The organism is Chloroflexota bacterium, from assembly GCA_020161265.1.
Lineage (GTDB): Bacteria > Chloroflexota > Chloroflexia > Chloroflexales > Herpetosiphonaceae > Herpetosiphon.
This window is the reverse complement of the sequence record JAIUOC010000006.1, coordinates 403700-461370: the sequence shown is the minus strand read 5'-3', so window position 1 is coordinate 461370 and position 57671 is coordinate 403700. Positions and strand designations below refer to the sequence as shown.

Genomic DNA, 57671 nt, shown 5'->3' with positions numbered 1-57671 from the left:
GTAAATCCAGCCTATGAAAATACTCCATTGGCGAGCGGTGCTTCGGCAGGCACTCACGAATCACAATCACGCTTATGGGAAAATGTGGTTGGCCGCAGCCGCGCCTTCTGGCAATACGCCTATCCCAAAGCTCAGGCCGCATTCCCCAATCAGCTGGGCAATGTCAATTTAGATACCTTCTATCGGGCGATCAACAAAGTGCAGCGCTCATTGATTCGCACCGATTCGGACGAAGTAACCTACAACTTGCACGTTATGATTCGCTTCGATTTGGAATTGGCTTTGCTCGAAGGTAAATTAGCAATTCGCGATCTGCCTGAAGCTTGGCACGAACGCTATCGCAGCGATCTGGGCATTACCGCCCCCGATAATCGCGATGGTGTGCTGCAAGATGTCCACTGGTATGGTGGGATTATCGGTGGCTCATTCCAAGGCTATACGTTGGGCAATATCCTCAGCGCTCAAGTTTTTGATGCTGCCGTGCGAGCTAACCCCAACGTACCAACTGAAATTAGCCAAGGCCAATTTGCCAACCTACACAATTGGCTGAAATCGAATATGTACGTTCATGGCCGCAAATATAGCGTACCAACCTTGATCCGCAAGGTTACTGGCCAAGACCTCAGCATCGAGCCGTATATTCGCTATCTCCGCACCAAATACGGCGAACTCTATTCGTTGTAAAATAAGCATCTCGCACGGTAAACGTTTGTCGGGGTTGGTTGCACAAACCAGCCCCGCTTGAGAATTGTTCATGGGTGATTGCATGGATCGGTTGCTTTGGTTTCGCAAACCACGTTTGCTCAATCTTCTGGCTGGTTGGCGTGATCTCACAGCCCTCGTCGCACTCCGCGCTAGTATTCTCGCTACCACCTCGCACTTGGCCGATTATGCTGATGGGATCGCTGATCAGGCCGAAAGTGTCGCGTTTGATTATGCTTTTTTGTTAGGTGAGTTACAGCAAATTAGCGAGGCCCAGACCCTCGAACGAGCGCATTACTATATCGATCGGCTGGCTCGGAGCATTGCCACCGTGCGCACCACCGCGATCAACGATATTAACCTCAATCGTTGGAAGGAATACGACGATATTAACACCGATAGCTTGTGGATGATCGACCGTCGCGATGGCTCAGGAGTGCATTCGGCGGGCTATTGGGGCAATTTTGTGCCGCAAATTCCCAATCAGCTGATGCGGCGTTATACCAAACAGGGCGATTGGGTAATCGATACCTTTGCTGGCTCCGGCACAACGTTAATCGAAGGCCAACGCTTGGGTCGCAATGTCCTAGGCGTTGAATTACAGCCGCACATGGTCGAGTATGCCAACCAAGCGGTTGAGCGCGAGCCAAATCCACTGGCGATTGTGGCGCGTTCAGTCCATGGCGATTGCACCACAATCAATTGGCAAAGCTTGTTGGCAGATTATGGCCAGCGCCATGTGCAACTAGCAATTATGCACCCGCCTTATTTCGATATTATCAACTTCAGCGACGATGAACGCGATTTATCCAACGCACTGTCAGTTGAGGATTTTCTGGGGCAAATGGCGGCAGCAGTAGCTCAAGTTAAGCCTGTTTTGCAACGCGGGCGACATCTGGCGGTGATTATCGGCGATAAATATATGCATGGCGAGTGGGTGGCCCTCGGGTTTCGCACCATGGAAGTTGTGCAGCAACAAGGCTTTCAACTCAAAAGTATCATTGTTAAAAACTTTGAAGATACCACTGGCAAGCGCCATCAAAAAGAGCTGTGGCGCTATCGGGCCTTGGTCGGCGGCTTTTATATCTTCAAGCACGAGTATATTTTTCTATTCCGCAAGAAGTAGCGCAGGGGTCAAAAGAGCATAGAGCATAGAACATAGAGCATAAAGGACAACGATCATTTTTAACCACGAAGCACACGAAGCACACGAAGGAGTTAGATATTAACATTACTTAGCGTTCTTCGCGCTCTTCGCGGTTAAAACTCTACTCTTCCTTTTTGCGCCAATAACGTGAGCCAGTCCCATCGCGCTCGAACAGCTTAACATCGATCAAATAGCGCCGCAGGTTAGCCACATCGCTGCCAGTGTGCGGCTTCAGCAGCTCGTTAATTTCGCGTTCGCTATATTCACGGCCAAACTCAAATTGCTGGGCAAAATACTCCAAAATTGGAATGCGATCAATATGTTTGCTGGGCCAAGTGACCATGCGCCCCTCACGATTGAAAAAGCGTTGAATGCTGGTTGGCACTGCTGATGCTACTTGAGCTGGGCTGCTTGGGCTTGCGCTTGCTTGATTCAGCGTTTGCTCAAGCGCCGCAAAGGTTGCCCCAATGTGGCTTGTGACCAAGCGATAGCTCTTGGTTGCGCCGCCCGCCCGCCGCTCCTGCACAAAGCCAGCATTGCGCAAAATATTCAAATGGCGCGAAACGCTCGATTGCGGTAGTTGGGTTTGGCTGATAATCGCTTGAGCCGATAATTCGCCCTGCGCCAAAAGCTCCATAATTTGAATCCGCGCGGCATCGGCGAGCGCTTGCAAGCGAAATAATAACTCGTTGCGGCTAACTACCCGTGGCTGAAGCTCGTTACTGATGCCAAAACCAATGCCAACCCACAAACGCTGGCGATCAGCCAAAAACGTCGTTAGGCTGCCATTTTGGGTCGCGGCAAACAGTACGATTTGGCGTTGCCCCTGTAATTGCTGCCACTCTTGATTAACTGCATAGCCTAAGCTTTGGCGAAAACCTTTGAGTGCGGCTTCATTCGGAATTTGGGCTTGAAGCTGGCGATTAAGCTGGCTGATTGTGGTTTGAGCTTGTTGCCACTCGGCTTGCAAGCAACGTTGCCACATATGCTCAAGGTGTTGGCAAACCCGCGCCAACAATTGATCTGGCTGTTGCATCACCGCCAAAAGTTCTTGTTGGGTCGCAAGTTCGCTATAAATGCCAGCATTACGCAAGGCCTGCCACAGCCGTTCGCTGGTGAGTGGCCCAGCACTCGCACTCAGTTCGAGCAGCTGTTGTTGGAGTTGAGCGACCCATTGATTTGGATCGCTGCTGCCTAGCTCAGCCAAAAACTCGTCCATGGGTTGGCTAGGGTTTTGCGGCAATAAACCAAAGCCCAAACTTGCCACCAATTGATTATCGGCCAATTGTTTGGCGCTAAGCGCCTGCGCCGTCCGTTGAACCCAAGCTGAAGCCCCGCGAATTGTTGCTGCCCGATTGAGCAATTGCAGCGTGTTAAGGCTATCAGCGATTGATGATGATTGAAGTTGCATACTATTTCTCACTAATTTATTCAATAATTGAATAATTGAATAATAAAATATTGAGTAACTATGCAAATCGGCCTTACGATGGATTTTAGGTATGAGCAAACCATGGACGTATCGATATGAGGTATTTACAATGGCACTAGACCCGATTATTGAAGGTTTTCTGCATGATCCACGAGTTTATCAAGCATTTCTTGACGCAGGTTGGTATCCTGAACGCAAGTTTGAGCTTACGCAGTGGCAACAGCAATATCTTGAATCTGGGTTTGTATGGCATCCAATTGTTGAAACTGTGCTGCGCTCATTCGGTGGGTTGACAGTCCATCCACCAGATGTAACGCCCCGCGCTTATGGGCCATCAAGGATTCTGTTTGATCCTGGTTTTGTTGATTTTGAGATTAACCATGAACACTTGCAGCCCTATGAAGACTTGCTTCAGAAGAGACTCTGGATCATTGGCGACGTAGGCGAAATGAGCGCACTATGTATTGATGAGGATGCAGGAATCTATACGCTTAATGGAATACATTTTCTTTACGAAGGTTCCATGTATACCGATGCTGCTGATGCATTAATCTTAGCAATTCGTTATCCAAAACTGTTGCGTGGACGGGTGTGGTGGCAACCTAATGGGGTTGATGGTGCAATGTCAGATGGGGCGATTAAACAAGCAGCACTCGTAGAAGCTCACTGGGCCAATCAAAAAATTCACTCTGAAAACCAAGCATTATAAGATTGAATTAATTCGATAAGCGTGCTATAGTGCTATTGGAGGCTGAATTATGACTGGCATTATTGAACTGATTGCCCAAACTACTGGCTGTTGTGCGCCTGCCAGCGCTGGCTTGAACGAAACTGAAGCCGAGGCGATTAGCGCCGATTTTCAGGTGTTCGCGCATCCGGTGCGGGTGCAATTGCTGACGCTGCTAACCAACTCAACTGAGGACGTTTGCGTCTGCGATCTGGAGGCAGCGGTCGCGGTCAAGCAGCCAACTGTCTCGTATCATCTTAAGTTGTTGCGCGAGGCCGGCTTGGTCAGTTGCGAACGACGTGGCCCGTGGGCCTATTATCGGGTTGAACGCGAACGCCTTGCCAGCCTCAAAGCCCGGATCAACCGCCACTTGGATACCTGGAATCGCTAGCCTTGGGCTAGCTTTTTTTTGGCTTTTGAATTGAATTTTTTCAATAGGATGGCCTATGCAACTTGAACTAATCGCTTCAGATCAACAATCAACATTCGAGCATTTATTGAACACAGTCGGCTTGGGTAACGAAGGTTTAGCCACGGCCCAGGCCTATGGCTGGTGGCAAAACGCCAATCTACAAGCTGGTGGCGCACTTGAAATCTACGGCGAGCTTGGCTTATTACGCTCGGTCGCAGTTAGGCCAGATCAACAAAACCAAGGCTTGGGCGCGGCTTTGTTGGATGCTTTGGAGCAACAGGCCCAACAACTTGGCTTGCAAACACTCTATCTTTTGACCGCCAGCGCCGCCAAATTTTTTGCTGCCCACGGCTACCAGCCAATCGAGCGAGCCGAGGCTGATTCGCGCCTGCATGCCTCGGTGCAGTGGGGCAGCATTTGCAGCAGCGCAACTTTGATGGTTAAACATCTAGCCTAATTTTTTTGCTAGCAAGATTGAATTTTTTCAATGGAGGAGTGAATCATGAACGATCAATCGATTAAAGCCAGCGTCCAAGCCTATTATGGTGAATGGGCCGAGCACGTGCAGCAGGAACAGCCAAAAACTAGTTGTTGCAGCAGCCATGATATTTCGCTAAGCAGCACGCTCTACCGTGATACAGCAACCGCCGATTTGCCTACGACTGCGGTCAACAGCACCCGTGGTTGTGGCAATCCGGTTGTACGAGCCGCCTTACAACCAGGTCAGGTCGTGCTTGATCTTGGCTCTGGCGGCGGTTTGGATGTGTTGCTTGCAGCCAAACAAGTTGGGCCAAGCGGCTTCGTCTATGGAGTTGATATGACCGATGCAATGCTTGATTTGGCTCGCCAGAATGCCCATAAAGCCCAGATTGAGAATGTGGCTTTTTTGAAGGGCGACATTGAGCAACTGCCACTTGAGAATGAGCAAGTCGATGTGATTATCTCCAATTGCGTAATCAATCTCGCTCCCGATAAGGGAATGGCCTTGCGCGAGGCCTATCGTGTGCTCAAAGTTGGCGGCTATATGGCAATCTCGGATATTGTGATCGATGGGAGTTTGGCTGATTTTCCCTTGCCTGAAGCCAATTTACGCGCAGCCATGAACTGGGCTGGTTGTGTTGCCGGTGCGCCAACTCGTGAGCAATATCAACAATTCTTAGAGCAAGCAGGCTTTCAACAGATTAGTTTCGAGGTGACCCATCGCTATAGTTTAGCGGATATCGGCGGCAAGTTGCCTGAGGAATTGGCAGGATTAAGCGATCTGCAAGGCCAGCAATTGGCTGAACGCTTTACATCGTGCTTGATTCGGGCACACAAACAGGCCTAAAATAGAAAGACGCATTGCAACCCAATGCGTCTTGAATACTTATGGTTTACTGGCGAGCAGCCGCTTTTTGGTCGGCAATGCTCGGCAGGCTTTGCTCTTCATCCTCGCGGTTCATCCATTTGAAGAACGCGATGGTAATGGCAAGGATAAAAATCGAGCCACCAGGAATCCACATAATCAACGCGCCAATTTGTTGATCGGCAATCGCGCTGATGCCCCAAATTCGTGGCGCTAGCTCGTAGGTTGGGTACAACACACTATCAGCAAAGGTGATCAACGCGCCCAAAATCGTTGGGATAATTGAATTCACAAAGTAATAGAGCATTTGCACTGGATACGATGAGCGTAATTCGGGCAACGGAATCAGCGATGGTGCCCACAACAAAATTGCGCTACCCATCATCATTTGATGTTCGAGAATATGCACCAACTCGTTGCGCAAAGCCAAATCGTAGAATTGGGGAAAGTGCCAGCCATTGAAGGAAATATTAAAGGCACTAAACGCCACGATTGGGTTAACAGCAAAACGCAGAATGGTATAGACCCATGGCAATTGCACCAATGGCCGCAGCAGCCACTCAGGGATGCCAATTAACAACATGGGGGCACAAAACATGGTCAAAATCATATGTTGAACCATGTGCATCGTAAAAAGATAGCGATCAGCCCAAATGCCAATTGGTGACATGATCGACAAACCAAGGGCTAACAAGCCGCTTAAGAAGGCAACAGCCTTCCCGACTGGGAAGGCTGCTGGCCCGCCTAGGCGCTTGCGACCTGGGCCAACAGCCCAGAGATAGCCAACTGTTGCGGCGATTAAGCCAAAAAGCAGCGGCCAATCAAGCGTCCAGTCATTCATTTGTTTACCATAATTCTGGTTGGAACAGGGCAAAGAAGCCCAGCATCATCAACAGCACACACACAATTGGGAAGACAAACAGCGTCCCAAACATGCGGCGATCGCCTTTAAGGTGCATATAGAACATCATTACAATTGCGCCTTTGATTGTCATCAATCCAAGCAACAAGGCGACTTCTAATTGTTTGGCCATAATCTCAGCTTTGTTGATGATCGGCAGGGCAATTTCAATCCCTGTCATCACCAACAAGACAAAGAAAATGATCACATACAACTTAGCATGGCTGTGATGGGCTTCGTGTTCGGTTGGGGCGTGTTCATCATGACCGTGGGCCATTATGTACTCCTTGGATAAATAATGGTTAGATCAGATAGATCACCGTAAAGATCAAGACCCACACTAAGTCCACAAAGTGCCAGTACAAGCCGCCTAGCTCGACAGCCATATAATTGCCAGCATTGTAGCGCTCAGGGTGGCGAATTGCCGAAACCAATAATGATGTGAGCCAAACCACCCCAACTGCAACGTGGGTTCCGTGGAAGCCGGTTACAAAAAAGAAGGTCGAGCCAAACATCATATTTTTAATGGTTACATTATATTCGTGAACAATGTGATAGAACTCGTAAACTTGACCACCCAAGAAGACCAAACCACAGGCGATGGTTGCCCCCAACCAGAAGCGGAAGCGCTTTTGATTGTTGGTTTTAACCCCATCAAGCGCCAACACCATTGTCAAACTACTGGTCAACAAGATGAAGGCTAGAATTGAGGTCAGGACATTATCGCCAAACATATTACGAACGCCCTGAACATCAAGGTTGGCTTTGCTTGATGATGGTGCTACAACCCCACGCATTGAGAGGTGAGTAACAACCAAAGCTCCGAAGAAAAAGACTTCCGAGCCAAGGAACGTCCACATGCCTAGCTTGCGTAAATCGAGGCCACGCCCAGGATCATTTTTATCGATATCGCGCACGACTGCCTGTGCCATAGATTCTCCCAAATAACTGGGCTCGATGCCGATCATGGAATCGACACCGAGCAAGGTTGTTTACAGCACCGGATCTTGGGCAATTTCGCCGACCCAGCGGTTCATGCCAACGAAGGCAATTGCCAAGGCCACCAAGATCAATGGAATCCCAATCAATGGCGCAGAGGCGAGGTTGAGCATGCCATAGGCCAGCACAAACAAGCCAAACGAGAAGATGATTGGGGCAAACGATGGCGGTGGCAAGTGGGGATGGAAATCGTAATTGATCGTCATGCCCCGACCTTCGCCGCTATATTTGTTATCCCACAAGGGGCGACGGCTATGCACAATGTATTCCACATCGAAGTTGTGGGCTGGTGGTGGCGAGGTGGTCGCCCATTCCAGGGTTGCGGCATCCCATGGGTCGTTGCCCGCAGGAGCGCCTTTGCGCAAGCTGATGATAAAGTTGACGATAAAGACCAACGTGCCCAAGGCGATACAAAATGCCCCAATCGTTGAAAGCAAGTTGTAGAAATCCCAGCCTTGGTTTTGTTGATACGTCCAGACCCGCCGTGGCATACCTTGCAACCCAAGCATATGTTGCGGGAAGAAGGTCAAATTAAAGCCCAGCATCAAAATCCAGAAGTGCCATTTGCCGATGCGTTCGCTCATCATCTTGCCAGTAATTTTGGGGAACCAATAGTATGATGCACCAAACAAGGCAAAGACAGCGCCACCAAATAGCACATAGTGGAAGTGAGCAACCACAAAGTAGCTATCGGTAACTTGCAAGTCGAATGGTGCAGCCGCCAACGAAACCCCGGAAATCCCGCCGATCACGAACATGGCGATAAAGCCAAGGCTGAACAGCATTGGGGTTTTGAAGCGTAACTCACCGCGCCACAAGGTTGCTAGCCAGTTGAAGATTTTGACCCCAGTCGGAACTGAAATCAACATCGAAGCAGCAGCAAAGAAGGTGTCGGCAATCACGCCCAAGTTGGTGGCAAACATGTGGTGTGCCCACACGGTGAAGCCCAACACGCCGATTGCAACCCCAGAGTAGGCCACAAACTCGTAACCGAAAATTGGCTTGCGTGAGAAAACTGGCAACATTTCTGAAACCACACCGAATGCGGGCAGAATCATAATGTACACTTCGGGGTGACCGAAGAACCAGAACAAGTGTTGCCACAAAAGTGGGTCGCCACCAGCAGCAGGCAAGAAGAAGTTGGTACCAAAGTTGCGGTCGAAGAACAGCAAGGTGATCCCAACCGTGATGCTTGGCAAGGCAAAAATCAACAAGAATGAGGTAACGAAGCTCATCCAAACGAACAGAGGCATCCGATTAAAGCGCATGCCTGGTGCCCGTAGCCTGATAATCGTTACGATGATGTTGACCGAGCCAGCCAGCGAGGAAACCCCCAGCAGCTGCAAGCCCAGCACCCAATAATCCATCCCTCGGGTAACCGAGTAGGTGGTTGAGGTGAGTGGAGCATAAGCAAACCAGCCAGCATCGGGAGCACCGCCGCCGAACACAAAACTGGAATACATGACCACACCGCCGAACAACAAGAGCCAATAGCTCATGGCGTTCATCCGCGGGTAGGCCATATCGCCTGCGCCAATCATCAAGGGCACAAAATAGTTCATAAACCCAGCGTTGACAGGCATAATCGCCATAAACACCATGGTTGTGCCGTGCATCGTAAAGACTTGGTTATAAGCTTCGGGTGTCAGCAGCGTATTTTGGGGCGTACCAAGCTGCAAACGGATGAGCAACGCCTCAAGCCCACCGATCACAAAGAACAAAAAGGCAGTCACAGCATACATGATGCCAATTTTTTTATGATCGACAGTGGTGATCCATTCCAACCAACCCCGCCGTTGCTTAGCTGGGGCGTGATGGAGGGTACTTACGTCAGTTGCCATACGGCCCTCCTACTGCTGACCTTTAACACTGGTGCCAGGATTGAGGCTTTCCAGATAATCGACTAACTCAGTAATTTCTGCTTCGGTCAGGGTATCGGCCTTGATCGCGGTGGTCATAATGTTGCCACGTTTGACTGCATCAGGGTCGTCTAACCAGGCATAGAGATGTTCGCGGGTGTTATCGACGGTGCCAGCGGCAATCGTCATGCGGCCTCCGAAGTGGGTCAAATCGGGGCCAGTAATGCCAGCGGCGTTGGTGCCACGCACTACGTGACAACCGATACAATTTTTGGTAAACGATTCGGGCAAGCTGGTGTTAACCGCCACTTGGCTTTGCTCAGTTGACCATTTTTGGAAGTCGGCAGGGCTGGCCACAACCACACGCATTTTCATGTAGGCGTGTTGGCCACCACAATACTCGGCACATTGGCCCCAAAATACACCTGGTGCGCCATCGGCCACATCATCGGCTTTAAACCACAAGCCGCTCTCGCGATTGGGCATCACGTCGCGCTTACCAGCCAAACCAGGAATCCAGAAGTCGTGGATTACGTCAACCGAGGTCATTTTCACGTCGATATAGCTTCCTGATGGAATCCATAGCTCGTTGGCAGTGACCAAAGGCTTACCGCTCGCATCCTTAATATCAGGATACTGGAACTCCCACCACCACTGATGGCCAATCACCTTAACGTTTAAGGTATTGCCAGCGGCTTCGTCGGGCATAAACTCGATTTTGCGAATCGTGTCGAAGGTAAAGACGAAAATGACAATCGCAATAATTGCTGGCACGATTGTCCAAGCAATTTCAACCTTCGTATTGCCATGAATCTGTGTGGGAACCTGCGAACTATCCTTTTGCCGATACTTGATGATCGAAACGATCAACCAGGTTTGTACGATCAAAAAGACCACAACGCCCAACCAAAACAACAATTCCGAGAGATTGTAAATTGCGCGGGTGCTCTCGCTTGCTGGGTTCAGGGTCGTTTGAGGGGTCTTTTGACCGCACGCTGCCAGTACAACGCTTCCAAGCAACAGGGTTGCCGTAGGGCGCAGCAGAGCCTTGGCAGGCGAACGATTGGGCATCCATGCCTCCTTGCTAAGACCGTGTTCTCCAAATCGTCGTTGGCACCGCGAACATCCGCCACCAAGTCGAACGATTGGCCTTTCCAATACTACTAAATCAGAGTCAACTCCACTCAAACCGCCCACGCGCAATCTCGTGGTGGCATGAACTTGGAGTTGGGGGAGTTACTGGTTCGCTATCACCCCAATTGTACACTGTTATCGAAAACTCTCAAGTTGACATATGGCTGCGTACAGGCAGTGATTGATCGCTAAATGAGATAGTATCAAATCTTGTTGCTAGTGTCTAAATCTTTTGCTAGCAATTTTTAGCCAAATATTCATGGGAGGGATTATTGCATCGCACGAACACGCATTTTCAGCCACAGATTGGCACAGATTTTCACGATTATGTTCTCCCAGCCCAAAGCTCATAGCTAAACCTTGCATTCTCTTTGTTCTATACTCTTCTTTTGCCTTCTGCCTTCTGCCTTTTGACTTCTGGAACCCCTATGTTCTGTGTTCTATGTTCTATGTTCTTATTTTGCCTTTATCCATTAAACCACGGTTAAAAATAGTACTTTGGCACTATCTTCGTAGCTCTTGAAGTTCTACGGGCTTGCCTCTATGATTCAGGCATAATTCGTTCGTACCGAACTTGATATTTTTCCGGCGCATCATGGGGTTTGTCATGACAAACGTTGTTTTATCGTTGCCTGTTTTTCATGCAACCGAAGGGCTTGGCGCATTTCTCGGCGATCTGCGTTCATGGGTTTTTCGTTCAAAAAATCGGGCCGCCCGCCATTTTGGCTTGGCGCATACCACAATTATGCGCTATGAAAATGACCAAATTTTATGTCCGCTGGGCTATATCGCCGCCCTCGCGCAGTTGGTGATCGAGCAGTTGGATCTGCCGCCCTACCAGCGAGGGTTGGCTGAGCAGCAATTATTGGCCACGATTCAATATGCATTAACTGAGTATGCGATTGACCACACGCCGCTGGCAACCTGGCCTGCGTTAACCAATTTGGCCACAGCCTACTTGGCCGAAGTGCAGCAGCAAAAACAGGAGCAGGCTAAAACAGGCCCGTTGATGGGCGTTTTGCACGATTGGGGCGATGCGCCCGATGTACAGAATTTTGTCGGTCGCGAGGATGAAACTGCCACCTTAGTTAAGTGGTTGCAACTTGATCGTTGCCGTTTGGTGGCAATTATCGGGTTGGGTGGAATGGGCAAAACCAGCCTTGCCACCCGCGTTGCCCAACAAGCTCAAGATGATTTTAAGGTGATCGTCTGGCGTTCGCTGCAACAAGGCCAACAGGCCAATGATTTTCTGTTGGAATGTTTGCATCGAATTATGCCCAGTCCTAATTCGGCCTATCCGAGCCAATTTGAGCAACGCCTAAGTGTCTTGATCGATTATTTGCGTACCACTCGCTGCTTGTTAATTCTCGACAATATCGAGGCGATTTTGCAGCCGCAATATCCGGCTGGGCGCTATCGCGAGGGCTATGAGCAATATGCTCAACTGTTTCAAGCAATCAGCGAGCGTTCTCACGAAAGCTGTTTGATTCTGACCAGTCGCGAAAAACCCTATGAATTCAATCGACTCGAAGGTGTGCACACCCGTTCGATGGTTTTGACGGGACTCATGCGCGATGATGCCCAAATGTTGCTCGATAATCAGGCGTTATATGGCACACCGCAACTGTGGCAGGAACTCATCAAGCACTATACTGGCAATCCCTTGGCCTTAAAATTGGTTGCTCAAGTGATCAAAACCATGTTTTTTGGCCAAATTGCTGAATTTTTGCAGCACGAAGAATTAATTTTTGGCGATGTACGCACAATTTTGGCTCAGCAATTCGAACGTTTATCCGACCAAGAGCAAGAATTATTGTATTGGCTCGCAATCGAACGCCACACGGTCAAATTGGCCGAGCTTAAGCATGATTTGGTGCGTTCAAAATATCAACATATGCTACTCGAAACCCTTGAATCGTTGCTGCGCCGTTCGTTGGTGGAGCGGCATCAAGATGGGTTTATGTTGCATAATGTGGTGCTCGAATATACAACCGACCGTTTGATCGACCAAATTGCCCAAGAATTAATTGATGGCACGCAGGGTTTGCTCTATCGCCATGCCTTGATCAAAGCCAACAGCCTGGATAGCATTCGCGAGCATCAAAGTCGGGCAATTTTACGGCCATTGTTACACCGGATTTTCGTTGAGCTTGGTCAAGAGCGTTTGCTAGCAAGCCTGCGCCAATTATTGCAAACCATGCAGCCCTTGAGCGCCTTGGAAATGGGCTATGCGCCAGGCAATATTTTTAATTTATTGGTTGAACTCAAGGCCGATTTGAGCCAATTTGATTTTCGGCATAAACCGCTGTGGCACGCCAACCTGCGTGGTCTTGCTCCCAAACAGCTTGATTTGAGCCATAGCGACCTTTCGCGCAGTGTGTTTAGCGAACAGTTTGGCGCGTTGATTGCCCTCGCCCGCGATCCGGCTGATCGTTTTTTGGCCGCCGCAACCGCTGATGATCAATTGATTGTTTGGCAAAACTTAGACCTGAAAAAACTTTGGCAAGTACCCAGCAACCACGATGGCATTCGGGCAATCTGTTTTAGTGGCGATGGGCGCTATCTGATTAGCGCTGGCAACGATGGGATCATTCGGCAATGGGAGACCAGTCAAGGCCAAAATCCGCGTATTTTAGCAGGCCATACGCGACCAGTAATTGGCGTGGCGATTGCGCCCCAAAGCCAACAATTAATCAGCGCTAGCCTTGATGGCGAGGTTCGCCTGTGGGATCGGCTCAGCGGCAAGTGTTTGCATAATTTTAATGCGCATGTCGATGGCCTAAGTAGCATCGGGCTAAGTGCCAATGGTCAATACTTAGCAACGGCAGGGCTTGATCGCCAGATTAAACTTTGGCATGGGCCACAGTTAAGCTATCAAAGCACCATCACGACCCATCACGAGCCAATCGAAATTCTAGCGTTTAGCCCTAATCCAACGATTTTAGCGGGCACTGGGCTAGATGGCGATGTCTACTTGTGGGATTTACAAACCAATCAGTTAATCACCAGTTTGCCCAACGAAGATCGCGTGTTTGATCTGCAATTTAGCCCGGATGGAGCTAATCTCGCTACCGCTGGGCTTGATCAATGTATTCGGATCTGGCAGGTAGAAACTGCTCACCTGACGCATATGCTCTACGGCCATGCCCATTGGGTAAGGGCTTTGCACTACAATCGCGATGGTTCGCGGCTCTACTCGGTCAGTAGCGATCAAAGTTTGCGCATCTGGGAACAAGCTAGTGGCCGCTTGCTGCATACACTCCAAGGCTATCGCGGTGGCGTGCGCAGTTTGGCGCTGAGCAACAACGCTGATTTATTATTTAACGCTGGTGAGGCTCAAGCCGTCACATTATGGCAACTAGCTGAGCCATTCTATCGCCTGAACTTACCACAAGCAACCAACAATGGTCGTGAATTGGCCTATCATCAAGCCAGCCAACTACTGGCAATCAGCCAAGAGCAAGTAATTCAACTCTGGGATTGCCAACGCTTGCAATTGGCAATGATGTTAACTGGTCACCAAGCTTTGATTCGGGCGATCGCCTTTCGACCTGATGGCAGTATGTTGGCAAGTTGCAGCGAAGATCATACCGTTCATGTTTGGTCGATGCCTCATGGCCAGATTGTCCAGGTCTTTGGCTGTCACGATGATTTAGTTACCACCCTCGCTTGGAGCCAGAACGGGAGTTTATTGGCAACTGGCAGCGCTGATCGCACGATTCGGATTTGGGGTGTAGCTGAACATAGTTGTTTAAGCTTGTTGGCGGGGCATAGTGCCGGCATTATCAGCCTAGCCTTCAGCCCTGATCAACGCCATTTGGTCAGTGCTGGAGCTGATCAACAGGTACGTATTTGGGATCTGAGCAACCAATGCTATGAAATCGTGCTCTTGCATAAACCTGGCTTGCTCAAAGCGGTGCAATGGTCGGCTGATGGGCGCTGGATTGTGATTGCGGCTGGCTCGCTAGCCCTGATTTGGGATTGGCAAAACCAACAATTGGTTCAACGGTTTGAGCATCAAGCAGCCGTCGATAGCATCTGTCTCAGCAGCGATGGCCAAATGTTGATTACTGGCGACCAACAAGGGGCCATCGCCATCTGGCAACTTGCAAGTGGCAAATTGCTCAAAAAGCTGCACAGCGATCGCCCCTATCAAGGGCTAATCATCAACCAAGCCACTGGTTTAAATGCAGCCGAGCAGGCCAGCTTGCTCAATTTAGGGGCATTGATCAATTAAACGCTCACTCCAAAACCTTGGCATTAACCACGAAATGAAGGCGAACAAGGGATCAGGAGTTAGCGCAAGGCAACTACGAAGGGGAAAATTGTATTTCCCTCATGCGCATCAAGCTTATTGTTCATGCTGCCGTTAATGCCCGTAAACGCTGGGCCGTGGTCGGTGGCTGATGCCGCTTGTTCGTCGTCGCCCAGCGCTGAATCAAGGCTGCGAGCCGTGTCAGCACCCGCAAAAACTGCGGCGGATCAGCCTGCGTGCTGGCCAGTTCCCCCGCCATCCCCGCGACAATCGGCGCGGCTTTGAATAAACTCCGCTCCGGGTCATGCCAACTGCTCGCGGCCAGCAGCCATTGCTGGAACACCAGCCCAATCAATTTGGCATAGATTTCACACAGCACCCGTGCCGGATTGGCCGTGCGCCAGTCATCAAGGCGGGCATGGCTTTTCCACAGCTTAAACAGCAGTTCAATCTGCCAGCGTACCCGCACCAACGCCCAGATCTCGGTCGGACTGAGCAGCGTGCGCGGCGCATTCGTGATGACCACATTCCAGTCTGCGAGCGCCAAGGCCGCCGCCGATGGCATGCGATGTTGGTGCTGGGCATGCTGGCGAATGCGTGCCCGCCGCTGATCGGCAACCGCCTGCGTCACCCGCGTGACGATCAAACGACCATGGACGTGCCGCTCCTTGCCAACGACGATCGCGCAATCCCACGTGGTTACCGGACCAAGCTCGCGGATAAACGTGGCCAACGGCTGCGCGGCGTGCCCCGGATAGGCCACGACGGCGTTGCTGGGCAGGCGGGTGATCCAGAAGACCTCGTGCTGATCGTGCTGGCGTAAGCGCTCCAGATGGTAAAACCCGCGATCGGCGAGCAGTAAACTCCCCGGCGGCAGATCCTGCTGCTGGAGCGGGAGCGCCCGATCCGCAGCCCGTCCGTTGACCAGATCGAGTGCCGTGATCGTACCCGTCAGGACATCGAGTTGCACGCCACATTTGAGCGTGGCTCCGCCACCCGTCGTTGCATTCCCACAGCCGCGCCACGTGCTGGTCAGGGCATCGGGCAAGCCAATGGATGTGCTGTCATGGACGCGCACGCTGGCGAAGCGCTGAAGGATGGGCAGGGCCACGGGATTGGCGGCGATGACGGGCTGGATGCTGGCAAGGACGAGCTGGCGGAGCAGGTCAGCAGTGGCCAGCGTAAAGCGTTGATCAATCGCTTGGGGTGAGACATCGACCCCGATCCGCCCGGCCATCTGGGCCAGCTGCTCAACGGTGGCCATCGGTTGGGCGAGCCACCCATAGACGAGGGTTTGAACGAGCGTACTTGGGGTAAACTTGGCACGGTCAGGGCGTTTGACATACTGCTGAGCGGCAGCAATTGCCTCGGTCGTGGTGCTCAACAGGGTGTGCATGGCATCGCGGATCTGCGGTATGATGTCCATCGGATGCTCCTCGGATTCATGGTGTGTTGCAATGTCATGATGCCAGAAGAGCGTCCTTTCCATTTAAGCTTGATGCGCATGGGGAAAATTGTATTTCCCTCCAGCAGAGGAATGAAAGGATGGGCAAATAAATCAATCCAGCAAATTCTGGTACAATCGGCGGCGTTGCAAAAAATGAACCAAATTCATGAAAGGAACCAGCAATGCCGGATTATCTCTACGATCTCGAAGCTCAAGAGCTTGCCAACGGCGATTGGGCTTTGGTGATTCATTGCGAGGCGGCCTATGCCCAAACGGTCAATATTGCCACGCCCAATTTTGCGATTGAACGGCGTTTCGATGCAACTGGCTATGCCGCAGTGACAATTCCACGCCAGCTATTTAATGGCATTAACGCCAGCGATTTACAGATTCACATTCAGACCAAAATCAATGTGTGATCGTTTTTGACACAACCAAATGCTATCATTTGGCTAGGTTAACAAACTCAATGAAACGCCCAAATCAACATAATCACGCTTGCGATTTAGCTTAAATGTAGTATAATTAGCACAGATGTTTCATCACAGACACAGTACGTTTGAACCAGTAGAAAGCTTTGGTGATAGCCATGAACAATCGCGCAATTGCCCAAATTCTGTTTAACATTGCCACGCTGCTGAAGCGCCAAAACGCCAATCCCTATCGGGTGCGGCGCTATCGCGAAGTAGCCCGCGCAATTCTCCGCCTGCGCCATTCCCTCACCGAACGCGCCTTAGCTGGCAAAGCCTTAGGCATCAACAAGCTTGGGGCCAGCCTCACGCGCAAAATCACTGTGCTAGCCGCCCAAGGCCAGCTCGATTTTTACGACGATTTGTGTGCCTTGCTGCCACCCAGCCAACAACGCTTGCTGAAAATTGCGGGCATTGGGCCAATTTTGGCCGAACGCATTAGCCAAGAGCTAGGCGATGTCGAGCTGGCAACCTTGCTGCGTGAAGCTGCCTACCAACGCTTGACCGCGATCTGGGGGGTTGGGCCACAACGCGCCGATCTGATCGTCTCGAATATGTTTCCCGATGATCCGCCACCGCCAGCCAATGCTGCTCACAGCGCCCGCAAAAGCAACGTCATCTATACCCAACCAACTTTATGGGAGTATGGGCAAAAAGCCGCCTAGGAGGATGCATGACCCGACCTGCCACCCAAGCCGAGCAGCCAGAGCAAGAACAATGGCTGCTCGACGAGGCAAGTTTGCTCGATGCAAGCCTGCTTGATGAACCCGACGAGGATTTACCAGAAGTTGATGTCCGTTTACAAGGCGGATTCAAAGCCAAATTGCAATTCGCCCCGCGTCCCTATCAAACCGAGGCCGTCGCTGCTTGGACAGCCAACGAAGGACGTGGGGTGATTGTGCTACCAACTGGAGCAGGCAAAACGATTACAGCGATGTTGGCAATTGCCAAGCTTGGGCTGCGCACGCTGATTGTCGTGCCAACCATCGAATTGCTCTATCAATGGCGCGATACCGTGGTCCAAACCCTCGCGCTCGATCCAACATTGGTCGGCGTGGTCGGCGATGGCCAGCGTGAATGGCGACCAATCACCGTAATCACCTATGCTTCGGCGGCCATGCCCGATGCGCCACTTGAAAATTTGGGCTTGCTGATTTGTGATGAAGTGCATCATTTGCCTTCACCAGCCTATAGCACGATTGCCCTACGCAGCCGCACGCCCTATCGCTTGGGCTTAACCGCCACGCCCGAACGCAGCGATGGCTCGCATACCGCTCTTGATCGCTTAGTCGGCAAAGTGGTTTATCAACGTGCGCCAGCCGATTTAGCCGAAGAAGGCCATATCGCCAAGTTTCGCGAAAAACGCATTTTGGTTGATCTAACTGCCGAAGAGTTAGTGCGCTACGAAACTTTGATGACAACATGGCGCTGGTTTTTGGCCAAACATCGGCATAAATTGGCTAGTGGGGGCGATTTCTTCGGCGAACTCATTCGCCGCTCTGGCAGCGATCCCCAAGCTCGCAATGCACTCCAAGCCCAGCATCAAGCCCGAATGATTGCGCTCAATGCCGAGAAAAAGCTTGAGCATGTTGGCCAACTACTCAGCCAACATCCCAAGGATAAAATCATCATCTTTTCCGAATACAACGCCTTGGTCAATACGATCAGTCGTCAGTTTGCCATACCCAGCATTACCTATCGCACGGCGGCTGATGAACGTAAATCGATTTTGGATGGCTTTCGGTCTGGACGCTATTCTAAGTTGGTCACGGGGCGGGTGCTGAACGAGGGCGTTGATGTACCCGATGCCAATGTCGCGATTGTGGTCAGTGGTTCAGCCACGGCCCGCGAATATATTCAGCGTTTAGGGCGGGTGCTGCGCAAAAAGCCCGATGAAGCCTTGCTTTACGAGTTGGTCACGCGCAATACCAGCGAAGTTCAAACTGCCCGCCGCCGTAAAAAAGCCGTGGCCGCCCATAATCAGCAGGCGAAGTAGAACAAAGAGCATTGAACATAGAACATAACGCTTGGCATAAACCTAGGTGTTGAGCATAACAGCATAATCAAAACAATCTGTGTAATCTGTGGCTAAAAACGTATCTTCGTGCGCTTCGTGTCCTTCGTGGATCATTCGCTGAATCTTTAGAGTATCGGAATCATTATGTCATTTACACCAGCCGATTTCAAATATACGAGCCGCAGCGGTGAGCTTGGCCGTCAACTCTATCCGCATCAATTGCGTGATGATCGCTATTTGGCAGCGATTGATTATGCGATTGGCTATTATGAGCAGATGCTTGGCCGTGCGCGGCGTGAATTTGAAGCCGCCACCTTGCTGGAGTTTTTTGGCGATCCCAAGTTGGCACGCGGCTTAGTAGCCTGTTTAAGCCAAACCTATCGCTGGCATCAGCCGCAATTGGCCGAAGTGCTCGATCAAACAACGTGCGCCCAATTGGTTGAACGCGGCTTACGCAATTCAGCCGATTTTCGGGCCTTGCTATATGCCCATGCCAATCAAACCCATGGCTTCATTTTGCCAAGCGAACGTTGGCCTGCGGTAAGCCAACTAGCCGCTGAATTAGGATTAACACCCAGCCAATTTGAGCGGTTGCTCTACCTTGATGATGAGCAAGAGGCCTTGTTGGTGCGCAGCGCCGAACGCCCAGAACCAAGCGCGATCGTGGCTTTATACAATTTTCATTCGCTCGAAACTGGCTTGCGCAACTGTCGTTCGTTACAACTACGGCTTGATGGCGATATTAATGCTTTGGCCGTTTCAGCCCATAATTTAGCCCAACGCTATAACCTGCGCTACGAATTAAGCGAACCAGAAGACTGCATGGCGACATTTGTAACTCTGACTTTACATGGAGCCAAAGATGCCCTGGGCAATTGGACGCGCACAGGCCGCCGAATTGCCCGTTGTGCCTTGCGTTTACTGGCGGCGCATCCCAATGCGGCCAGCGAAGGCCTGATTCAGGTGCATATGCAGGGTAAAAATAGCCTAATCAAACTGGCCAAGCGCGAGTTGACGGTGCTTGGTGGCACTGCTCGTCAGCAACCAGACAATCTCGGCGATAGCTGGGAAACCACGCTTGAACAGCAATTTAGCCAAGCCTGGAGCCGCTTGGTTAGCAAAGGCCAAAATGCAGGCTGGCGAATTCGGCGTGATCCTGTGCCATTTAGTTTGGCTCATCGGCTACTTGTGCCCGATTTCATTGCCCAACGCGGTAGCGAACGCATTCCGATCTTTGTGCCTGCGACCGAAGCGATGGCAGCGAGTTTGGCGCAACGCTTGGTTGGTCAACCAAAGGTTTTGGTTGTGATTGCCAAGAGCTATCAAAACCTCTTGCGCAATTGCCAGATTGCCAAAGTAATCTATCAAACCACGCCTGATATGCTGATGGTGCTCGCCCAACTCGAACAACTTGCTCCAGTTCAAGCCCCATTAGATCGCTGGAGTCGCCTAGCATTGCGCTTCGATCAAGCAGGATTTGTAGCCGAAACCGAGCTTTTAGAAATTTTGGAATGCCGTAATCCTGTTGAAATTGGCTTAGCGCTGCGTGGTTGGCGCGAAGGCACAGCCCAGTACGTACCCAATCTTGGCCTATTTACGCCGCAAAAACTGCGTGAATTAGGTAGTATGCTTGGCAAAGCCGCCTAGGAATCCCCCTCACCCCAACCACTCTCCCACTGCGGGAGAGCTTTCAAGGGTAGGTTTCTGCTGCGAACCACAGATAGGCTGGTTCATCGGTGGATGGATGACGACCCTAATTGTGCTTGAGGGGGTGCAGGGGGATTAAAGCCCCATGCGTCTCCCGCCTTGAGGCGGGACGGAAGGGTGGTGATCACAATAAATCTACAAATACCCTAATAACCCGTAAACTCTAAAAATAATGAGGATTTATGCTGGCAATCAAACCATTTATCGGCCAACATTGTGAAACGACCACCACTGGAACCTTGCTCTATCAACAAGGCATCGAGCTTTCTGAGCCGTTGCTGTTTGGACTGGGCGAAGGCCTAAGTTTCATCTTTTGGCACATGAAATCAATGCCGATGCCCTTTATCGGCGGACGAGTCAAGCCTGATCAACTAACCGAAACCCTTGCCAAACGACTCAACCTCAAGCTTGAACGCCAAGAAACCAGCTCGCCAGCCAAAGCTTGGGCGATCGTCAAAAATGGGCTTGATCAAGGCCAGGTCGTTGGCTTGAAACTCGATTGCTTCTATCTCGAATATTTTAGCAATCCAATTCATTTTGCTGGCCATTATGTGGCGATCTACGGCTATGATCACGATCAAGCTTATTTAGTTGATACCCAGCAACAGGGTAGCACGGTGCAAACATCGTTAGAAAGTTTGGCCCAAGCGCGGGCAGCCAAAGGCTCGATGGCCTCAAAAAGCATGGCTTATACCCTAAAACCCCAGGGCAGTTATGATTTGGCTCAAGCAGTGCGTCAAGCAATCATCAATAATGCCCAAGCGTATCTCAACCCGCCAATTACCAACGTAAGCTACAAAGGCATTCGTAAAGCGAGCGCCGCCTTACAGCCATGGTTTGAATCAAGCGCCAATATTGAGTATGATTTTTGCACCACAGCCCTGTTGATGGAACGAGCCGGAACGGGCGGCTCGCTGTTTCGCAAGCTGTATCGTGATTTTTTGGCCGAGGCCAGCACAATCATCGTTGCCTCACAGTTACGTCAAGCTGAATCAAGCTTCACCACGATTAGCGAGAACTGGCATGAAGTTGCAAATTTGCTCGATCAAGCGGGCAAACAGCACAATCTTGGGGCAATTCAACAGGCTAGTCGGCTGATGAACCAAATCGCCGAACAAGAATATACAGCGATGCAACACCTAGCAACGCTATAACAGCTTGCATAATCAGCCATGATCGGGCACAATCAGCGGGAGATTGTGCTGTTGCCTCGGAGTTGCTATGAAATATACTGCCACGATTGGGCTAGAAGTGCATGCCCAAATTCTTACCAAATCGAAAATGTTCAGCGGTTGTAACGCGGCCTATGCCAGCGCTCCCGCCAATAGCTGTATCGATGAAGTCAGCATTGGCCTACCTGGCACCTTGCCAGTGGTCAATCAAGAAGCAATTCGCAAAGCTGCGCTGCTTGGTTTGGCGCTCAATTGCGAAATCCCTGAGTATTGCGAGTTTTCGCGTAAATCGTATACCTACCCCGATTTGCCCAAGGCTTGGCAAATTACTATGTACGATAAGCCAATTTGTATCAATGGTGAGCTAGAAATTACCCTTGGCAATGGCGAAACCAAGCGGGTTGGCATCACCCGTGCCCACCTCGAAGAAGATACGGGCATGTTGCAACATGGCGATGAAACTCATTCGCTGGTCGATTACAATCGCTCTGGCGTGCCATTGCTCGAAATTGTCAGCGAACCAGATATGACCACGCCCGAAGAAGCCCGCTTGTATGCTACCAAATTACGCCAAATTTTGGTCTTTTTGGGGGTCAACAGCGGCAACCTCGAAGAAGGCGCATTACGGGTTGATGCCAACGTTTCAATTCGGCCTGAAGGCCAAAAGGAATTTGGCACCAAGGTCGAGATCAAAAATATGAACTCGTTCCGCAACCTTGAGCGGGCTTTGGTTTACGAATTGGAACGCCAAGAAAAGCTGATTCGCGCCGGCGGCACGGTTATTCAAGAAACTCGTGGTTGGGACGATGCCGCAGGGATCACCTTGAGCCAACGCTCCAAGGAACACGCCCACGACTATCGCTACTTCCCCGAGCCAGATTTGCCGCCGCTGGAATTGAGCCGCGAATGGGTCGCCGAGCGTCGCGCTGAGTTGCCCGAACTGCCTGATGCTAAATTTGCCCGCTATCTCAGCGAATTTGGCTTATCCAAGCAGGATGCCGCCTTGTTGAGCGGCGAACGCGAAACCGCCGATTATTTCGAAGCGGTTGTTGCCGCTGCTGGCGCTGCCAACGCCAAGCCAGTCGCCAACTGGATCACTGGCGAGTTATTCCGTTTGATCAAAGATGGCGATGAAACGCTCAGTGCTGTGGCAACACGAGTTACGCCTGCCAACCTCACCAGCTTGATCGACGTGGTTGCTAAAGGCGAAATCGGCAGCACCGTCGCCAAGCAAGTCTTTGAGGAAATGTATCGGACTGGCGAAACCCCAACTGCGATCATCAACGCCAAAGGCTTGCGCCAAATTAGCGATAGCAGCGTTTTGGTCGAAGCTGCCCGCGAGGCGATCGCCGCTAATCCCAAAGTGGTTGCTGATTACAAGAGTGGCAAATTGCCAGCGATCAAGTTCTTGGTTGGTCAGGTGATGCGGGCAACCAAAGGCCAAGCCAACCCGCAAGTCGTCGAAGAAGCGCTTAAAACCGAGCTTGATGCCACAAATTAATCTGAATTAAATCAAAAAGGCGGCGCAACGTTTGAACGTGTTGCGCCGCCTTTGGTTTAATTAGCGATATTCGACCCACACCACACAGCTAAACCCCGGCACGCTGATGCTGCCAAGATTGCGATCAAAGCTCGCCTGCGCCAGCACTGAATCATAGCTATTTGCTAGCAAGGGGTGCAGTTGCAAATTGTAATGACCAAAACTGGCATCGCTATAACTCAAATCATGATGCGAGCCATTGAAAGCTACCACAATTCGGCTAAATTGTGCATCACACTGCTCGCCAACCCCATCATCAAGCACCATCAGCACCAAACCGACCACTTGATCAGGCCCAGTATTGGGAAACCAGACTTTTTGTTTGATCAATTCAGCCCTGTTCAAACGAAACAAGCCTGAGCTACGCCGAATTTGTAGCATGGTTTGGAAATGGGCATAGCTGAATGCCATATCCTTAGGGGTTGGCTTGAGTGCAGGGTTGGCTAACAACGGCCCAACCGTGGCCCAATGTTCATGGTTATCCGCCGAGGGCGGCAAGCCCGAACCCCAAGTGTTCTGCTGGCCCGTCCAATCGATGCGGTTAAACCAATCGCTGGAGTTGTAGCTATTGCGATCCAGCGATTTTGAGCGCAGCAACTCATCGCCAGCATGAAAAAAGGGAATTCCTTGGGCTAAAGCCACCAAACTCAAGGCCAAATTGTGCATACGCACCCGCTCGGCCATTGGCGATTCGGGCGGCGCTTTGACTTGCACTCCATCAAACAGGGTTTCATTATCGTGGGCTGAAACATAGGCAATATGATCATCAGGGCGTAAACCATAGGCTGCTGGTTTGCCATTGATATACAAGTGGCCGCCCAAAGTTTGTTGGCCTTCGCAACTGAGCATTGGATATTCGGCCAAATTGCCTGCCAAACTCAGCCGTACCACATCGCTCAGCACGGCAACTTGGTAATGGCGCTCAACAAACGCCCGCTGCTCGTACAGATTAGGCCGATCAAGCAAGCCTGTGGCAAAGCCCTGCACTTGAAAACCGACAAATGGGCCGCCACCCCGCGCCGCATCACGCAAACGATCGCTGAAGGTGCCAATGCCCGTGCCAGCCATGGCATGTTGCGAGGCATTTTCGCCGCGTGCGCCGTCGGCAACCTCACCAAAATTCCAGCCCTCACCATACAAATAGATCGCTTTGCCATCAACGCCATGCTCAGCCAACGTCAAATTATCGAGCATCGCGCGAATTGCCAACAGATTGCGTTTTAGATGATGGCCCATCAAATCGAAGCGAAAGCCATCAACTTTATAATCGACAGCCCATGTGCGCAGCGAATCGAGCATTAATTTTTCCATCATATGCTGTTCGCTGGCGGTGTTAGCGCAGCAGGTGCTGTTGCAAACATTGCCATCAGCATCCAAGCGATGATAGTAGCCTGGCACAATTCGATCGAGCACGGCGCAACTGGCTTGGCCACTCGAATGGGTGTGATTGTAAACCACATCCATCACCACCCGCAGCCCAATCTGATTCAGCGCTTGCACCATCTCGCGAAACTCGTAGATTCGCGTTGAGCCATCGGGATCGGTACTATACGAGCCTTCGGGCGTAGTGTAATGGCGCGGGTCATAGCCCCAATTGAAGCCATCATGATCGCGAATTGGAAAAAGATAGGCTTGCTGCTCAGTCGAATCAGCAGGCAAACTGGCTAAATAGTCAAAATCAATTCGCGTGCGATCAGGTCGATGTTCTTCAATGGTGGCAATATCAAAGACTGGCAGCAAGTGCACATGGCTCACCCCGGCCTTAGCCAGCCGCTGCAGATGTTGCATGCCATTCGATTCAACTTGGCTAAAGGCTTTGTAGGTGCCACGCAACTCAGCTGGCACACTCGAATCGGTGATCGAAAAATCACGCACATGCAGCTCGTAGAGCACAATATCGGTGGGTTGGGCTAGGCTTGGCTTGGCGAGTTTGCTCCAACCTTTGGGTTTGAGGCGTTGGCTTTGCAGATCAACAATTTGCGAATGTTGGCTATTGGTCGATAAACTCAACGAATAGGGATCAGTGACGCTATTTTGCTCAAATTGGCCAGTACTCGGCACAAACACATCGACCAAAAATCGATAAAACTGGTTCTTCCAACTGGGCTTGCCAACGATGCTCCAAACTCCAGTCTGAGGGTCAAACGTCATTCCACTGCGAATTGCGCGAGTTCCCTTGGCCGAATCGGCGTAGAGCAACAGGCTAACCGAACGAGCGGTTGGTGCCCACAAGCGCAAAATCGGGCGTTTCTGCTCATCGAAACTCACCCCAAGCTCGCCAGTGTAGTGATACAAATCATCAAGCACCCCTGGAATTTGCAACGCCGTCGCATCGATCAAACTCTGATCATCAGCGTGATAGGCCTGCACCGCCACTTGACCACGCAATATTGTCGCAACCAAGTCGTGGTGTTCAGGGGCAAGGCGCAACACTGGCAAGCCTTGCAAATGGGGAAAAGCCGCTACCAACGCCGAATCTAAGCCCAAGGGATCACGTTCGAGCGGCAAAACCATGCCATGCTGAATTCCCTGCGGCGTTAGCTCCAACGAACCATCAAGCGAATAATGCAACTCATAGCGAGCATTGGGGAGCGCATGAATATTCCAAACAATCGTATCGCGACGCACCCAATACGCCCGCAGCCGGTCAAGCTGCCCGACGCTGGGCTGCTCTTCAACAACAGATTGATCAAGCATCTTAATCTCCCATCAAATGGGTAAACTCGTATGTATAGCACATTATATGCAACAAATTGGCAATTTGCTTAATCGTTCCAGCGTGCTTGCCACTGACCATCGGGCATATAGGCCCGCCCGCGTCCTTCTTCATCCCAGACAATCAGTTGACGCTCGTAAAAAATAATCGTTGCCCGAGTACGCGCCACTTTTTCATCAGTCGTATTTTCATTCAAGCCCCAGGCTGTATAAATTTGGCCATTGATGCGGCTAACTGCGCGGGCATCACGAAAACCCAAGCGCTGGGCAATTTGATCATTGGTAAAGCCATGGGCCACCAAGGTCATCACTTCGCGCTCGGCTGGCTCAAGCAAATCAAGCGCCGATTGCTCATCGCGGTGGCGAACTTCTTGCACTCGGCTAGCAATATCGGGATCGATAAAGGCTCGGCCTTGAAAGGCATCGCGCAGCAGCGGGGCAACCATCGCTGGTAGTAAGTAGTTGCTTTTGCGCACATACGCATAGTGGCTTAGAATGCCCGAACGCTGGAAATCGCGATAATAGGCATCATCATCTTGGATCGAATAAAACACCACCGGAATCCGCGGATGCTCACGGCGAATAATCACTGCTGCTTGAATGCCATTGAGTTGACTGGCCAAGGCCACATCCATCAAAATAGCTTGCGGCGTATGTTGAGCACACCATTCAATTGCATCCTCGCCGCTACCAGCCTCGCCGATCACGGTTATCTCTTTGGTAGCCTGCAACCCAGCAACCATCGCCGCCCGCAATGCCGGATGATCTTCAACCACCAATGTTTGGATTGTCTGCATGGGAGAATCCTTAGCCAATTATCATCAAATATATGCTCAACCTTAATCTTTGTGTCAAGCAATTAAGTGCAAAGCCATGTTAATCTTTTAATTATTGGGGATCGGGAATCAGGGTTCGGAATTCGGAAGGTTTTATAGATGTTAAGGCAGATGATGGTTAAAAACATGGCTCATGCAATATACAGATAACCAATCCCCGACCCCCAACAACCAACCCCCATCCATACAAGGAACCACCCGATGAAACGCTGGTCATTGATTGTTGGCACTTTGTTCGTTGTAGGCTGTAGCGATGCTGCTATACTTGTTGAAGCTCCCAAACCTGCTGCAGTGCAGCAAATCGCGATCGCCACCAGCGCCCCGACCAGGGTTGTGCCGACAGCGACTCCAGCACCAAGTGCGACCCCAGCCCCGCCAACTGAAACACCCGTGCCCCAACCACCACGGGTCGGAATTCAAGTTGGCCATTGGCAAACCGAAGATTTACCCGATGATTTGGCTAAATTTCGCACCTCAACTGGCGCATTCGTCAATGGCATTACCGAATCGGATGTGAACTTGCCAGTTGCCGAGCAAGTTAAAGCCTTGCTTGAGGCCGAGGGGATTACGGTCGATCTGTTGCCTGCGACCGTGCCAGTTGCCTACAAAGCCGATGCTTTTATCTCGATTCATGCCGATGGTTCGACCAGCACCAGCAGTCGCGGCTTCAAAATGGCCACTCCTTGGCGAGCCTCTGAAGCCAGTTTATTATTGCTCGATAGTTTAGTTAGCGAATATGCCGCTGGCACTGATATGCCTCAAGATTCGGCGATTACCGCCAATATGCGCGGCTACTATGCCTTTAGTTGGCGACGACATCGCAACGCGATCGCCCCAACCACCCCAGCCGTGATCGTTGAAATGGGCTTTTTGACCAATCCCACGGATCGAGCGTTTATGCTCAATCAATCAGATGTAATTGCTCAGAGCATCGCCAATGGCTTGCTGCGCTACCTCGAACTGCACGATCCCAATGATTTAGAAGCGTTGCGAGTGATTGAATATGCGATTCAGCGCCCCAAAACTGCCGACGTGACCGTGCATTCAGCGCCTGATACCGAAGCGCGGGTGTTGCATACGCTGGAAGAAGATCAACGTTTTATGCCATTTCGCCAGCGTGATGGCTGGTATGAGGGTTTTGTGCGCGGTAGCTCCAATATTGTTGGCTGGGTGCAAGTCAGCGCGATGCAGGGCACAAGCGACCAATTGCCACCACCAACCGATCGCTGAGCCTGAAAACTAGCAAATAAGGTGGCAGGATTCAGTCAGCGAAACCACGAAGGACGCGAAGAGCGCGAAGTTTAGATGTTTAATTACTGATTGATTAGCCCCTCACTTCCTTCTCCCGCCATCGTGTGAGAAGGGAGCGAGGGAAATTCTACAGGCTCTGCAACAGCCACAACAAACCCATGCCCGTCCCAATCGTCAGCAGCACATTATTGGTTTTCCAAGCAACCAAGGCCGCGACCAAGCCAGCAATCAAGCGCTCATTATTGTTGAGCAATTGATAACGATGCTGTTGATAGATTAAATCGGGCACAATAATTGCCATCAGCACGGCAATTGGCACAAATTGCAAACAGCGTTGCAACCATTGAGGCATGCTGGTTTTGCCTGCAACGCTAATAAACGAGAGCCGCAGCAAAAATGTCACACAGCCCATGCCAATAATCAGCAGTAAAATCATCATGCCTGCCGCCCTTCAAGGTATAAACCAAGCCCAACCCCCACCAAAACACTCAACACCAAGCCCAATTTATAGGGCAACATAGCCGTGGCTCCTGCCATAATCGCGGCGCAAAGGGCCACCGCCGCCAAGCGGCGATTTTTGATCGCAGGCATAGCCAAAGCAATAAAGGTCAGTGGAATTGTGAAATCGAGTTGCCAACTGGCCGGAAATTGCTGGCCAACGAACATCCCAACTACCGCCCCAATTTGCCAAGTAATCCACATACTGATTGCCGCGCCAAGGTAAAACCATGGTTTGTAGTGCATGTGGGGTTTGCGCTGATAGAGGCTAATCGCCAAAGCATAAGCCTGATCAGTCAGCAAATAGGCACTAAGCAACTTCCAGCGCCGCTTCAATTGAGCCAAGTGGTCGGCCAATGAGGCGCTATACATCACAAAGCGCAAATTAATAATCAGGGTCGTCAGGATGATCAAGAGCATCGGGGTATGCTCAGCCAAGAGCTGCATCGCCACCAACTGAGCCGAGCCAGCAAACACAATCATCGACATGGCAATAGCTTGGGGAATCGATAAGCCAACACTCATTGCGGCAATGCCCGAAATCAAGGCAAATGGGATAATCCCCACGGCAATCGGCAAAAACGCGCGAATTCCAGCGCGAAAGCTAGCAGAAATTGAGTGCATGGCGCTGCTCCAAAGCTTGTAAACTACGATTTAATTGAGCATAGCTTGATCGAAGATTAATTGCTTGGATGATCTTGCTAATTTAGCCTTGGCGGCGATATTGCAGCGGGGTAACGCCTAATACGCGCTTGAAATGGCGGTTCAAATGACTTTGGTCGCTAAATCCGGTTTGAACGGCTACCTCGGCCAAGGGCAACTGAGTATGTAACAGCTGTTTTGCCTGATTGATTCGCAGTTGAATCAGGTAGCCATGGGGTGGCAGGCCAGTTGCTTGGCGAAACAGCCGCAGTGTATGAAACGGACTTAAATTGACCAATTGGGCCAGTTGCTCAAGCGAAATTGAATCGGCATAGTGCACCGCCAAATATTCACGAATCGTCGTTACTGCTTTGGGATGCATTTGCTGGGCGTTAAGCGCTGGTTTGCTTTGGGCATGGCGAATAATCAGTTGCGCCATCGTCCAGAGCAAGCGCGATTCGCGTTCGAGCGCGGTGGTGCTGGGGTCTTCCAACAATTGATGGAGTTGGAGCAGGCGCTGCATCAAAAATGGGTCATGAATCACTGGCTGAGGAAAAAAGGGGATTGTTTGATTGCGCCCAGCTAATTGGCTAGCAGCTTGCTGTAGGATTTGAACTGGGGGATAAAACATGCGATAGACCCAGCCTTGGGGTGTAGCAGCATGACCAGTATGCACCACCTGCGGATTAATCACCGCAATACTGCCAGCGGGCATAAGCCACTCCGAGCGCCGCTGATAAGTAAAGGCCTGACCACCAGCCTCAATCACCCCAATCGCAAACTCTTCATGGCTATGCGGCGCAAAACGCTGGGTAATATAGTGGGCATGCAACAACTCCAAATTATTCAACACCCGATCCTGCCAAAAATGCACGGTTTCGCGATTAAGCGGCGCTTGCATAGCCAACCTGCTCCTTGATTGTCTCAAGCCATTAACCAAAACAGCGCCGAGCACAAGGCTTCAGCGCTGCTTTGAATTTGCCAAGTTTCGTAGAATGCTAGCCTTTGGCCACCTGTTGCTGATCGAGCATGCGTTGGGCGGCGCTTTGCAAAGCTTCCACCCGATCATCATCGGGCAACAATTTCGCCAATTGTTTATAGGTACGAACGGCCTGACCATACTCCTGAACCCGCATCAGCACATCGGCCAATTGCTCGTAGGCATCGGCATCTTTTTGATCGAGCGCAATCACTTGGTGATAGGAAGCAATCGCTTCTTCGTAGTTGCGTTGTTGAATTGAGAGCCGCGCAATTTCACGCAGTTGAGTAATCGCATCTTTGGTGCGCAACGAAAGAATGCTAAAGCTCACCAAATGTTGGCGGGCTTCGGTGTCATTAGGTGCGATCTGTACAATTTTGTTGTACATCTCGGCAGCCTTATCAACCTTACCCAACGTCCAATAAACATCAGCGACCTGCTGAATACTGGCCACTGCATCTTTGACCAAGCCTTGTTTGCGCTGCAACTCGGCCAATTCATCCAAGCCAGCCAAGCCCTCATCAAGATAGCCGCGCCGCATCATCAGCTGGGCATGACGTGACTTGATCGGGATATTCTTGGGGGCTAATTGCAAGCCCGTGGCCAAAATCTCCAAGGCGCGATCAAGCTGACTTTGGCTTTCGTAGTAAGTTGCCAACTCATCAAGCTGGGTCAAGGCTTCGTTTAGGCGGCCTTGGCGGAAGTAAATATCAGCCAATTTGGTGTAGGCTTGGCGGTCGTAGGGCAACAATTGCTTGACCCGTTGCAAGGCCTGAATTGCCCCTTCGAAATTCTCGTTGGCGGCATAGGCTTCGGCCAAACGCCGTTGCAACTCGCCCTCGTTGAAGGGTTGGGCAAAGGCATGCTTGGTGCTCATGGCTGGCACAGTGCCAGTCACCAAAATTGCCTCGATTTTGCGTAGTTGCTCGATTGAGCCAGCAGCATTACCCTCGGCAATGTAGCTATCGGCAATCGCTTGATAAACCAGCACTGGCGGAACCAAGGGATCAGCATCAATTTCGAGCAACTCAAGCGCTTGATTGAACGAGTGCATTGCCGCCGGATGTTGCTTGGTTGATTGCTGAATCAATCCCAAGAGAAACTGAATAATCGCCCGATCAGTAATCAAGGTGACGGCGCGATATTCGGCTTGCACATCGTTAAGCTGTTGCGGATTGCTAGCCAGTTTTTGAATTAAGGCGGCGACTGAATCCCAAATCGCATCGGGGAATTCGCCCATCATGGCGAGGGCAATATTGGCTTGGGCCATCACCACCAAATCATCGGGCTTTTGCACAATGACCCGGCGGAATTCTTCCAAGGCTGCTTCCCAACGTTCGAGTTTGAGCAATACTTGACCATATTGAGCACGTAAATTGACGCTATCAGGTGCCCATTCCAACAACTTGCGAAATTGCTCCAAGGCTTTGACGGTTTGACCTTGGCGGAATTGTTGGTTAGCCACATAGGCCAACTGCTCAGCGGCCTCATCGCTACGGCCTTGTTTGCGCAATACCTCGGCCAATTCAGCCCGAATGATCGTGCTATCAGCCGAGAGATCGATCAGTTTGTGATAAACCCCAATTGCCTTGTGGGTTTCGCCTCGTGCTTTGTAGGTTTCGATCAACAAATTGAGCTTAGCGAGTGCTTGATCCATGCGCCCCAAACGTTCGAGAATTTCGGCCATCCGCAGGTGAATCGCATAAAACTCCAGATCGTAGCGAATAATTTCATGGCAGGCATCGAGCGCCGCATACAAGAAATTTTGCTCAGCAAACGATTCGCTGGCCTCAACCAAACGCTGAATCCGCTCGCTGCGGCCTTCGGTATCAATCGGCGTGAGCGGCGCAAAATGCACTTCGCCAGCTGGTGGCAAATTGGCGGCCAGCACATCAAGCGGGTCAATATCGGTCAGCATCGTTTGGGGCGCTGGGCTAGCATTACCGCTAATCAAGGCCTCAAGGCTGGCCATATCATCGGCTGGGCTAGCTTCGACACGGCTTTTGGGGCTGAGGAAATCGGTGATCGAGGGCATTTTGCCCCAGGTTTCGGTCTGTGGTTCAGGCACAGCCTCTTCAGGTGGCGGCGCGTTCAAAATCCCCGTGCCAAGCATGCGCAATTTCGACATCATGCTGCGGTCGGTCAGTTCCTTGGCCTTGGCATTATATTGCGCCGCTTGTTCTGCGCCCCAACGTTTGCCCTGCAAAAAGCCCGCCAAGGTTGAATACAACGAGGCTGCCCGCGCCACATCGCCTAGTTCAAGATAGATCGCCGAGGTTGCTTCGTACATATCGATCAAATCGTTGGCTTCTTCTTTGCCGATCGATTGCAAATCGACGTAGCGAATCGCTTGCTCGAACTCTTGGGCGGCACGTTCCATTTGGCCAAGCTTTTGGTAGATTGTACCAATCGCAAAGTGGGCGGATAGGGCGTATTCATCGTTATGGCTGGCAATTTCGAGCACCCGCAAGGCATCTTTATGTCGCTCAAGCTCATCGTAAATCAAGCCCAAGCTATATTGCATGTCGGCGCGTTCGGGCAGCACGTCAACCACCCGTTCATACATTTGGGCGGCTTGCTCCAGCAACCCATTATTTTGATACTCAATCGCCTCGTTGACTGCACGTTCGATTTGTTCTTTGGTTTGCAAACGACCTTGGTCGGGCAATTGATCGCCTGTGGCGGCAGTAATTAAGGCCTGCCGTGCCAAATCAACTTTCTTCTTGAATTCTTGGGCCGAGAGGCTAGCGGGGTCTACGTTGAGGGCTTCGACGGCGGCTTCATCAGCAGCATCGTATTGTTCAGCATCATAAAATTGCTGACCCAGATGCAAATATTCACGGATTGCGCCAGGTTTATCGCCAGATTCAGCTAGCACCATCGCCAAGCGCACGCGGGCTTCTTCGTGGCTGGGGTGAATATCCAAAATATCGCGATAAGCTCGCACTGCCTTCAAAGGCAATTTTTGGGCGATCAAACGTTCGGCCAACTGCATAAACAGCTCGATGGCTTGATCGGTATCACCTTGAGCGCGATAAATCTTGGCAATATATTCGGTAAAAACCGGATTATCTGGATTACGCTTGAGCAACTCCTGCCACAATTGTAACGATTGTGGCAGCTTATTGGTATGAAACAACGCGGTGGCGACAGCAATCCGAGCCTGCTCGTGAGTTGAAAATTCGGTCATGGCCCGAGCAGCTTCGGTTAAAGCTTTGTTCCAATCGCCAGCCCGTGAGGCAAGCTGATATTGTTCTAACGCACGGTCAAAAATTGCTTGGTTCCCTGCCATCCGAACCCCCACAGACACAAGGATGAAGAACTTCGTTGGATGAGTAGCAGATCAACAGCCAGATACTTGGACTGACGAAATGCCACTCGGCCCGTTGGCGATCTTACTTGTATCGAATGTTATTGTTACGTGTTGTTGTTTGTCGATAATCAGTTGCTTTGATCAGCACTTGACTACAAATATCTGCATCAGACAAACGTGATGCAATCCGTGGATCGAATTTATCTAAATCGGCATTTGATGTAATGACCGTTGGTAAACGATGATTATAACGGTGATTGATAATTTGGAACAGCTTTTCGCGGGCCCAGCCGGTTGAACTTTCGGTGCCTAAATCATCGAGCACCAATAATTGAATATTGCGAATTTTCTCAAAGCGCTCATCGTAGGCCACCTCGGAGTTTGGTCCAAAGGTCGAGCGCAAATAATCCAGCAAATCCGGTACAACCATAAAAATTGTTTGATACTCGCGGCGCACAGCTTCGTTGGCAATTGAGGCTGCTAAATGGGTCTTGCCACAGCCATAGGTTCCATACAGAAACAGCCAACCTTTGGGTGCTTGAGCAAACGCCTTGGCTCGTGCGTAAGCCTCACTAACCCCAACCACATGCGAGTTAAATGTATCAAAGTTTTTGGTTTCAAAGGCCTGCAAATTACTTTGTTGCCATAGTTTATCACGTTGGCGGCCTTCTTTTTCGGCGAGTTTGCATTGGCAGGTAATCAAATGGCCAAAGTTGGGGTCGCTGATCGGCACATCCATGCAGAAATAGCCAGCACCCTTACAAATCGGACAAATCTCCTCCATCGGAATCGCCGCTTCTTCCGAAGAAGGCGGCATATTTGCCCGTGGTATATTTGCTGAGATCGAAAAGCTGCTCGGATCGATGCGACGTAGATTCTTTTCCATCGGTTTCCCACCGTTCTAGAATGCGCCGAATGTAGCGCCAATTGCGCACATTGGCTTCAACCGCTTTGGCGATGGCTTCTTCGAGCCATACAGCGGGATATTTGGCACTAGCCTCGTGCAATTGCTCGATCAGCAGCGGCGTGAGCAGGCCAATATTTTGTTCGTAAAGCCCAAAAATGGTTGGCTGCGCCGTCGGGCTAGCTTCGAGTGCAAGCACGCGCTGGCCTGCTTGGCGCTCGACCCAATGCCGATTGGCTTGGGTATTGACCAAATACCAACTAACCACGCGGCCAGGTTCAGGGCTGATTAAGTGCAGTAATGTGCCCCGCTCAACCGCTAAACCCAAGGCTTCTTCTAAAACGTCGCTGGTTGGGCGCAATTGCGAGACCGCCCGCAACGATTGAGCCAGGGCACTATCGCTGCTCAGCGCATCCCACGAAACGCGTTTGGCGCGGCCACGTTGCTGGCTAACCAACCAAAAGACATGCAGGGTTACTTTAAGCTCAGCCAAATTGCTGATTGAAGGGAGAACATCGCTAAAGAATTCTGCCGGTAGCGGCACGAGATTCTCAGTTGAGAAGCCATGAAACGCCGCCACGGGTTGCCTCCAAAAGTAGTGCTGCGCGATTTATCTAGTATCAATGATACCACATGCCGCAACGCTTGCGACCACTCATCCAAATAGATTCTGCTGGTCACGCGGGCTGGGCAACGACGGTAACTCGTGGTGGACGGCTAGGGTGAACATTGCCTAACGAAGCGTAATACCCAACTATCAACCTGTCGCCCTTAAACACCGCAGTGGGAGAAGGACTGGGGGTGAGGGAACGGGAGACATGATTATTAATGAAATGAAACATTACATCTATGCCCTATATTCGTGAATCCTTCATACTTATTAATACTCTGCTAGTTTTTTTCTGGCCCAATTTGTGCGATGATACTAGCGTGCAATGTGGCACAGCGGAATCGGGCATACAGCTCATGCAATGGAGAATCTGGCTTGATTCGACCTGTTCGCTTGGTAGATAGTCTTGAGTTGCGGCGCACGCCGTACACCTATATGTTGTTGGGCAGCGAGCATGTGCTGGCGGGCAACCATCGACCGTTGGGCTTTGCGCTACGCTGTTTAATGCCTTTTGCTCAAGATCGCCATACTTTGGTTTATCATGAGCGTGGGCTGCGTGGCTATGTCCAAGGCTGGTATCGTTTAAATAGTGCTGATGCCGATTTGGTGTATCTGGCATCGCAACCGTTTCGGCGTGGCATGCGCCAACCAACCGACCCCGATGTTTGGTATCGTTTATTAGAAGCATTTGTGGTGCGGATGGGTTCGCGCAATATCGAGCGTATCTTCGCACCATTGGCCTCGAACTCACCCCATCTGGAAGTTTTTCGCCAACTTGGCTTTCAAAGTTATGCTACGCGGCAGGTTTGGCGGACTTTAACTCCCGATGTTGCCGAAGGTAGCTCAATTATTGTGTTACGCCCACAACAGCGTCGCGACCCCCATGCAATCCAACGATTGTATGAGGCGATCACCCCTGCAACTGTTGTACGATATGAAGGACGAACGTCACGATCGTGGCAATTGCCGGTCGTTGCCCGTCATGGGGTTCGTCAGCGCTCATGGGTGCTTGGGCGTGATGGCCGAGATGATATTTTACGGGCGGCCTTGCATGTGTGGATTGGCCCACACGCCGCAGTTATGAGCCTTCTGATCGATCCTGCTGAGCAACGCTTAGCCTCGTCGGTTATTCGATTTGGAATGAGCCAATTGGCTAATGCCCATCAAGGTGTCGTCTATCTCCTTTTGCCAGAATATCATGGCGAGTTGCATCACAACTTGGAGGAAATCGGCTTTGAACATATTGGAGATCAACGCCTGACGGTCAAGGAACTCACAGTGCCATTACGCAATCCATTGTTGCGGCCTGTGATCGAAGGAACGCGAGAAAGCGTCGTCAATCCGTCGCTGTCATCGTCGGTTCAATCCGAACCGTGTATCTAACACACCCCGGCGTGTGTTTGAGAGGGATGCAACTATGTTAGATCGTCGCGAAATTACCCATAATATCGATCTGTTGCTGTCAACCTTGCCGCCACGTTTGGCCGAGCCGTTGGCAACCCATGAACAGAAAGATCAAGTTATAGAAATTGTTATGGATTTGGGGCGCTTGCCCGAGGCGCGTTTTCGCCACGACCAATCAAGTTTCCTCAGTGAAACTGAGGTCTCACGCGAAGATCTCGATTATGTGACCGAGCGAATTGGCCAATTTGGTGAGGATAATCGCGCTGGGATTCAGCGCACGCTGCACCGCATTTCAGCCATTCGCAACCGCTCTGGGTTGGTAATTGGTCTGACCTGTCGGGTTGGCCGCGCCGTTTATGGCACAATCGAAATCGTGCGCGATTTGGTCGAGGCTGGTAAATCGATCTTGATTCTGGGCAAGCCTGGGACAGGTAAAACCACCATGCTGCGCGAAGTCGCCCGCGTTTTGGCCGACGACTTTCTCAAGCGAGTGGTGATCGTCGATACCTCGAATGAAATCGCTGGCGATGGCGATATTCCTCACCCAGGGATTGGTCGCGCTCGCCGAATGCAAGTAGCTCGGCCAGCCGAACAACACAATGTGATGATCGAAGCGGTCGAAAATCACATGCCCCAAGTCATTGTGATCGATGAAATTGGTACGGAATTGGAAGCCCAAGCTGCTCGCACCATCGCCGAACGCGGGGTGCAATTGGTTGGTACGGCTCACGGGAATACCTTGGAAAACCTGATGCTCAACCCAACTCTCTCCGATTTGATCGGCGGGATTCAGGCGGTAACCTTGGGCGATGAAGAAGCGCGGCGGCGGGGAACCCAAAAAACCGTGCTCGAACGCAAAGCGCCGCCAACTTTCGATGTGTTGGTCGAAATTCAAAGCTGGGACGATGTAACGATTTATCAAGAAGTCGCTTCAGCCGTCGATTTAATTTTGCAGGGCAACGAACCAACTGCCGAACAACGCACCAAGGACGAGCAAGGCGCAATCGTGGTGCACGAAGGCCGCCCAGAACGGCTTGATAGCGAAGCCAGCACCATGCTCACGCGGCGTGGCGGCTATCGCAGCCGTGAGCGCGACCGTGATCGTGACCATGGCGAACGCGACTGGCGGCGTAAAAGCGAACGGCGCGAAGCCCAACGCGAGGAGCGCGAACGCTATACGCTGGCGCTGAATGGCAGCACCAGCCCAAAAACCGAAGAACCAAGCGTGCTGGTTAAAAAGCCTGGTAAGAATGCGCCTGCCAAGATTTTTGCCTTTGGTGTTAGCCGGAATCGTTTGGAAAAAGCCTTAGATCGCTTGGGCATTACCGCCAGTTTGGTGCGCGAAATGGAACAAGCGACGATGGTCATTACCCTGAAAAATTACTATCGTCAGCACCCAACTCGGCTGCGTGATGCCGAAGAACGTGGAATTCCAGTGTATGTGCTACGCTCGAATACCCAAACCCAAATGGAAGAATGCCTCGGCTCGGCCTTCGAAATCAGCATCAGTCCTAGCGACCCGCTGAGCGAGGCCATGGAAGAGGTTGAAGAAGCAATCAGTCAAGTCATGGATGGCTCAACCGAAAGTATCGAACTGAGTCCGCAAAGTTCCTATGTGCGTAGGTTGCAACATCAGATTGTTGAGCGGTACAATCTACAATCAGAAAGTACTGGCAAAGAACCACGTCGCCGCATTCGAATCTTTCGCTAAATCGGCAATGTGGCCTCAAGTTGTTGGACTGTAGGGGAACCATGAGCTTGTTCATTACCTTTGAAGGCCCAGAAGGTAGCGGGAAGAGCACCCAAGCCCGCTACCTCAAGGATTATCTACAACAGGCTGGCTATCCAGTCATCTTAACTCGTGAGCCAGGCGGAACGCCAATTAGCGATGCTGTGCGGCGGCTTGTGCTCGATGGTCAATGGACGGCGATGGAGCCGACAACCGAAACGCTCTTGTTTGCTGCCGCTCGTGCTCAGTTAGTTGGCGAGGTGATCTTGCCCTATCTGAAACTGGGCGGCATTGTTTTATGCGATCGCTATGCCGATTCGACCTTTGCCCACCAAGGCTATGGCTTAGGCCGTAATTTAACCGAGCTGCGCGAAATCACCCGCTTTGCAACTGGCGGCTTACAGCCCGATCTGACCTTCTTTTTGGATTTGCCAGTTGAGCAAGGCTTACAGCGCAAACGCAAACAGCGCGACGATTTTCGTGAATCAAGCCAATTAGCCTTGCCCTTGCCCCACCTGCCCCAACCAAGCCCCAGCCAAAACGAACATTGGAATCGGCTCGATGCCCGCGAAATTGCCTACCATGAACGAGTGCGCAGTGGCTACCTTGAGATGATCGCCGCTGATCCACACCGTTGGCAGGTATTTGATGCAGGAATTGAGCGCGAAAGCCTCACCGAGCAACTGCTTTTGGCGGTCCAGCCCCATCTCACGACGATTAAAACCTTGAGCTAAAACCCGCCGTATAAGCTGCATCTCAGTCGAGTATCAGGCTGAGATGCGCTTAGGCGTTGGTTTGATATGGTACAATATCCCAATCGTGGCAAATTAATTGCCAGTATTCTAAACCCATGCAATCGCCTCAAACAGCCGAGGCCTTCTTCAGGAAAGCATAGGAACATGACAGAAATTATTGCAGAACTTAAAAGCATTTTGCCAATTGTTGGCATGATTGTTGGGGGCTATTTGGTGCTCTTATGGGTTGCCTCGCTGGTATGGACTTACCGCGATATTGCTAGCCGCTCCAACGATATTTTGGTGCAAGTGCTTTCAACCTCAATGGCCTTCTTTTTGCCATTTGCTGGGTTGTTGTTATATATGTTGGTGCGCCCTCGCGAAACCCTCAGCCAAAAATATGAGCGTGAATTGGAAGAAACCTTTATGCGCCGCGATATAGAGGATGAGCATGTTTGCCCAAATTGCCAACGCAGCATTCAGGCCGATTTTATTTTGTGCCCACATTGCCAAACCCATTTGCGCCGCAACTGTGGCAACTGCGATCGGGTGATCGATATGACCTGGCAGGTTTGCCCATACTGCGCAGCTCCAGCCAATACCCGCATCAACAGCCAACCATTGCGCCAGCCAGAATATGAACAACACTACGCCCGCTAGTTCGCAAATTTGCCCAATTTGTAGCCAACCCGTTCAGCCAATGCCCCGCTATCCGCGCTATGTTTGCGTCGATTGTCGGGCATTGGCGGTTGATCAGCATGGCCGTCTAGTTGAGTTTTTCAATACGGGCTTTTTAGGCACTGGCTGCGCTGGCAGCTATCGCGATGATCAATCGGTCTATCCTTCTGATCAGTGCTGGATCAACGGACAGCGTTGCACCGCCCGAGAAGCGCGTTTCGGCGGGATTGTGATTGAGGTAGCAGCCCATGAATGAGCAGGAGCATTGGCAAGGCTTTATCGTTGCCTTCAACGAGGAGCGTTTTGTTGATGGAGTGTTGCAATTAGAAGAATTATGGTTTCCCACCCGCAACGATCTCTATCGTGGCCTGATTCGGCTGTCAGTAGCGCTCAACCAATTGCGTTTGGGAATTGTCGATAGCCCGCGCCAACTGCTTGCCAGTGCCTACGATATGCTGGCTCCCTTTGAAACTAACCAGCACCACCTCGATATTCAGCAGATTCGGGAATACATTCAAACCTGCGCCAGCTTGATTCCGGCTGATCTACGAACTGGCCAAGGCCGCATCGATTGGGATTTAGTACCACGAATTCAGCTCTAAAATCCATCACAAACAGAATTGGCGCTTGATCCACGAAGGACACGAAGCGCACGAAGGTTAAGTTTTGGCCACAGATTGCACAGATTTATTTGATTATCTGATCCCTGGCTCCTAGTCCCTGACCCCTAGCCACCGATCCCCAATTCCCAACAGCCGATCCCCAACCCCCGATAACCGATCCCCAACCCCTATATTCTTACATACTATTACAATTTTCGCATACTTGCATAGCCTAGCACATCGCAGTAGAATGAACGCTAATTGAATCTGGTACGGCAGCTCCGTACATCAAGCAAATGTTCGGGAACGCTGTGTTCTTGGACGTTTTTTGTAGGCAGCAGGAAACGGCCTGTTGCTAAGGACAGACGTGCTATGCAATGGAAATTAGCACTTCATCGGCCAATTGCTCCGCGTGCGAGCAATGAAGAAACTTTGCGCCGCAACATGCGCTTAGGAGTGGCCAATGGAGTTTTATTTATTTTAGCCGACGCATTTAGCGATGCGAACTTGGTATTAACGGTATTTGTACGTGAATTGGGTGCTGCGCCATGGGTGGTTGGTTTGTTACCATCGCTCAAATCGGGCGGCTGGCTATTGCCCCAATTGTTGAGTGCTGGTCGCTTGCAAGGCATGACCTACAAATTGCCAGTCTATCGCCAAGTGGGGATTGTACGCTTTTTTATTTGGTTGGCGATGGTGCTGGTGGTTTGGAATGCAACCAGTTTGCCAGTCTGGGTGCTATTGCCGCTGTTTTTGCTAGGGTATGCCCTCTACAACTTTACTGGTGGTTCTGGCTCGGTCGCTTTTCAAGAAGTTGTGGCCAAAACGATTCCTGCTCGCCAGCGTGGCAAGTTTTTCGGGTCGCGTAACTTGATTGGCGGTTTGCTCTCGTTTGTGCTCGTTAGCCCGTTGGTTGGCTGGCTATTGAGCCGCGCCAGCCCGTTGCTGTTTCCCCACAATTACGGTGTTTTGCTCTTTATCTCGTTTGTGCTGATTGGCTTTGGGATTATTTCGTTTAGCCTATTTGCCGAGCCGCCGACGACCAATCCCCCAGCAGCAATTTCGGCAAAGCAGATGTTTGCCAAGATTCCGGTATTGCTCAAGAGCGATCGCAACTTTCGCCAATATGTGCTTTCGCGCATGGTCACGCGCTTGGGTGGCTTGGCTGATCCATTTTATATTTTGTATGCCCGTGAGGTATTGAATGTTCCGCCACGGATGATTGGGGTTTATTTGGCAGTGCGGGTGTTTTCAGCAGCCCTATCCAATCTCTTTTGGTCGCGGATTGGCGACCAACGTGGTAATCGCCTGTTGATTGTCTTGACTGGGGCGTTAATTATCACTGTGCCAACTTGGGCCTTGTTGGTGATGCCATTCGCCAGTGTTTTGAGCCCAGAAGCCTTAGGTTGGGTCTTTGGGGTAATCTTTTTGCTGATTGGCTTGAGCGTCGATGGCTCGAACACCGCTAGTTTGACCTATGTGATGGAGCTAGCACCTGCCGAACAACGCCCAGTCTATGTTGGGGTTTGCAATACGTTGATGGGCATTGCCACCTTCTTTCCGGTTTTAGGCGGGGTGTTGTTAGCTCAATTTGGCTATTTGCCCTTATTCTGGATTAGCGCGGCTAGTGCCTTTATTGGATTATTGCTCTCGCGACGGTTACCTGAGCCACGCAGCAGCGAGGGCTAGAAAGATGCCACCAGCTGTCGAGCGGCAACAGCTGGTGGCATTCCAGATTGATGAATTAACCACGAGACTCTTGATGAGAAGGATAAAGGTAACGCATGTAATAGTTATGATCTCCATTTTTGCCTTTTGATTTCTGACTTTTGAGCTTATTTCTGTGGTAGCATACAGCTAGTTTAGTGGGGGATTGGAACTGTGCGTTTTGTGCGTGCTCGACTCACAACGTTTGACGACCCGCATTATCGGGCGTTTGTTGAACAAATGACGCTTGCTCGTGAAAATCAACGGGCGATTCGGCCACCGCGCCAGCGCGATTTATTCGGCGGCGAGGCTGAACAATTGCTGCGCGAATGGCTGGCTGAGCAAGGCCAAGTGCTTTCCGAGCGGCGCATTCTCGAATATGATGAGCGTAGTGGCCGCCAAACGATCCGCAAATATCGCGAAATCGATGCCTTGGTTGAGCTTGGGCGCAGTGTCCATGTGTTTGAGGTTAAGGCTAGCCGTTCTGCTCACACCATTCGTAAAGCCGCGACCCAACTCCACGACATTCGCGTAGCCCTACAATTGATCATTCCACGAGTTTATACAACGCTCTTATTGGTCGATACTGGCATTCCTACTGCCGAGACGGTTAGTGCCTTGATGCGTAGCCCCGATGCACCTCACACTCCACCACCAACTATTGCAGATATCATCGGCGATCAGAGCCGTTTCCATTTAATTGAGCAGCCTGACGAAGCCCAACAATGGCCCGATCAGATCAGCATTCGGCGTTTTAGCCTTGAACAATTAATTAATATGGCAGGCGATCGCCCGCTGCATCTTGATTGGGATCTTGATGAAGATGAAGAGCCGCCTGCGCCGCCGGTGATCAATCGCCAAACTGTGGCCGATGATCCCGATGATGAGACTGATAATCCATTTGCTGCGCTGCTTGGCGCAATATGAGGTACTAGCGTGTCCGCCCTCTACGATTCGGCGGTCGAAGCCGACCGCATTGCTGCAACAACTAACTATCCACCAGCACCATGGGTTATGCAAGGCACATGGGTTTGGTGCGTTCATCCAGTCAAACGCAACGCCGTGGCCGATTTACTACCTGCGCCGCTAAAACCACTTTGGTTGCCAACTGGCCGTACTTTGGCTTTTTCGTTGGTTGGTCAATATGGCACTGGCTCGACCTTGCACTACGGCGAGGCCGCTTGTGGGCTAATTTTGAAGCTCGGGCCACGCCCGGCAATTTGGATTCACGGCCTAGTCGTCGATTTGGATCAATCGGTGGCAGGCGGGCGCAATATTTGGCATTTACCCAAAGAATTAGCCCGTATTTCGTGGACCAACCCCAATCGCGATCGCATTAGCGCTGACCAACATGGGCGTTTGTTGCTGAGCTTTGAAGGGATTCCCAAACGGATCAATGGCTTTAATGCTGGGATGAATTTCGATGTACTGGTTGTGCATCAACAAGAACTGTATCGCATTCCGGCTCGCTTTGCTGGCACGGTTGGCATAACCCGCAAAATTCGGCCATTCTTTCCGGCTAGCGGCGCATGGGCCAAATTTGGGGTTTCAGGCTATTCGATCTCAGGCTTGGGCCATGGCCGTGGCGATTTTGGCGAGTTGATCAAAGTTTAATCTATTTTTGGGTTGAGCCGACTAGCAGAGCAGGCTGGTCGGCTTTTAACATGGTGCTAAAAGATGCGGTATAATTAGCACAGAGGTGCGAAAATGCCAGATTTATCTCATACGAATATTGCCAATCACGCGTTGTTTGAAGAACGCTTGCGCAACTTGCCACTCTCGCCAGGCGTGTATATCTATCGCGATCAAGCCAATACGATCATTTATGTGGGCAAATCCAAAAGCCTGCGTGATCGGGTGCGTTCGTATTTTGGTGCGCCGCGTGGCCTAACCAGCAAAACCCGACGCTTGGTGCAAAATATCGCCGATTTTGAATTTATCACCACCGATACCGAGCTAGAAGCGCTGCTTTTAGAAATGAATCTGATCAAAAAGCATCGCCCACGCTACAATGTGCTGCTCAAGGATGACAAAAGTTATCCCTATATCAAAATTACTAAAGAAGAATGGCCGCGAGTTTTGCGAGTGCGCAAAGTGCTGGAAGATGGTGGGATTTATTTTGGGCCATTTGCCAAAGCTAGCAGCGTCTATGCCACAATCGAGCTATTGAATAAATTATTTGCCTTTCGTTTATGCAACGATGATATGTTCAAAAAGCACGAGCGCCGTAATCGGGCTTGTATGTATTATGATATTAAACGCTGTCTTGGGCCATGCGCCAACAATTGCACCACCGAGGAATATAGCACCGCAATTAATCAAGTACGTTTATTTTTAAGTGGTAAGCCCGAAGCGATTTTGCGCGACCTCAAAACCAAAATGAACCAAGCTGCCGAAGATTTACAATTTGAACGTGCGGCCTATGTGCGCGATCAAATCAAGGCCGTCGAACGGGTGATGGAGCGCCAAAAAGTGCTAAATACTGCCGCCAGCGATCAAGATGTGATTGCTTTTGCCCGCGATGAAGGCAAAGCAGTGGTGCAGGTGTTCTACATTCGTGGTGGCAAGCTAATTGGTTCGGAGCCATTTACCCTGCAAGGTACTGAGGAAGAACAGCCCGAAGCCTTGATGAGTTCATTCTTGACCCAATTTTATGATGCCGCCGCCGATATTCCACCCAATATTCTGCTGCCCGATTATCCCGAAGAAACCCAAATTATCGAGCAATGGCTTGAAAGTAAGGGCGGTCATAAAGTCAGTTTGCAAGTGCCACGGCGTGGCGATAAAAAAGATTTGGTCGATTTGGCGGCCCGTAATGCCAGCCAAACCCTCGATCAATTGCGCTTGCAATGGCTCAACGCCGAACAACGGGCCACAGCAGGGCTGAGTCAATTGCGCGAATTATTGAATTTAGCCGAATTGCCCCAACGCATCGAATGCTACGACATCTCGAATACCCAAGGCACTAATTCGGTGGGCAGTATGGTGGTGTTTGAGCAGGGTGAGCCAGCCAAAAAACACTATCGCCGTTTCAAAATTAAAACCGTTGAAGGTGCGAACGATGTAGCCTCGCTCAGTGAAGTGCTGCAACGGCGGTTTGCCCGCGCCGATGATACTGGCCAAACCGACGAGCCAGAACCAACTGAGCAAGCCAGCGCCGAGCCAACCAATAACGACGAAACGTGGGCCGTATTGCCCGATCTAATTTTGATCGACGGTGGGATTGGTCAAGTCAATGCTGCCGCCAAAACCTTAGCAGCGGCTGGCTTTGAGCATATTCCGGTGGTTGGTTTGGTCAAGGGCGATACCAAAGGCCACTTGCCCTATGGCTTGGTTAAGCCTGGCCAGCGTGTGCCAATCGCTTTCGCCCAAAACGATCCAGGTTTGCATCTGGTTCAGCGCATCGACGAAGAAGCTCATCGTTTTGCGATTAGCTATCACCGCAAATTGCGAACGAAGGGCATGCTCCGCTCGACCATGGAAGATATTCCAGGCATCGGCCCCAAACGCAAAAAAGCCCTGATCAACGCCTTTGGTTCGCTGGATGGCATTCGCAATGCCAGTATCGAGGAGCTAGCCGCCGTGCCCGGCATGACCCGCAAAGCCGCCGAGGAGATCAAAGGGCTGTTGTAAAGGATGAAGTATGAATTATGAGGGATGAAAATTAGAACATAGAACATATTGTAGCTAAAAACTTAACCTTCGCGAATCTTCGCGTTCTTCGTGGTTTCAGCCCTTCGTGTACCTTCGTGCCCTTCGTGGATCGAAACCAGCCCCCGATCCTCAAACGTAACAATCTTGCAACAAACCTAGGATTTGAACTTTGACAACTGCTAGGCGATGGTGTATCATCGTAAGCGTTGTCGGGGCGTGGCTCAGCCCGGTAGAGCGCAGCGTTCGGGACGCTGAGGTCGGAGGTTCGAATCCTCTCGCCCCGACCACCAATCACCGTTTTGGCGGTGATTTTTTGTTTTTAGGCTTTTGACAAGCCTGCAACGCTGGTTGATAATGGCCTGCGCTATGCAACGAAGCAGATTTTTTCAATTTCAATCACTGGTTTGGCTTTTGATCGCTGGGGTTTGCGCAGGCGGCCTCGCCGCTTGGTCGTGGCTTGAAAATGAGCAATGGCGCGGCGTTGCCACGAGCATCGATCAGCCAATTGCTTGGGCTAATGTGCCACAGGGCGGGGTCAATTTGCCCAGCCTGCACCTCGAATCACCCGAAGTTATTTCGCGCACTCTCGATACCGCCAAAGCCGCTGGGTTTTATTGGCTGCGCGTCCAATTTCCGTGGGAAGATATTGAGATTCACGCCAAAAACGATTTTCGCGATTATCGCCACGATTACAACGACGATGGTATGGTCGATCAAACCGATGCAATCTCAGCTTGGACAAAATATGATGGGATTGTCGCCGCTGCTCAAGCCCGTAATTTGCAATTGATTGTGCGGCTCGACCGCCCACCAAGCTGGGCACGCCAAAACTTGCCAATGGACAGTTTTCGGGTCGCCAAACGCCAACAAGACCCTGGCTCAACTGGCCCACCTGATAACTATGAAGATTATGGCGATTATGTGACAGCGGTCGTCGAGCGCTATCGCGGCAAAATACGCTTCTTCCAAATTTGGAACGAGCCAAATTATGGCCACGAGTGGAATTGGGCTGATCCTGATCCTGCTGAGTTTTTTAAATTGTTGCAACTTGGCTATACCCGCGCCAAAGCTGCCAACCCCGATGCGATCATTCTTTTCCCGAGTTTGACTCCAGCTGATGGCTTCGATTGGCAAGCCATGAACGATCTGCAATTCTTGGAGCAACTGTATCAGCTTGGGGCCGCCGATTATTTTGATATTTTTACGGCCCAAGGTTATGGCCTTGGCCAACCTGCGACCGAAAATCGCTATGTGCGGCCATTGTTTAATGCCGATGGCTCGTTGCGTCGCGATACGCTTTGGCAACGCCCACTCGATTCGCGCACCGATGTCACGCGGGTGGTTTTGCTTCGCGAAGTGATGGAGCGCTACGGCGATGCTCATAAGGCGGTTTGGATTAGCGAATTTGGCTGGAATAGCGCGGCGGTTGCCACCCAATATGGCCCGCCAGTCAGCGAAGAGCAAAAAGCCCAATATTTGGTGGAATATCTGCAACGAGCGCGTCAGCAATGGCCTTGGCTTGGGGCAATGAATATCTGGTTTTTACGGCCTGGAGTCAACTTCTCGCCCGAAGATCCGACCATTCACTTTGCTTTGCTCAAGCATGATTGGACTGAATTGCCCGCCTATACTACTGTCAAAGCTTACCTAACCCAAGCGCCGCAATTGGGGATTGGTCGCTATCAACCAAGTGATTTGCTCTGGCAGCAAGGCGAATATAGCGCCAATTGGTGGGGCGAGCATTTAATCGTGCACAGCGCTGGGCCAATTGAAGTAGTAGTTGATGGCCAAGTGCTTGCTGAGCCAGAATTTCGTGGTGAGCTAGGCCAGCATCAACTAGCAATTCGCGGTGATTGGCAAACATTGACAATTAGCCGACAACGCACTTGGTGGTGGCTGTGGGCCAGCATTCCGTTTGGGCTTTGGCTGGGTTTGTTGCTAGCGCTGAAGCGTTTTTATCGCGTCCTAGTGCGAAAGAGAACTGTATGATGCTTGCACGTTGGCGTTGGCATCCCCTCACAACGCTTGGGCTGAGTGGGCTGGCGGCCTTGGCAATTGTGGCGCTCTATCGGCCCAAACGCTTTGTGCCATTGATCGGCATTGATGAGGCGGCTGCCCATAATTTGCTGTTTGCGCTAGCGTTGTTGGCGCTATTTGCTCTGCTCGCTTGGCTGCGCCCCGAAATTGGCTTGGCTGGTGTGGCTGCAACGATTCCATTCAATTATCGCTCACGCGGCTTTTGGGATGGGAACTACCCATTTATTGATGGCAAATATTTTCCGTTGCATGAGCTATTGCTGTTGGCAGTCTTGGGCATTACGGTGCTTGATGCTGGTTGGCGCTTACTTCAACGCCAAACCGCATGGCAAGCGTGGTGGCGTGAACATTGGCGCATGCTGCTGTTGCCCTTGGCTTGGCTGTTTGTGGCTACGTTTGCGGCAACTTTGGCCGTGCCCGAAGGTCAAGCCGAGGCATGGCGCGAATGGCGTTGGATGATTATCGAGCCATTGTTGCTGTATGGCTTGATTTTGTATTGGCAACCACGCTACCCAGTGCGGCGCTGGTTGCTTTGGGGTTTGCTGGCTGGCAGCGCAATTGTGGCAATCATTGGCATTTTGCAGTGGCGCGACCTCGATTGGACTCCGATTGATGGTACGGGCATGTGCTTTAGCGATTTGATTGTTGATTCTGGCGGCACAAAACGGACATCATCGGTCTACTGCCACCCCAATAATTTAGCCTTGTGGATGGATCGCGCCAGTATGTTGGCGGTCGTCGCGGCAGCGTGGGCCTGCTGGCGATGGTGGCGTAAACGCACCTGGCAATATGCGGCATGGTCGTTGATCTATCTGGGGGCTAGCAGCTTGTTGCTACTCAGTTTGATGCTGACTTATTCCAAGGGGGCGCGGTTTGCCGTGGCCTTAGTATTGATTGGTCTAAGCTGTTTGCCGCGCCGCTGGTGGCTACCGCTGATCACAAGCGCTGTGCTTGGTGGATTGTTGCTCTATTCGTCGTTGAGTGGCCCTGAACGCTTGAATGTGACGGGCGATTCGAGTTCGGCGCGTTTGAGCATTTGGCGCTCAGCCACAGCGATGATTATTGATCATCCGATTGTAGGGATTGGGCTTGATCAATTTTATTTTTATTTCAACCCCCAATTCAATCGGGGTTATATCGAGCCAAGCCTTGCCGCCGACCCTGCCGAGCGTAACACCGCCCATCCGCATAATTTGCTGCTCGATTTGTGGTTGCGGGTTGGGATTGCAGGAGTGCTTATTTTTGCGGCGTTGGCGTGGCTGAGCGTTCGGCGCACTTGGCAAATTTGGCATAGCGAGCAGCCTGAACGCTGGTTGGCTTTGGCAGCTTTGGCGGCCTTGATGGCTGGCTGGTTGCATGGCGGCGTTGATCAAGGCTATTTCTCCAGCGATTTAGCAATTGTTACATGGTTAACCCTAGGGATGATCGATAGCTTCACCCTAAAAGGTCAAAATTGACCGAAAATAGCAGAATAGTCCTATTGAAAAATGGGACTATTGCGCTATAGTCTCTAATTAATGGTTTTTAATATTTTGCTCTTACTTTGCTTGAACTTGCAACGCAGCCTCTGATCATCTTTACAAGTGGCAAGCACCCTGATTTAGGAGGCGTTTCTCGTGACTGCTACTAGCACTGATATTTATAGTGTCGTTCGTGAGACACTCCGCGCCAATTCGTTACACAATGCAGGCACATTGCCACCACCACGCCTCCACACCATTGCCATGCAAATTGGCCAATTTTTGCTCGATGAGCAACCAACCTCAGCAACCCTAATGGGCCGCATGCTGTTTCAACAAGGCATTGGTTTGAAGAGCCTTTTAGCGGTTGTTGGCGCAGTTCAGGCCGATTATTTGCGCCATGGCGAACAACTACGAGCAATCGAGAGCTACGAATTGCTCAAAGTGGTGATCGAAAGCTTTGTCGAACACCAAATTGCCCATGTGCGCTCAGAGCATGATCGCTTTCGCCAAACTGTGGGATTGTTACAACGCTCTTTAGGTTAAGGAGTGCTCGCCGTGGAATTTGATCCATCGCAGCCCAATGCTGGGCGGATTTACGATTATTTGTTGGGTGGTAGCCACAATTTTGCCGTTGATCGCATGGCGGCTGAACGTTTGGTACAAATGATTCCGACGATTGAAAATGGGGCCCGCCTGAATCGTTGGTTTCTAGATATTGCCGTCAACCGTTTAGCCGATTTGGGCTTTAATCGCTATCTGGATTTGGCTAGTGGCCTGCCGACCCAAGGCTATATTCACGAAATTCGCCCTGATGCCTTGGTGCTGTACAACGATTATGATCAGGCAACTGTGGCCTATGCCCGCGAAATTATCGGCAACAATCCCCGCGTCATTTATCACCAAGCTAATATTGCTGAGCTTGAGAGCATTTTGGCCCAAGCCGAGCAACATTTTGCTGGCGAACGTAAATTGGCCATTTGTATGATTGGGGTTTCCTATTTTCTCGATGATCAGGTATTGAGCCACACTCTGCAACGGTTGTACGAATGGTGTGCGCCAGGCTCGCAAATTGCCATCTCGTGGATTGCCCTGCCTGAAAATCCCAACCCCAAACTGCAAGAATTGCTCGCACGGTATAGAGCCATGGGTAGCCCAATTTATGCACGGACTGTCGAGCAAATCAAGCAATTTATCGAGCCATGGACGTTGCTCGAACCTGGGTTTCAGCGACTCTCTGAATGGAACGAGATTGATGGCACATGGGTGATTGAAGGCGATCGCCAAGCTGGCGATGAGCAAAGCGATATGTACGGCACATTTATGATTAAGGGCTAGCGATCAGGAATTTTTTAACCACGAAGAACACGAAGAGCACGAAGGATGAGACTATTGGCTATCGAAATCATTGTTGATATTTCAAATCAATCTCCGATAGCCAATAGCCAAAAGCCTTAACGCTCTGCGCCTCTGTGTTAAACCCTGGCCCCTAACATCTAGCCCCTGATCCCTCGTTTGACTTCTGCCTTTTGAGTTTTATTAGCTTCGTCGCCAGCCGATCAATGTGCCAACTCCGGCTAACACGCCAATGCCAACCAAAATCCATGGCATAGTGCTCGATTGATTGGCTGGCGGCTCGGTTATTTGCGGTGGGTTGGCGATTGGTACAACATCGAATGTTGCCGTTGGCATGGGTTTGGGCGCATTAGGTTCAGCGGTTTGGCCTGCTGGCAAGGCGGTTGCAGTCGCTACGCCAGCCATACTGTAATTGGTTAATGTGCTGACTAAATCAGCCAATGCTTGAGTTTGTTCCTGGCTGTGCTCACGATAACGCACCTGATCTTGCTCAACGTTGAGTGCCCCATAATCGCCAAAACTAATGGTTTGCCAGACAGCTGTACTATCGAATTGATTTGGACCTAAAAACAAAACCCATTTGCTGCCTTCAGCAAAACGATTGCCAGTTCGAAGTTCTGGTTTACATGACGGATCTGTATCAATTTCATGGTTGAGCACGCTCAATGGTTCACTGGCAACTGAGCCTTTGATCGCTGTATCGACCGTAAAAAATGCCTGATCGCCCTCGATGCTGCTGACTGTGGCAACGACTACTAGATCAGCTTGTTGGGTCAAGCTATCAAGGGTTGGCTCGATCATCGAGCAGGCAGCGGCAGGAGTTGCCGGCAGTAGCCCAATTAATATGATCAAACATCCCCAAATCCAACGCATGTTAACCTCCTTACAATCACTATCTCACAGATATACTGATTACTGTTTAGCACTACGGCTGCGTTGCCAGCCAATCAATGCGCCGATTGCAGCAACCACACCTACGCCAACCAAAACCCACGGCAGCCAGCTTGGAGCAGCAGAAGTTGGTGCAATAGTTGGTGCAACATCAACTTGGGCAACTGGATTGGCATTCGGATCGGTATCGATTAATTCAGGGGCTGGGGCCGGCAAAATTTGTGGCTCAACTGCAGGTGCTGCTGCTCCGCCAGGTAGTGGATCAACCAACTCGTTGGGGGTGAGGCTGGCATAATTGCTCAAGGTTTCAACCATATCAGGTAATGAAATTTGCTGCGGCGTGCCTTGTTCGGTATAGCTGACTTGATCTTGTTCAACTTTGAGTGCCCCATAATCGCCAAAGCTGGCAGTTTGCCAAGTGATATCTGGGTCGAGCGTGGTTGGCACAAGGAACAATACCCAGCGACTGCCTTCAGCAAAGCGCTCGCCATCGCCCAAGGTTGGTTGGCAATCGGCTCCATTGTTAATTTGATGGTTGAGCACATCAAGATCATTTTGCGGCAAATTCCCTTTGATCGGAGCCTCGACGCTAAATGTTGCTTGACTGCCTTCAATCTTGGTCACTGTGGCGATAACCACCAGTTCAGATTGTTGGGTTACGCTATCGAGGGTGGGTTCCATCATTTTACAGGCGGCGGCTGGCGAGATTTGCCAGAGGGCTAAACAGGCGGCGAAAAAACCAAAAATCCAACGCATGACACACTCCATTCGGATAAAACTAGCTTAATTGGTTGCATAGTAAAGGTTTGCTTAAAGCCATAACGTTGGCGAGGCCTGAGAAGTTCCTTAGTGTTCAGCGCTAAGCCGCTTGACAGAGCCTCAAGATTTCCCTATACTTAACTGGTAAGTGGTCTGACCAGTTGGTGAATATGAGCGAATTACAACGACCTGCATCGTATTGCGAACAACACTTGATCAAACGAATTATTGGCGGCAGTTATGCCGCAGGCAGCAGCCTGCCCAGCGAACGTGAGCTTGCGGTGCAATTGGGGGTCACACGGCCAACCCTGCGTGAAGCGATTCAACGCCTAGCTCGTGATGGCTGGCTCGTCGTGCAACAAGGCAAGCCGACAATGGTTTGCAATATTTGGCATGATGGCGGTTTGGGCGTATTGCGCAGTTTGGTGCAACATAGCACTGGGCTGCCAGCCCAAATTGTGCCGCAATTGCTAGCAGTGCGCTTGGATTTAGCGCCAAGTTACACCGCCATGGCGATCGAACATCACGCCGAAGCGATTACAGCTTTATTGCAAACCGCCCTACCATTGGCTGATAACGCGGCAGCCTACGCTCAATTCGATTGGCAATTGCACCATCGACTCACGATCGCTTCGACTAATCCAATTTATACCTTAATTTTAAATGGCTTTCGTGGCTTTTACCAAATGATGGCTTTGGATTATTTTGAGCTAGCGCAGGCCCGCGAACATTCGGCGGCCTTTTATCACACCCTGTTACAAGCTGCCCAAACTCGCGATGCCGATTTAGCTCGCCAAGCCAGCCAAGCCGCCATGCAGCAGAGCATCAACGTTTGGCAATTGTTAGCCGCGAATATCAATAATACACAAAGGGGATAATATGCGCCGTTGGAATGGGTGGGGCGATGAGAGCAAAGAGTATCCGGTTAAAGCTGGTATTTTGGGCTTGCTCAAGCAATTAATTGGGGCTGGCACGGCTCCTAGCGATGTTCGTTTGGCCGAGCTTGTTGCCCAAGTTCCAGCATCACGCTTGCCACACCACGAATTGATCAGCACCGATCCTGAGTTGCGGATTCGCCATGCTCGTGGCCAGAGTTTCGCCGATTTGGTGGCTACCCGCAGCGGCGAGCTGGGCCAAATTCCCGATGGCGTGGCGTTTCCCCAATCCAGCCAAGCAGTTCGCGAATTGATCGATTGGGCTAGTGTCAACAATGTTAGCCTGATTCCCTATGGCGGTGGAACCAGCGTAGCTGGACATATTAATCCAGTTGCTGGCGAACGACCAATTTTAACTGTCAGTCTTGCCAAACTTAATCGACTGATGGAAATTAACCCAACTGCGCGGCTGGCACGCTTTGGCGCTGGAATCAAAGGCCCAGATCTTGAAGCCCAATTACGGGCTTTGGGTTTTACGCTTGGCCATTTTCCCCAATCGTTTGAGCTTTCGACCCTGGGCGGCTGGATTGCAACCCGCTCTAGTGGTCAACAATCGCTTGGTTTTGGGCGAATTGAACAACTTTGGGCAGGCGGGCGGGTTGAAACACCCCAAGGATCGTTAGAATTAGCGCCCTTTCCAGCTTCGGCGGCTGGCCCTGACCTGCGTGAAATGCTGCTTGGCTCAGAAGGTCGTTATGGCATTATCACCGAAGCTACTGTGCGAATTCGCCCAATTCCTGAGCTTGATGTAGTGCATGCAATCTTTTTTGCAAACTGGGAGCAAGCCCAAACTGCCGCGCGAACAATCGCCCAAGCCAACCTACCATTAGGCATGTTGCGGCTCAGCACGCCGACCGAAACCATGACCAACCTCGCCTTGGCTGGTCATGAGCGGGCGATTGGTTTGCTCGAAGGCTTTTTGAAATTGCGCGGGGTTGACAGCGAAAAATGTCTGCTGTTAGTTGGCTTTATTGGTAGCAAAGCCCAAGTTAATCTCAGTCGTCAAGCAGTGTTGAGCTTGGTTCGTCAACATGGCGGCATTCACATCGGCCAAAGCTTTGGCAAAGCTTGGCAGGCTGGGCGCTTTCGTGCGCCTTATCTACGCAATCGGCTGTGGGAGTTGGGCTATGGCGTGGATACGGTCGAAACCGCCACGACATGGGAAAATGTTACACCCTTGTTGCATGGCTTGGAACATAGCTTACGCCATGGATTGGCAGCTGAGCACGAACAAGTCCATGTGTTCACCCATCTTTCGCATTTTTACCCAACTGGTTCAAGCATCTACACAACCTATGCTTTTCGGCTTGGCAACGCTGCGCAGGCAACTTTAGCTCGTTGGCACGCCTTAAAAACCGCTGCGAGCCAAGCAATTGTGGCTGCAGGCGGCACGATTAGCCATCAACATGGCGTAGGGCTTGATCATCGCCCCTACCTCGAAGCCGAAAAAGGTCGCTTGGGAATTGGCGCATTGCAACAACTTGGCCAGCATTTCGACCCGCAGGGCTTGCTCAATCCCGCCAAATTATACGAGGATGGCCAATGAATCCGCAGTTGCAATGGAACGCTACTTGGCGCGAAACCACTTGGCAAGCGCTCGATCAAGCGTGGGATGTCATTATCATTGGCGGTGGAATTACGGGCGCTGGCTTAGTGCGCGAAGCCACGCGCTCAGGACTCAAAGCGTTGTTGCTCGAAGCGCGAGATTTTGCTTGGGGAACCTCAAGCCGTTCATCGAAATTAGTGCATGGCGGTTTGCGCTATTTGGCTCAGGGCCAAGTGCGGGTCACCTATGATTCGGTAGTTGAGCGCGAACAGCTTTTAAACGAAGCGCCTGGTTTAGTTGCGCCATTGGGCTTTTTAATTGGCCTACCACAGGCCAAACCACTCAAGCGCTGGGTCTATCAGGCTGGATTATTGGCCTACGATGCGCTTGCTCGTCGCCGCGAACAGCATTATCTAAGCATTGCCAATTTGCGGTTACAAGCGCCCTACCTTGCTGATGCTAACTTAGCGGCTGGCCTACGCTACAGCGATGCCCAAACCGATGATGCCCGTTTGGTCTTGCGAATTTTGCGCGAAGCGGCTGCCGCTGGAGCTACAGTACTAAATTATGCAGCGGTTGAGCAGTTAGTTCGAGCAAACGAGCAAGTGGTTGGGGTGGTTGTGCGTGATCAGCTCAGCCAACGTCAGCAAACTCTCAAAGCTACGGCGATTGTCAATGCTACGGGTGCTTGGGTCGATCAACTGCGCCAGCAGATTCATGCTCCAGCCAAAATGCGCCCGTTGCGTGGCAGCCATTTGGTATTTAGCCAAACCCAATTACCACTCGCCCAAGCGATCAATTTGGAGCATCCCAGGGATCGGCGGCCAGTGTTTTTTGTGCCATGGGAAGGCGTGAGCATTGTCGGCACAACTGATCTTGATCATGAGCAGGATTTATGGCAAGAGCCAAGTATCAGCCCTGCTGAAGTTGCCTATTTGCTTGAAGCAGCCCAAGCCGCTTTTCCAAGTTTGGCGTTGGGCTTGAGCGATGTGATTTCGACCTGGAGCGGCGTGCGGCCAGTGGTCGATACGGGAGCCAGCGATCCATCCAAAGAATCGCGGGATTATGTGCTATGGCAAGAGCAAGGGTTATTGACGGTCACAGGTGGTAAATTAACCACCTTTCGCTTGCTTGCGCTCGAAGCCTTGAAACTTTTACGTCAATACTTGCCCCAGATCAAACTTTGGCCGAATGCCCCACGATTGAATCCTGCACCAAGTAGCTTGGCGGGATCACTAGCCCCAAACATCAAACAACGCTTGTTGGGGCGTTATGCCGCCGAAGCACCCTTGATGCTGCAAGAATTGCCTAGCCATGAGTTTCGTTCAATCGCCGATTTACCAAGTTTGTGGGCCGAAATCCGTTGGGCAGCACGCTATGAAGCCGTGACCAATGTAGGCGATTTGCTGTTGCGGCGCAGCCGTTTAGGCCTATTGTTGCCCCATGGCGCAGCTGAATATCAGGCCCAAATTCAAGCAATTTGTACTGAGGAGTTGGGCTGGGATGCACAACGCTGGCAAACCGGGTGGCAGCATTATCAACAATTAATTGAGCAGCATTATAGTTTGCCAGATTAAGCTTGTTAACACTTCTCTAATTTGACAATCTCGCCGAGATAGCTATAATGAAATCAAACCTTCTCCTCTCTCTTCTCTCCCACAAGCGGCTCCATTATGCGAGCCGTTTGTGGTTTTAGAACCATAACCCTCCATAGCTGATTTTCAGCAAGAACAAAATCTTATTACTAACCACCAGCCATAACAACCACCCGCATCCGCGTCGCATCGCGTATTGGCGGCGCTCCAAAAAGGCGTTTGTAGGCACGGGTAAAGTATGCGGCATCATCATAGCCTACCCGAGCACCTACACTTGCTGCATCAAGATCTTCGCTCAATAATAAGCGCCGAGCCTCTTGTAGACGCAACTGCTGCTGATACTGACCTGGACTCATCGCGGTCACTGCCTTAAAGTGGCTGTGGAACCCAGAGACACTCATTCCTACTGCCTGTGCTAGATCAGGAATCCTAAGTGGCTGATGAAAATCACGCTGAATTTGGGCAAGCGCACCCATGATCCGATGTTCTGCTCCTCCAATGATTGCAATCTGACGCAGCCGCATGCCTTGTTCGCTCATCAAGAGCCGATAAACCAGTTCCCGCATAATCAGCGGCCCCAAAATCTGCGCGTCGCGAGGGCTATTGAATAACCGGACAAGCCGTACCACCACATCCATAAATTCTCCATCCAGCGAACTCACTGCAAGTGCTCGCACCGATGCTTGACTTGCTACCGGCGTTACTCCCACCTCGGCCATAACCGAGCTAATAAGAGCTGGAGACAGTGCAAACCGAAGACTCAGATATGGTGCTTCTGGCGTGGCCTCCATAATTTGACCAACGACGGGCAGCGCCGCCGTGGTGAGCAAGTAGTGGGCTGGATCATAGTGATACTGGTTGGCAGCTAATAGCACCATCTTCCGCCCTTGAATAATCACGCAAAAGGCAGGAACAGTTACCCCATGAATTGGCTCCGTTGGGCCAGAAACACGGTAGACATGTACTCCAGGCAGCGGTTCAATCATGCCATCGGATGGAAGAATGTGGGCGATCCGTGTGCTGATCTCAGCATAGTTGGCAGCACTATGCTGGCGCTCCCAAGCAGTTTGGTGTTCTTGAGTCATCGGCATAATTACGCCTCGCTGTGTGGCTTCTATCTTTTAGGTATAGTCTGGAGAATTATCCAATAATTGACGACAATCATCATACCATATGCAGCTTGTATACGCCTATACTTAGTTATGGCACGAAGCAGGCTGATCCAGCGCTCTAGAGAATCGGACAAGTAGGCGCGATTCGTGCTTTTTCAATAGCTAAGGAGTATCGCTTATGACAATCATCCCAACAGTGAGCTTAAATGCGGGTATTGCAATGCCGATCCTCGGGTTTGGTGTGTTTCAGATTACCGATGCAGCGGAATGCGAACGCGCCGTTAGTGATGCGATTCAGACGGGCTATCGGCTAATTGACACCGCTGCCGTCTATGGCAATGAAGCGGCGGTTGGAGCCGCGATCGCCCGAAGTGGTGTGGCCCGCGAAGATCTATTCGTGACAACCAAGCTGTGGATTCAGGACACGGGCTACGAGCAGACTAAGGCTGCTTTTGAGC

At 51.1% G+C, this 57671-nt stretch carries 50 protein-coding genes and 1 tRNA gene (2 of these 51 running past the window's edge); 33 read left to right on the top strand and 18 right to left on the bottom strand.

Annotated features, from left to right (window positions below):
- Positions 1-684 carry the 3' end of a carboxypeptidase M32 gene (locus LCH85_16175; protein MCA0353531.1) on the top strand. The gene continues 822 nt to the left of window position 1, outside the view, so the window shows 684 of its 1506 coding nt (coding positions 823-1506); its start codon lies beyond the left edge, outside the window; its stop codon occupies positions 682-684.
- 82 nt (positions 685-766) lie between these two features.
- Entirely contained in the window at positions 767-1828 is a 1062-nt protein-coding gene (locus LCH85_16170; protein ID MCA0353530.1) for a site-specific DNA-methyltransferase, read from the top strand.
- Between the two features lie 142 nt (positions 1829-1970).
- Here LCH85_16170 and LCH85_16165 read toward each other — a convergent pair whose 3' ends face one another.
- Positions 1971-3260: a metalloregulator ArsR/SmtB family transcription factor gene (locus LCH85_16165; protein ID MCA0353529.1), complete on the bottom strand. Its 1290-nt coding sequence runs from the start codon at positions 3258-3260 to the stop codon at positions 1971-1973.
- Positions 3261-3351: 91 nt separating this feature from the next.
- On the opposite strand from LCH85_16165, the gene LCH85_16160 reads away from it, so the two are divergent.
- From LCH85_16160 to arsM, 4 genes are read left to right on the top strand one after another with little or no spacing between them, the layout of a single operon-like run.
- The gene (locus tag LCH85_16160) at positions 3352-3990 is read left to right on the top strand and encodes an SUKH-3 domain-containing protein (protein MCA0353528.1); all 639 of its coding nucleotides are present in this window, start codon (positions 3352-3354) and stop codon (positions 3988-3990) included.
- 49 nt (positions 3991-4039) lie between these two features.
- Positions 4040-4399 (top strand): metalloregulator ArsR/SmtB family transcription factor, encoded by a 360-nt coding sequence (locus LCH85_16155; protein MCA0353527.1) that lies wholly within the window; start codon positions 4040-4042, stop codon positions 4397-4399.
- Positions 4400-4454: 55 nt separating this feature from the next.
- On the top strand, positions 4455-4877 hold the full coding sequence (locus LCH85_16150) for a GNAT family N-acetyltransferase (protein ID MCA0353526.1): 423 nt from the start codon (positions 4455-4457) through the stop codon (positions 4875-4877).
- A gap of 45 nt (positions 4878-4922) precedes the next feature.
- Positions 4923-5747 (top strand): arsenite methyltransferase, encoded by an 825-nt coding sequence (gene arsM / locus LCH85_16145; GenBank protein MCA0353525.1) that lies wholly within the window; start codon positions 4923-4925, stop codon positions 5745-5747.
- 46 nt (positions 5748-5793) lie between these two features.
- Here the strand turns inward: arsM and LCH85_16140 are convergent, their stop codons facing one another.
- From LCH85_16140 to coxB, 5 genes are read right to left on the bottom strand one after another with little or no spacing between them, the layout of a single operon-like run.
- Positions 5794-6606, bottom strand: a complete 813-nt coding sequence (locus tag LCH85_16140) for a cytochrome c oxidase assembly protein (protein ID MCA0353524.1) — start codon at positions 6604-6606, stop codon at positions 5794-5796.
- A 4-nt stretch (positions 6607-6610) separates the two neighbouring features.
- A complete protein-coding gene (locus LCH85_16135) occupies positions 6611-6943 on the bottom strand; it encodes a cytochrome C oxidase subunit IV family protein (protein MCA0353523.1) in 333 nt (110 codons plus the stop codon).
- Positions 6944-6968: 25 nt separating this feature from the next.
- On the bottom strand, positions 6969-7598 hold the full coding sequence (locus LCH85_16130) for a cytochrome c oxidase subunit 3 (protein MCA0353522.1): 630 nt from the start codon (positions 7596-7598) through the stop codon (positions 6969-6971).
- 60 nt (positions 7599-7658) lie between these two features.
- Complete coding sequence (ctaD, locus tag LCH85_16125; GenBank protein ID MCA0353521.1) at positions 7659-9506, bottom strand: cytochrome c oxidase subunit I; 1848 nt, start codon at positions 9504-9506, stop codon at positions 7659-7661.
- A gap of 9 nt (positions 9507-9515) precedes the next feature.
- Positions 9516-10595, bottom strand: coding sequence for a cytochrome c oxidase subunit II (gene coxB, locus LCH85_16120; protein ID MCA0353520.1), 1080 nt, complete (start codon positions 10593-10595; stop codon positions 9516-9518).
- 670 nt (positions 10596-11265) lie between these two features.
- Between coxB and LCH85_16115 the strand changes: the two genes are divergently transcribed.
- The gene (locus LCH85_16115) at positions 11266-14895 is read left to right on the top strand and encodes an NACHT domain-containing protein (protein ID MCA0353519.1); all 3630 of its coding nucleotides are present in this window, start codon (positions 11266-11268) and stop codon (positions 14893-14895) included.
- A 121-nt stretch (positions 14896-15016) separates the two neighbouring features.
- Here LCH85_16115 and LCH85_16110 read toward each other — a convergent pair whose 3' ends face one another.
- The gene (locus tag LCH85_16110) at positions 15017-16339 is read right to left on the bottom strand and encodes an IS4 family transposase (GenBank protein MCA0353518.1); all 1323 of its coding nucleotides are present in this window, start codon (positions 16337-16339) and stop codon (positions 15017-15019) included.
- 203 nt (positions 16340-16542) lie between these two features.
- Between LCH85_16110 and LCH85_16105 the strand changes: the two genes are divergently transcribed.
- From LCH85_16105 to gatB, 6 genes are all read left to right on the top strand, one after another.
- On the top strand, positions 16543-16779 hold the full coding sequence (locus LCH85_16105) for a hypothetical protein (protein ID MCA0353517.1): 237 nt from the start codon (positions 16543-16545) through the stop codon (positions 16777-16779).
- A 170-nt stretch (positions 16780-16949) separates the two neighbouring features.
- The gene (locus tag LCH85_16100) at positions 16950-17495 is read left to right on the top strand and encodes a hypothetical protein (GenBank protein ID MCA0353516.1); all 546 of its coding nucleotides are present in this window, start codon (positions 16950-16952) and stop codon (positions 17493-17495) included.
- A gap of 8 nt (positions 17496-17503) precedes the next feature.
- On the top strand, positions 17504-18826 hold the full coding sequence (locus tag LCH85_16095; GenBank protein ID MCA0353515.1) for a DEAD/DEAH box helicase: 1323 nt from the start codon (positions 17504-17506) through the stop codon (positions 18824-18826).
- A gap of 165 nt (positions 18827-18991) precedes the next feature.
- Positions 18992-20494 carry a DUF790 family protein gene (locus tag LCH85_16090; protein MCA0353514.1) on the top strand — a complete coding sequence of 501 codons (1503 nt, stop codon included), beginning with the start codon at positions 18992-18994 and terminating at the stop codon, positions 20492-20494.
- Positions 20495-20736: 242 nt separating this feature from the next.
- On the top strand, positions 20737-21708 hold the full coding sequence (locus LCH85_16085; protein MCA0353513.1) for a BtrH N-terminal domain-containing protein: 972 nt from the start codon (positions 20737-20739) through the stop codon (positions 21706-21708).
- A gap of 67 nt (positions 21709-21775) precedes the next feature.
- A complete protein-coding gene (gene gatB, locus LCH85_16080; protein ID MCA0353512.1) occupies positions 21776-23227 on the top strand; it encodes an Asp-tRNA(Asn)/Glu-tRNA(Gln) amidotransferase subunit GatB in 1452 nt (483 codons plus the stop codon).
- Positions 23228-23287: 60 nt separating this feature from the next.
- On the opposite strand, the gene pulA is transcribed toward gatB, so the two are convergent.
- Entirely contained in the window at positions 23288-25963 is a 2676-nt protein-coding gene (pulA, locus tag LCH85_16075) for a pullulanase-type alpha-1,6-glucosidase (protein ID MCA0353511.1), read from the bottom strand.
- Positions 25964-26031: 68 nt separating this feature from the next.
- Complete coding sequence (locus tag LCH85_16070; protein MCA0353510.1) at positions 26032-26778, bottom strand: response regulator transcription factor; 747 nt, start codon at positions 26776-26778, stop codon at positions 26032-26034.
- Between the two features lie 240 nt (positions 26779-27018).
- Here LCH85_16070 and LCH85_16065 point away from each other — a divergent pair, with 240 nt between their 5' ends.
- The gene (locus LCH85_16065) at positions 27019-28047 is read left to right on the top strand and encodes an N-acetylmuramoyl-L-alanine amidase (protein MCA0353509.1); all 1029 of its coding nucleotides are present in this window, start codon (positions 27019-27021) and stop codon (positions 28045-28047) included.
- 148 nt (positions 28048-28195) lie between these two features.
- Here the strand turns inward: LCH85_16065 and LCH85_16060 are convergent, their stop codons facing one another.
- From LCH85_16060 to LCH85_16035, 6 genes are all read right to left on the bottom strand, one after another.
- Positions 28196-28507, bottom strand: coding sequence for an AzlD domain-containing protein (locus LCH85_16060; GenBank protein ID MCA0353508.1), 312 nt, complete (start codon positions 28505-28507; stop codon positions 28196-28198).
- Entirely contained in the window at positions 28504-29190 is a 687-nt protein-coding gene (locus LCH85_16055) for an AzlC family ABC transporter permease (GenBank protein MCA0353507.1), read from the bottom strand. Before LCH85_16055 ends, LCH85_16060 begins: the two co-directional genes overlap by 4 nt.
- Before the next feature lie 82 nt (positions 29191-29272).
- Positions 29273-30109: an AraC family transcriptional regulator gene (locus LCH85_16050; protein ID MCA0353506.1), complete on the bottom strand. Its 837-nt coding sequence runs from the start codon at positions 30107-30109 to the stop codon at positions 29273-29275.
- Positions 30110-30206: 97 nt separating this feature from the next.
- A complete protein-coding gene (locus LCH85_16045; protein MCA0353505.1) occupies positions 30207-33479 on the bottom strand; it encodes a tetratricopeptide repeat protein in 3273 nt (1090 codons plus the stop codon).
- 103 nt (positions 33480-33582) lie between these two features.
- Positions 33583-34317: an ATP-binding protein gene (locus tag LCH85_16040; GenBank protein ID MCA0353504.1), complete on the bottom strand. Its 735-nt coding sequence runs from the start codon at positions 34315-34317 to the stop codon at positions 33583-33585.
- Complete coding sequence (locus LCH85_16035) at positions 34259-34984, bottom strand: DnaD domain protein (protein MCA0353503.1); 726 nt, start codon at positions 34982-34984, stop codon at positions 34259-34261. The genes LCH85_16040 and LCH85_16035 overlap by 59 nt, the downstream gene beginning before the upstream one ends.
- A 405-nt stretch (positions 34985-35389) precedes the next feature.
- On the opposite strand from LCH85_16035, the gene LCH85_16030 reads away from it, so the two are divergent.
- The 15 genes from LCH85_16030 to LCH85_15960 all read left to right on the top strand — a co-directional run bounded on the left by LCH85_16030 (position 35390) and on the right by LCH85_15960 (position 50357).
- Positions 35390-36397, top strand: a complete 1008-nt coding sequence (locus tag LCH85_16030) for a hypothetical protein (GenBank protein MCA0353502.1) — start codon at positions 35390-35392, stop codon at positions 36395-36397.
- A 34-nt stretch (positions 36398-36431) separates the two neighbouring features.
- Complete coding sequence (locus LCH85_16025) at positions 36432-38129, top strand: AAA family ATPase (protein MCA0353501.1); 1698 nt, start codon at positions 36432-36434, stop codon at positions 38127-38129.
- Between the two features lie 41 nt (positions 38130-38170).
- Complete coding sequence (gene tmk, locus LCH85_16020) at positions 38171-38881, top strand: dTMP kinase (protein MCA0353500.1); 711 nt, start codon at positions 38171-38173, stop codon at positions 38879-38881.
- Between the two features lie 165 nt (positions 38882-39046).
- Positions 39047-39541, top strand: a complete 495-nt coding sequence (locus LCH85_16015; protein ID MCA0353499.1) for a zinc ribbon domain-containing protein — start codon at positions 39047-39049, stop codon at positions 39539-39541.
- Positions 39519-39815, top strand: coding sequence for a hypothetical protein (locus LCH85_16010; protein MCA0353498.1), 297 nt, complete (start codon positions 39519-39521; stop codon positions 39813-39815). Before LCH85_16015 ends, LCH85_16010 begins: the two co-directional genes overlap by 23 nt.
- A complete protein-coding gene (locus LCH85_16005) occupies positions 39808-40161 on the top strand; it encodes a DUF309 domain-containing protein (GenBank protein MCA0353497.1) in 354 nt (117 codons plus the stop codon). The genes LCH85_16010 and LCH85_16005 overlap by 8 nt, the downstream gene beginning before the upstream one ends.
- A gap of 372 nt (positions 40162-40533) precedes the next feature.
- Positions 40534-41850, top strand: coding sequence for an MFS transporter (locus LCH85_16000; GenBank protein ID MCA0353496.1), 1317 nt, complete (start codon positions 40534-40536; stop codon positions 41848-41850).
- A gap of 192 nt (positions 41851-42042) precedes the next feature.
- Entirely contained in the window at positions 42043-42795 is a 753-nt protein-coding gene (locus LCH85_15995; GenBank protein ID MCA0353495.1) for a hypothetical protein, read from the top strand.
- Between the two features lie 9 nt (positions 42796-42804).
- Positions 42805-43482 (top strand): acetoacetate decarboxylase family protein, encoded by a 678-nt coding sequence (locus tag LCH85_15990; GenBank protein ID MCA0353494.1) that lies wholly within the window; start codon positions 42805-42807, stop codon positions 43480-43482.
- A 93-nt stretch (positions 43483-43575) separates the two neighbouring features.
- Positions 43576-45501 carry an excinuclease ABC subunit UvrC gene (gene uvrC, locus LCH85_15985; protein MCA0353493.1) on the top strand — a complete coding sequence of 642 codons (1926 nt, stop codon included), beginning with the start codon at positions 43576-43578 and terminating at the stop codon, positions 45499-45501.
- Positions 45502-45732: 231 nt separating this feature from the next.
- A tRNA-Pro gene (locus LCH85_15980) sits at positions 45733-45809 on the top strand.
- Positions 45810-45888: 79 nt separating this feature from the next.
- Positions 45889-47511 carry a cellulase family glycosylhydrolase gene (locus tag LCH85_15975; protein ID MCA0353492.1) on the top strand — a complete coding sequence of 541 codons (1623 nt, stop codon included), beginning with the start codon at positions 45889-45891 and terminating at the stop codon, positions 47509-47511.
- Entirely contained in the window at positions 47508-49016 is a 1509-nt protein-coding gene (locus LCH85_15970) for an O-antigen ligase family protein (GenBank protein MCA0353491.1), read from the top strand. The genes LCH85_15975 and LCH85_15970 overlap by 4 nt, the downstream gene beginning before the upstream one ends.
- A gap of 159 nt (positions 49017-49175) precedes the next feature.
- The gene (locus LCH85_15965; protein MCA0353490.1) at positions 49176-49565 is read left to right on the top strand and encodes a hypothetical protein; all 390 of its coding nucleotides are present in this window, start codon (positions 49176-49178) and stop codon (positions 49563-49565) included.
- Positions 49566-49577: 12 nt separating this feature from the next.
- A complete protein-coding gene (locus LCH85_15960) occupies positions 49578-50357 on the top strand; it encodes an SAM-dependent methyltransferase (GenBank protein ID MCA0353489.1) in 780 nt (259 codons plus the stop codon).
- A gap of 201 nt (positions 50358-50558) precedes the next feature.
- Here the strand turns inward: LCH85_15960 and LCH85_15955 are convergent, their stop codons facing one another.
- Complete coding sequence (locus tag LCH85_15955; protein MCA0353488.1) at positions 50559-51248, bottom strand: hypothetical protein; 690 nt, start codon at positions 51246-51248, stop codon at positions 50559-50561.
- A 39-nt stretch (positions 51249-51287) separates the two neighbouring features.
- On the bottom strand, positions 51288-52022 hold the full coding sequence (locus LCH85_15950) for a hypothetical protein (GenBank protein MCA0353487.1): 735 nt from the start codon (positions 52020-52022) through the stop codon (positions 51288-51290).
- Between the two features lie 173 nt (positions 52023-52195).
- On the opposite strand from LCH85_15950, the gene fadR reads away from it, so the two are divergent.
- From fadR to LCH85_15935, 3 genes are read left to right on the top strand one after another with little or no spacing between them, the layout of a single operon-like run.
- Entirely contained in the window at positions 52196-52903 is a 708-nt protein-coding gene (gene fadR / locus LCH85_15945; GenBank protein ID MCA0353486.1) for a fatty acid metabolism transcriptional regulator FadR, read from the top strand.
- Between the two features lies 1 nt (position 52904).
- A complete protein-coding gene (locus LCH85_15940; GenBank protein MCA0353485.1) occupies positions 52905-54506 on the top strand; it encodes an FAD-binding oxidoreductase in 1602 nt (533 codons plus the stop codon).
- Positions 54503-56083: a glycerol-3-phosphate dehydrogenase/oxidase gene (locus LCH85_15935; protein ID MCA0353484.1), complete on the top strand. Its 1581-nt coding sequence runs from the start codon at positions 54503-54505 to the stop codon at positions 56081-56083. Before LCH85_15940 ends, LCH85_15935 begins: the two co-directional genes overlap by 4 nt.
- A gap of 167 nt (positions 56084-56250) precedes the next feature.
- Here the strand turns inward: LCH85_15935 and LCH85_15930 are convergent, their stop codons facing one another.
- Positions 56251-57192 (bottom strand): AraC family transcriptional regulator, encoded by a 942-nt coding sequence (locus LCH85_15930; GenBank protein MCA0353483.1) that lies wholly within the window; start codon positions 57190-57192, stop codon positions 56251-56253.
- A 199-nt stretch (positions 57193-57391) separates the two neighbouring features.
- Here LCH85_15930 and LCH85_15925 point away from each other — a divergent pair, with 199 nt between their 5' ends.
- A protein-coding gene (locus LCH85_15925; protein ID MCA0353482.1) for an aldo/keto reductase crosses the window boundary here: on the top strand, positions 57392-57671 show its beginning. The gene runs 581 nt beyond the window's last position; the window shows 280 of its 861 coding nt (coding positions 1-280); its start codon is at positions 57392-57394; its stop codon lies off the right edge, out of view.

Coding starts and splice junctions, on each gene's coding strand:
- LCH85_16170 (MCA0353530.1), top strand. CDS start 767: ATGGATCGGTTGCTTTGGTTTCGCAAACCACGTTTGCTCAATCTTCTG.
- LCH85_16165 (MCA0353529.1), bottom strand. CDS start 3,260: ATGCAACTTCAATCATCATCAATCGCTGATAGCCTTAACACGCTGCAA.
- LCH85_16160 (MCA0353528.1), top strand. CDS start 3,352: ATGAGCAAACCATGGACGTATCGATATGAGGTATTTACAATGGCACTA.
- LCH85_16155 (MCA0353527.1), top strand. CDS start 4,040: ATGACTGGCATTATTGAACTGATTGCCCAAACTACTGGCTGTTGTGCG.
- LCH85_16150 (MCA0353526.1), top strand. CDS start 4,455: ATGCAACTTGAACTAATCGCTTCAGATCAACAATCAACATTCGAGCAT.
- arsM (MCA0353525.1), top strand. CDS start 4,923: ATGAACGATCAATCGATTAAAGCCAGCGTCCAAGCCTATTATGGTGAA.
- LCH85_16140 (MCA0353524.1), bottom strand. CDS start 6,606: ATGAATGACTGGACGCTTGATTGGCCGCTGCTTTTTGGCTTAATCGCC.
- LCH85_16135 (MCA0353523.1), bottom strand. CDS start 6,943: ATGGCCCACGGTCATGATGAACACGCCCCAACCGAACACGAAGCCCAT.
- LCH85_16130 (MCA0353522.1), bottom strand. CDS start 7,598: ATGGCACAGGCAGTCGTGCGCGATATCGATAAAAATGATCCTGGGCGT.
- ctaD (MCA0353521.1), bottom strand. CDS start 9,506: ATGGCAACTGACGTAAGTACCCTCCATCACGCCCCAGCTAAGCAACGG.
- coxB (MCA0353520.1), bottom strand. CDS start 10,595: ATGCCCAATCGTTCGCCTGCCAAGGCTCTGCTGCGCCCTACGGCAACC.
- LCH85_16115 (MCA0353519.1), top strand. CDS start 11,266: ATGACAAACGTTGTTTTATCGTTGCCTGTTTTTCATGCAACCGAAGGG.
- LCH85_16110 (MCA0353518.1), bottom strand. CDS start 16,339: ATGGACATCATACCGCAGATCCGCGATGCCATGCACACCCTGTTGAGC.
- LCH85_16105 (MCA0353517.1), top strand. CDS start 16,543: ATGCCGGATTATCTCTACGATCTCGAAGCTCAAGAGCTTGCCAACGGC.
- LCH85_16100 (MCA0353516.1), top strand. CDS start 16,950: ATGAACAATCGCGCAATTGCCCAAATTCTGTTTAACATTGCCACGCTG.
- LCH85_16095 (MCA0353515.1), top strand. CDS start 17,504: ATGACCCGACCTGCCACCCAAGCCGAGCAGCCAGAGCAAGAACAATGG.
- LCH85_16090 (MCA0353514.1), top strand. CDS start 18,992: ATGTCATTTACACCAGCCGATTTCAAATATACGAGCCGCAGCGGTGAG.
- LCH85_16085 (MCA0353513.1), top strand. CDS start 20,737: ATGCTGGCAATCAAACCATTTATCGGCCAACATTGTGAAACGACCACC.
- gatB (MCA0353512.1), top strand. CDS start 21,776: ATGAAATATACTGCCACGATTGGGCTAGAAGTGCATGCCCAAATTCTT.
- pulA (MCA0353511.1), bottom strand. CDS start 25,963: ATGCTTGATCAATCTGTTGTTGAAGAGCAGCCCAGCGTCGGGCAGCTT.
- LCH85_16070 (MCA0353510.1), bottom strand. CDS start 26,778: ATGCAGACAATCCAAACATTGGTGGTTGAAGATCATCCGGCATTGCGG.
- LCH85_16065 (MCA0353509.1), top strand. CDS start 27,019: ATGAAACGCTGGTCATTGATTGTTGGCACTTTGTTCGTTGTAGGCTGT.
- LCH85_16060 (MCA0353508.1), bottom strand. CDS start 28,507: ATGATGATTTTACTGCTGATTATTGGCATGGGCTGTGTGACATTTTTG.
- LCH85_16055 (MCA0353507.1), bottom strand. CDS start 29,190: ATGCACTCAATTTCTGCTAGCTTTCGCGCTGGAATTCGCGCGTTTTTG.
- LCH85_16050 (MCA0353506.1), bottom strand. CDS start 30,109: ATGCAAGCGCCGCTTAATCGCGAAACCGTGCATTTTTGGCAGGATCGG.
- LCH85_16045 (MCA0353505.1), bottom strand. CDS start 33,479: ATGGCAGGGAACCAAGCAATTTTTGACCGTGCGTTAGAACAATATCAG.
- LCH85_16040 (MCA0353504.1), bottom strand. CDS start 34,317: ATGCCGCCTTCTTCGGAAGAAGCGGCGATTCCGATGGAGGAGATTTGT.
- LCH85_16025 (MCA0353501.1), top strand. CDS start 36,432: ATGTTAGATCGTCGCGAAATTACCCATAATATCGATCTGTTGCTGTCA.
- tmk (MCA0353500.1), top strand. CDS start 38,171: ATGAGCTTGTTCATTACCTTTGAAGGCCCAGAAGGTAGCGGGAAGAGC.
- LCH85_16015 (MCA0353499.1), top strand. CDS start 39,047: ATGACAGAAATTATTGCAGAACTTAAAAGCATTTTGCCAATTGTTGGC.
- LCH85_16010 (MCA0353498.1), top strand. CDS start 39,519: ATGAACAACACTACGCCCGCTAGTTCGCAAATTTGCCCAATTTGTAGC.
- LCH85_16005 (MCA0353497.1), top strand. CDS start 39,808: ATGAATGAGCAGGAGCATTGGCAAGGCTTTATCGTTGCCTTCAACGAG.
- LCH85_16000 (MCA0353496.1), top strand. CDS start 40,534: ATGCAATGGAAATTAGCACTTCATCGGCCAATTGCTCCGCGTGCGAGC.
- uvrC (MCA0353493.1), top strand. CDS start 43,576: ATGCCAGATTTATCTCATACGAATATTGCCAATCACGCGTTGTTTGAA.
- LCH85_15975 (MCA0353492.1), top strand. CDS start 45,889: ATGCAACGAAGCAGATTTTTTCAATTTCAATCACTGGTTTGGCTTTTG.
- LCH85_15970 (MCA0353491.1), top strand. CDS start 47,508: ATGATGCTTGCACGTTGGCGTTGGCATCCCCTCACAACGCTTGGGCTG.
- LCH85_15955 (MCA0353488.1), bottom strand. CDS start 51,248: ATGCGTTGGATTTGGGGATGTTTGATCATATTAATTGGGCTACTGCCG.
- LCH85_15950 (MCA0353487.1), bottom strand. CDS start 52,022: ATGCGTTGGATTTTTGGTTTTTTCGCCGCCTGTTTAGCCCTCTGGCAA.
- fadR (MCA0353486.1), top strand. CDS start 52,196: ATGAGCGAATTACAACGACCTGCATCGTATTGCGAACAACACTTGATC.
- LCH85_15940 (MCA0353485.1), top strand. CDS start 52,905: ATGCGCCGTTGGAATGGGTGGGGCGATGAGAGCAAAGAGTATCCGGTT.
- LCH85_15935 (MCA0353484.1), top strand. CDS start 54,503: ATGAATCCGCAGTTGCAATGGAACGCTACTTGGCGCGAAACCACTTGG.
- LCH85_15930 (MCA0353483.1), bottom strand. CDS start 57,192: ATGCCGATGACTCAAGAACACCAAACTGCTTGGGAGCGCCAGCATAGT.